Here is a 57671-nt window from a genome sequence, read left to right on the forward strand (position 1 = left end):
TGGGGCCCTTGCGCGACGACCTCTCGGAGGAGTCCGAGCACGTGCGGACCCTCGTCCTGGAACTGGTCGCGATGGCGGAGGGCTGGGCCGACGCGACCGACGTGTTCCCGGTGTTCCTGCCATGGCGGTTCACCCGCGAGGAGAACGGTGAGACGGTGCGCTACCGCTCGTCGGAGGAGCCGATGCGCGAGGTCGTCTTCGGCGGCGTGCGGGCCGCCGACCTCCCACCGGAGCTGACGCACCTGGAGATCGGTCCGGTGCCGGGCGGGTACGAGGTGCGCTCGGCGAGGTTCGAGGCCGTGGTGGCCGCGGAGAGCCTCCACGTCCTGGGTGATCCGTACCGGGGTCCGCTGGTGCACCACAGCTCGTCGGGGTGATCGGACTTCAACCTGGTGGTGCGCGGCACACCGATTGCCTCGATCGGGTGACGCTCAGTAACAGATACCCAGGTGCGCTGCGACATGCCGGACATGCGCATCGTCGTCGCCGTCCCCCTGCTGTTGCTGACCGCCGCGTGCTCCACCCCGCCGCCCGCCACGACAAGCACCGACACACCACAGCCACCGGCGACCACCGCCGCGCCGCTCCAGACGACACCTGCGGCGGCGACCACGATCCCTCCAGCGGCACCCGCCGTCAAAACGTGCACGGTGCCCAACGTCGTCGGTTTGATCCATCAGACCGCGCAGGACACGATGCAGAAGGCCGGCTTGTTCTTCCTGACGGAGGAAGACGCGAGCGGCCAAGGCCGCCTGCTCATCAACGACCGCAACTGGAAGACCACGAAGCAGAGCGCTGCGGCCGGCACGGTGGTCGACTGCAACACGAAGATCCTCCTGTCCGCCGAGAAGATCGCCGACTAGCGGCAGTCACCGCGATCCCGAGCACCGCCGTCCTGCTCAACACGGTGACAGACCAGCTATGTGCGTGTTGATCGCCATGCTGCGCGAGCGTCACGTCGCAACAGTGCCGACGACATCCTCAGGCCGACATCTCCTTCCACGCCCTCTCGACCACAGCCGCGGGAGCGGAGTCCACGGAACCAGCGGAGTAAGGCGGCTCCGGCGCGTACTCGATGATGAGCTGCACGGCCTGTGCCACGTCGTCACCCGCGATCAGTCCGGCCAGGGTCAGCGCCATGTCGATGCCCGCGGACACCCCGGCCCCGGTCGCGTAGTGGCCGTCGATGACGACGCGCTCCTTCGACGGCGTCACACCGAAGTCGGCGAGGCCGTCCAGCGCGCCCCAGTGAGTGGTCGCGCGACGGCCTTCGAGCAGTCCCGCCGCGGCGAGCAGGAACGTCCCGGTGCACACGGCGGTGGTCCACTTGCTGGTCCGATCGACCGTGCGCAGCCACTCGAGCAACCGCTCGCTGGACATCTGCCGCACCTGACCGGGGCCGCCTCCGACGAGCACCACATCGGGTTCCGCCACGTCGTCGAAGGTGGCGACGACGTTGATCGACAGGCTCTTCAGGTCGTTGACGACGAGGCCGGGTTCCTCGGCGACGAAGACGACCTCCGTGTCCGGGAGGCGGCCAAGAACCTCGTAGGGACCGATGACGTCCAACGAGGTGAAGCCGGGATAGAGAACAATGGCGACCTGCATGTCGGTGCCCTTCACTAGTACTGGTCAGTTCGTTGCGCACCCGCGGAAGCCACCGCGATGCGGGGACGGCCCGTGATCGGGTGGGTGTCGAGCACAGCACGTACCCCGAACACGTCGTGCACGAGTTCCGGCGTCAAGACCTCGGCCGGGACACCCTCCGCCACGAGCGCGCCCTCCGCCATGATCGCCACACGGTCGCAATAGGACACCGCGTGGTCGAGGTCGTGCAGGGCCGTGAGCGTCGTCATGCGCAGATTCCGGAGCAGGTCGAGGATCTCGAACTGCGCGCGCACGTCGAGGTGGTTCGTCGGCTCGTCCAGGATCAGCAGCCCGGCTTCCTGGGCGAGCGCACGGGCGATGAGGACGCGCTGTTGCTCACCGCCGGACAACGTCGCGAACGACCGCCGAGCGGCCCAGCTCATGTGCACGTCGTCCAGCGCCCGTTCGACCACCTCGTGGTCGTGTTCGGTGTCGCGGTCGAACGCGCCCTTCCGCGGTGTGCGTCCCATTGCGACGATCTCGCGCACGGAGAACGCGGCGTCCAGCACGGTGTGCTGGGTGACGATCGCGCGGCGGCGTGCGGCCTCCCGTGCGGACATGTCCCACACGCTCTCACCACCGATGAGCGCCGCCCCGCCGACGGGCCTGAGCACCCGGTAGGCGCTGCGCAGCAGCGTCGACTTGCCGCTGCCGTTGGGGCCGACGAGTCCGACCACCTCCCCCTGCTCGATCCGCAACGACACGTCGGAGACGATGCGCGCCGGGCCGATGTCGATGCTGACGTCCTCGAACTCGAGCCGCATCACGCTCCCTCCCGCTGCCTGGCGCGCAGGAGCAGCCACATCAGCACGGGCACGCCGATGCCGGCGGTGAAGATGCCGACCGGCAACTCGTTGGGGCGGTTGACCGTGCGGCCGGCGAGGTCGACGAGGACCAGGAAGACGGCGCCGACGAGCATGGAGGCCGGCAGCACTCGCCGGTGTTCGGCACCGACGACGAGCCGGGTGATGTGAGGGATCACCAGTCCGACGAAACCGAGCCCGCCGGCGACCACCACGACGGTCGCGGTCATCAACGACGTCACCACGAGCAGTTGGCGCCGGAGGCGGTGCACGTCGACGCCGAGCCCTGCCGCAGCGTCGTCGCCGACCATCAGCGCGTTGAGCGCACGTCCCCGGGTCAGCAGCCAGGTGATCCCCAGCGCCAGGGCGGTCGCAGGGACGCGGAGGTCGGCCCACTCCGTTCCGGCGAGGCTGCCCATGACCCAGAACATGATGCCCGCCAACTGGTTCGGGCTCGTCTGCAACTGCACGAAGCTCGTGGCGGCCACCGCGAGGTAGCCCACCGCGACGCCGGCGAGGATCAGCCGGGTGTCGGTGAGCCGGCCGCCGCGCTGGGCGATCACGAACACCGCGATCATCGTCAGCAACGCCGCCGCGAAGGCGCCACCGGTGACACCGAGGCCCTGCAGCGCAGTGGAACCGGAGGCCATCACGAGCACCGCCCCGAAGGACGCGCCGGGCGTGACCCCCAGCATGTACGGGTCCGCGAGCGGGTTGCGGACCAGCGCCTGGAGGCTGACCCCGATGACGCTCAGGGCGGCGCCGACGACAGCGGCCACGAGGACCCGTGGCAGCCGTATGTCCCAGACGATCTGGTCCTGCAGCGGGTCGAGCCCTCCGGTGTCCCCCACGACGTGGCTGAAGATCACATGCCAGACGTCACGTGCCGCCAGTGTGGCGGTTCCCAGCGACACCGCGACGGTGACGACCGCGACGAGCGCTGCGACGAGGACCGCGTAGAGGAGGATCGTCGCGCGGCCTGCCACCAGGTGGGGGCCTCGCGAGGGCGCGTCGCGGCTACCGCGGATGCGCGGCATCGGCGATCTTCTCCACGGCGTGGGCGTTGGCCGGCCCGAGGAAGGCCCCGTCGGAGATCACGGCGTAGGTCCGGGACTTCGACGCCTTCCACTGCGGGTACTGCTGGAACAGCCGCCCGGCGAGCTGGTCCACCTCGTCCACTTCGGACGGATCGGACAGTCCGATCACCACCACGTCGACCTCGGCGGTCACCAGCGCCTCGGCGTTGAGGTTCGACGTCAGCTCGTGGTTCGGCTTGTCGCTCGGGAACGCGTTGACTCCGCCCGCCGCGTCGATGATGTCGTCGTAGATGCCACCGGAGAACACGGCAGGCAGGTTGTTGGTGCTCATCATCGCCATGCCGGGAAAGGCGAGAAGCACCTTCTTGCGCTCCTTGCCCGCAACGCGGTCCCGGACGGACGCTATCCGCTTCTCCAGCTGTGCGACGACGTCCGCCGCCTTCTGCTGCTCGTCGAAGATCACGCCGGTCTGCAGGACGAAGTCGAAGGTCGACTCGATCGACTGCCGGTCGTAGGCGGCCTGGTCCGCGGCCGACGAGGTGGTCGCCCCGTAGGCGCAGTCGACCGGGTTGACGTAGGACCTGATCCCGGCCTCGGCGAGCTGGTCCCTGGTCGCGAACCCGCTCTCGGCGTTGAACCCGCCGCTCCACGTCGACACCACGAGATCGGGCGCGAGCTCGAGCACCTTCTCGGCCGGCACGTCGAAGTTCTTGTTCCAGTCGGCGCCCCCGGTCGGCAGTTTCGCGACCTCCGCGACCATTACCGGGTCGTCGGACACGGTGACCCGTTGCGCGTTCGCGAGGACGCGGTCCTGAAGCCCGAGCAGGACGTACGCCTGCACCTCTCCGACGGACACGCCGTTCATGATCAGCACGCGCTTCGGCGGGCCGTCGAACGTGACCTTCCGGCCGCAGTTCTCGATCGTCAGGGGATACGACGTCCTGGACGGCGCGGGGCGCTCGACCGCGGTCGTCGCACCGCCCTCACCAGGCCCTGGGGAGCTGCCACACCCGGCGACCAGCACGCTGAACGCCGCCACCAGCGCGACACCGGCGCGTCGTGTCGCATGTGGACTCACAGATCCGAGTGATCCACGGAGGATCTCCATGTCCACCTTTCAGCACGGGAACATCGGCCGGCGCGACTGAAGGCGCGCTTCGACCCGGACGAACTCCGGGCGGGACAACCGATTCACGAGACCGGCGATCGGGAACACCGCGACCGCCCGACTGCCAGCCTAGGGACGTCCGCTCGTGATGCCTATGTCGTGCAGACCAACAAATCTGCCATCCGCCGCCGTCACAGAGCAGCGTGGACCGCCGGCGCCCGCCGGTACTCCGTGGGCGAGACGCCGAGTTCCCGCAGGAAGGCGCGGCGCATACCTTCGGGCGTCCCGTACCCGCAGCGACGCGCGATGCGGACCACTCCTTCACGGGTGTCGGTCAACATGCGTTGCGCGGCCTCCAACCGGATGAGGTCCACGTACCGGCCCGGCGTCACGCCGGCCTGCTCGGCGAACGCACGGGCGAACTGCCGGGGAGACAGTCCTGCGCGGCGCGCCAGCGCGGGCACGGACAGGTCTGCCGCCAGGTTCGCGGTCGCCCAGTGCTGCACCTCGCGCAGCGGATCCGAGTGAGCGACCTGTGCCGAGAGCTGGGTGCTGAACTGCGCCTGGTTGCCCGGCCTTCGCAGGAAGACCACGAGGAGCCGGGCGATCTCGTGCGCCACCGCGCGGCCGAAGTCCTCCTCGACGAGGGCGATGGCGAGGTCGATCCCCGCCGTCACCCCCGCCGAGGTGTAGAACGGGCCGTCCCGGACGAAGATCGGCTCCGGCTCGACCAGCACCTCGGGATGCTTGCCGGCGAGGTAGTCGCAGGACTCCCAGTGCGTGGTCGCCCGGCGTCCGTCGAGAAGTCCGGCCTCGGCAAGGAGCCATGTCCCGGTGCACACGGACACGACCCGCTGCACACCGGGCGCACGTTCTCGCAGCCACGCCACGAGCCTGTCGTCGACGTGCTGCACGCCGGGCCCACCCGGCACGAGGAGCATGTCGGGGTCCTCGACCCCGGCCAGGTCGAAGTCGGGGACCAGCCGCAGACCTCCGGCCGACCGCACGGGCTCGCCTCCGACTGAAGCCGTGTGGACGACGTAGGGCGGCGCGTCCTCCGTTCCGGCGTAGCGCGCTGCCACCGAGAACACGTCCAGCGGTCCTGCCACGTCGAGCGGCTGCACACCGTCGAACAAGGTGATGAGTACCGATCGAGTGCCCACCCCGCTGAGACTACTGAGGTGCGATCGGTGGTGCCGTCGCCGAACTCCCCGAACCACCTGGTGCGCTGCACAGCCACTCCGCGAGGTCGTGCTCGACCACGCACCCCATACGGTGGCCACATGCCTTTGACACCAGTGGACTTCGACCGGCGCCTCGTTCCAGGTGCCCGGGCCGGCCTGATGTCCGGCCCGGGCACGGTCAGCGAACCGCTGCGCGCCGAACTGCACCTCCCCTCAGGCGAACTGGTCGCCTCAGGATGGCGCTGGGAGGCGATCGGGTTCACCGAAACCGCTCCGCCCGGCCACTATCCGGTGCTGCTGCACCTGCTGACGCCCGACGAGGCACCGCTGATGCCCGTCCCGCTGGCGGTGCGACTGGTCATCCGCGATGCGCCGGCCGTGTCTTGGACCATGGCCCTGCTGCCCGGCCAGGACCCGGCGGAGCTGAGCGAGGACGGCTTCTTCGGTTTCCCGGTGGACGGCGGCGAGGGCAACCTGATCGACGCCCGGTACCTCCGGGAACTGCACGAGACGGACACCTACCTCGAGTTCGTCGACACCGCCAGGATCGACCTGGACTTCGGCGACCGGCTGGCGCCGTCAGAAGACGACCAGGGCCGTCAGACCGTGGGGTTCACCATCGGAAGCGACGGCGTCTACCCGACCTGGATCGGTCGCACCGCTGATGGCGAACTCGCCTGTTACCTGGTCGAGCTGCTGCTGTTCGACGACCGGGACTGACGCGAAGCCGTTCTCGGTCCCGCTCTACATGGCCGGTCACCGCACCTCCGGTCGTGCCGACTGCCAGGCGTCCCAGAGCCGGGCGTAGTGCCCGTCCGAGGCGATCAGCGCGTCGTGGGTGCCTGATTCGACGATCCGGCCGTGCTCGAGGACCAAGATGCGGTCGGCCGTGGCGGCCTGCCGCAGCCGGTGTGCCACAACGAGTCCGGTCCGTCCGGACAGGACCGCGGCCGCCGCGTCCTCGAGCCGGGTCGCGTCGCGGCTGTCGGCCTCGGCCGTGGCCTCGTCGAGCAGCACCACAGCCGGGTCGGCGAGCAACGCACGGGCCAGAGCGACCTGTGCGGTCTGCGCCGGATCCAGCGCACGCCCCAGTTCACCGACCACCGTCCGGACTCCCTCGGGCAGCTCGTCGATCCAGTCCGCGCCGACGGCCCGCAGCGCGCGTTCGGCGTCGGCGTCGGTCGTCTCCGGGTCGGCCAGGCGCAGGTCCTCGGCCAGCGGGCCCGCGAAGACGTGCGTCTCCTGGGGCACCAGGACGAGCGGTGCCGTCCGGCCCGGGATCGCTCCGGCCCAGCTCACTCGTCCCTCGCTAGGACTGGCGAGTCCGGCCAGAAGAACGGCCAGTGTGGACTTCCCGGCACCGCTGGCACCGACGAGCGCGACCGTCTCCCCCTGCCGCAGCCGCAGGGACACCTCGTGCAGGACCGGTTCGGTCGTACCGGGGTACCGGTGCGTCACCGCCTCGGCGTGGAGGTCCCCGGTGCGGGCCGGTGCCGGAACCGGCGGGCTCGGCTCGGCGGTCCCGATCACGCCGACGATGCGTTGCAGGCTCGCCATCGCGGACTGCACCTGGTCGAAGCTGAACACCAGCAGGCCCAACGGGTTGAACAACCGGTGGAAGTACAGCGCCGCCGCGGTCACGGCGCCCACCGACGCCGACCCCGTGCGCACGAGGGCGAATCCCGTGATCACGATGGCGACGAGACCGGTCAGCTCGGCGATGTTGATCCACTTGCCCCAGGCGGTGGCGAACCACAGGATCGAGCGTGAGACGTCACGCGCCCGTCGCGACGACGCCTCGATCAGGCCGACATGGCGCTCCTCCGCACCGTAGGCGCGCAGCGTGGGAAGCCCTTCGAGCGCGGACACGAGCGTTTCCGCGCGATCACCGAACGCCGCACGCTCCTCGGTGTAGCGGACGGCCGCACGCGGCAGGTACCAGCGCAACGCGAACCCGTAGACCGGAATCGCGAGCAGACCGGCGGCCGCTAGCCAGGGGTCGAGGGCGAACAGGCCCACCATCGTCAGCCCGACGGTCAGCACCGCGCCGACCCACTGCGCGAGCAACGTGGCGACGACCTCGCTGATCACGGCGACGTCGTCACCGACCCGGCTGAGCAGGTCACCGCGCCCGGTCTCCTCGACCTCGGCCGCGGGCATGTGCAGCGCCGCGGAGACGGTGTCCTCCCGCATCCGCGCCAGCACCCGTTGCCCGATCCGCGCGACCAGCGCCCCGCTCAGCGCGGTCAGCACGGCCGCACCCAGCCCAGCCACCCCGATCAGGGCCGTGAGCCCCACGACGCTCGCGGCCTGCCCGCCACCGATCACCTCGTCGACCATCCGGCCGACGACCCAGGGCGCGACGAGGCCCGCCAGCGACGCGGCCACGGCCAGCACCACCGTCGCGGCGGCCAGGCCGCGCTGGTCCCGCACGTAGCCGCCGACGGCGCGGCGGACCCCGCCCGCCGTGGCGAGGGGAAGACGCCGGCTCATCCGAGGACCCTCCTGCGGTAGTCGGGCTCGCTGTCGAGGAGCCCGTGGTGGTCGCCGATCACCACTTCCCCGGTGGAACGCGCGAAGACGACGTGGTCGGTGCGGTCGAGCAGGATCGGGCTCGTGGTGATCACCACGGTCGCCCGGCTCCCGGCGCCGTGCCGATGCCCGCGCACCCCCTCCGCCACGGCCTGCTCGGTCACCGGGTCCAGCGCGGTCGTCGGCTCGGTCAGCACCAGCGCGGGCGGGTCGGTGTGCAACGCGCGGGCCAGTACGACCCGCTGCCGCTGCCCACCGGACAGGCTCAGCCCGCGGTCCCGCAGAGGTTCGAGCAGGCCACCGGGCCGGGCGTCGACGACCTCGTCGGCCCCCGCCGCGACCAGGGCCTGCCGCAACCGCTCCGGCGAGTCCGCAGGCCGTCCCAGGGTGAGGTTGTCCTCGAACGTCCCCGCGAACAGGTGCGCCCGGACCGGCTCCACGTGCACCTGAGCCGGCGGATCGCCCTTCCACTCCACCCGCACTCGCCCCGGTTCCCGCCCTCGCAGCACCTCGAGCACCTCGTCGACCACCTGCGGATCGGCGACGACCCCGGTGCACCCGTCGGCCAGGAGCGGGATCGTGACGGGCGCCCCCTCGGCGCGTGCCGCACCGGCAGGTTCCCCCTCGGCGTCCAGGACGTCCCCGACACGACCCGAACTCGCCAGCGCCGCGGCGCCGAAGCGCAGGTACATCCCCACCCCGGACAGCGGTTCGGCGATGAACTGGGCCGCACCGATCGCGGCGACGAACGCGCCGATCCCGATCGCCCCCTCCACGGCGAGCAGGCCGGCCGCGAACACGGCCACGACGAGCACCACGGTGCCCGCCAGCACGGTCACCCCGAGCTGCAACGACGCCGCCGTCCCCGAACGGATCCCGGCCGCCTCAGCGGCCCGGCTCACCGTGCGGTACCTCCGCACAGCGGTCTCCTCGGCCCGCAGACCGTGCACGACCCGCAGCCCCGTCACCAGATCGGTCGCCAACGCGGACGCGGCCGCCAGCGCCTCCTGCTGCCCCGCCACCCGCCGGGCCAGCAGCGGCGAGAGCAGGTTGAGCCCGAAGGTCGTCACCACCGCGGTCACGATCAGCAACAACCCGAGCCGCACGTCGATGCCGACCAGCACGGCGCAACTCACCCCCAGCGCCGCCACCGAGCCGGCGAGACCGGCGATCCACACCACCGCCCGGGACACCTGATCAGCGTCCGACGACGCGATCGTCAGCAACTCACCCCGATGCCGCGCGGCCGCCGTACCGCCGACCCGCAGCAACCGCGCCCCGAGCTCCACGCGCAGCGCGTGGGCCTCGTCGATGACAGCCAGCTGAGCAAACCGGGCGAACCAGCGGTAACACGTGTTCAGCGCGGCGAACAACACCACCAGTCCCCCGACGGCCAGCGCCAGCGCGGTGATCTCCCCGCTGGCCACCGCCTGGTCGATCGCCAGACCCAGGGCGACCGGGACCAGCGCCTCACAGGTCTGGTGGCCCATGAGCAGCAGCGAGGCGCCTGCCACCCGGCCGCGCTGCCGCCGCACCACCCGCCGACGGATCCGTGCCGCATTCCCCACGCTGTTGATACCGGCCTCCCGACCCATAGGTAAGGACACCCTAACCTTCCAGGTGGGGGTTACGCCTCATGGCCCACGAGGTTGCTTCGATTCGCACGCGGACCGGTACTCGTCAGGCAGGCTGCGATCCGAGGTCGCCTGCCTCACGTCGTCGCGCGTGCGATGTCACGACATGACTTCACACCCAGCTTCCGCAGGGCCTGGCCTCACCGATGAGACCAGGCCCGACCACGTTCAGCGGTGGAAGCGGCGCACCATGAACACCGCGGCGACGGCGGCGACTACCGCAAGCACCACGTAGGTCCACGGTTTCGGCACGTCGAGCATCGCGGTGATGAGACCCGCGACCAGCCCTACCAGCACCAGACCTATCACCGCCGCGGCTTGCGGCTTGTCTCGCAGCACGAAGATCGCCCTTTCTCTGTACCGGTCAGGTGAGGATGACGATTCCGGTGCCGAACCCGAGGCCGACCAGACCGCCGTAGAAACCGACCGTGCCGGCTCCAGCCAGACATCCGGCGGGCGCGGTCGCAACACACCCGATGGCACCGCCGATGGTGGCCCCGACAGCGATGGAGTCCGCGATCGTGCCCAGGTCGGACTTGAGGGTGTCCATGCTGTAAGCACCCGTCGGGTCGCTGCGGTTGATCGGGTCAGACTTGCTGTAGGCGTAAAGGTTGCGTTCCTGACGGGTCGGGTCCGGCGCGGTGAAGCGGCCCCACGAGGAGTTGTAGTACCGGTAGCCGAACAACGTCAGTCCGCCCTTGAGCGTGTAGCCACCGACGTACCGGAACGGGTTCGTGCCCGCCGCCGCGCCCGTGCCGGCCGCACCGCCGTACGGGGCGTACGTGTACGTGGCGGCCACTGCGCCTGCGGTGTCGAGCAGGGCCAGGACGCTGCCCTGGTGGTCGGTGATCAGGTTGTAGCGGGCCGTGCCCGCCTTCTCGGTCACCAGCCTGCCGTCCGGGTCACGGGCGACGCTGATCCGCACGTTGCCCACGTTGACCGTGCTCGTGCCCAGTGCGGTGTGCGTGAAGGTGTGCGTGGTCGAGACGCCGCCCACCTTCTCGGTGATGGTGCGCGGCTGCGTCTGGTCAATGGTGTCGTAGGAAGCGGAGAACGTCTGTGCGCCGTCGGTGACACCGCGGAGCATCTGGTTGGTCGGCGAGTACTCGTAGGACGCCGACGGGTTGGTCGCGCCGGTGATGTTGCCCGCGGGGTCGTAGCTGAGGTTCGTCGCGCCCACGGAGGTGAGCTGGTCCGCACCGTTGACGCCGTGTGCGGTGCCCGCGAGGTTGGTGATGTTGTCGGCCTTGTCCACCGCGAACGTTGTGGCGCCCGCCTTGGTCAAGTGCTGCAACGAGTCGTAGGTGTACGCCGTGGTCGTGCCGGCGACGGTCTTCGACTGCATCTTGTCGCTGTCGGCTCCACTGGTGGTGGTGAAGCTGTACGCGGCCTTGAGGAGTTCGGCGCCCGCGGTGTTCTTCACCGTCAGCCCGGTCAGCCTGTTGGAGAAGTCGTAGGTGTTGGTCTGCGTGCCCGCGCCGGGGAACGTCGTCGTGGTGCGGTTGTCGGCGTCGTCGTAGCCGAACGTCGTGGTCTGCCCGAACGGATCGGCCAGCGACTTCAGGCGGTTCGCTGCGTCGTACTCGTACGTCGCGGTGCCCGAAGGATCCGTCAACGACTTGAGGTTGCCCGTCTTGTCGTAGTCGTAGGACACCGTCTCGGTGGACGTGCCCTGCGTTCGCACCGCCGAGGTGACCTGGCTGCCCGCGGGGCGCGGGTCATACGTGAACCGGGTCGTCACGCCGCCGTGCGAACGCGTCTCGAGGTTGCCCAGCGCGTCGTAGGAGTTCACCTGCAGAACGGTGCCATTGGTGCTCACCGCGACAATCCGGTCGAGCTTGTCGTAGCTGTAGTCGATGCGCTTGTTGTTGCCGTCGGTCACGCTGCTGATGCGCGACAGCGAATCGTAGGTGTAGCGGGTGATCCCCAACGGCGCGGGCGGCGTCACGCTGGTGGGGTTTCCGGCCTGGTCGTAGCCGAACCTGGTCTGCTGGCCGTTGGCGTTGCGCACGGTGTCGAGGAGCGCCTTCGGGCCGGTGTAGGTGCGGATCTCCAGGTCTGCGGCCAGCGGCGTGGAGCGGACCTTGGTGAGGTTGCCGGCCGCGTCGTACTCCCTCGTCGTCTCGTTGCCCGCCGGGTCCTTGACGGACGTCGGCAGGTTCGGGTGCGCGGTGCTCGTGTAGGCGGCGATGTTGGCCGCGCCGGTGGGCAGCTTGGTGGAGATGAGGTTGTTCAGGTTGTCGTAGGTCGCGGTGGTGGAGTTCTGCAGCCCGTCGGTGGTCGTCTGGACGTCGCTGTTGGCGGTCCAGGTCTTCGACTGCGTGTGCCCGAGCGCGTCCTTGGCCGAGATCTGCCGGTGGCTGCTGTCGAACGTGTAGACGGTCTTGTTGCCCCTCGGGTCCGTCTGCGTGGTCTCGGTGAACGGGACGGTGTAGTCGAACAGGGTGTCCACCCCGCCCGTTCGCGTCGGAGTGGTCACCTTGGTGACATCGCTGTGCGTGTAGCCGAAGCTCCACGTGCGATTGGCCTGGTCGACCAGTGACGTGATCCAGCTGCTGCCGGCGTCGCGGCCGAACTTCACGACCTTCCCGTCGCGGTCGGTCAGCTGCGTGAGCCGGCCGTCGGAGTCGAAGGAGTAGTTGCCGACGACGGTGCCGCTGGGGTCGGTGATGCGCGTGATGTTCCCGCCGCTGGACTGGAACGTCGTGACCCTGCCCTGCGAGTCGGTCAGCGAGGCCAGCGTGCCGTCGGACTGGTAGTGGTAGGTGATCGCGTTGCCGTTGCGGTCCTTGCGGTTCAGCGGCCACCCGTCGGAGTTGAACGCCCAGGTCTCACCGGTCTCGACGAACTTCGCGGTGTACGACCCGTCCGCGTTCTCCGTCATCGTCGCCCGCACGCCGTTGCTCGCGGTGCCGAAGGTGCCGTCGCCGTTGGGGGCGAACTCGACGCAACCGCCGCCGTCCACGGGCATGTGCAGGTTGGTGAACGACAGGTCCAGCGCCATGTCCCTGCCGGCGTTGATGTGCCACTTGTCGTCGTAGCCGTAAGAGTGGCGCAGGGTCAGATCGATGCCGGTGCCGCGGATCGTGAGGTCCCGGTGGTCGATCCAGAGGTTGCCGTTGGCCAGGTTCACGCCGAACTGGAGGCGATCACTGACCCGGAAGCGTTCGACCGGGTAGTCCGGCAACACCGCCCAGTCCGAGGACCGGCACGGTGACCAGCGGCGAACCCCGGCCGTACCGGCCTGATCCGCAGCAGGCCTGGCGCGGCCCGCCGGCGGTGCCCCTCCCACCACGGTCCGGTTCGCCTCGCCGGGCGTCCAAGCGTGCTCGACGGCAGGTGCCGCGGCAGCCGAAGCCGTTGGCGAGACTGCAGGAACCGCAGTGGTGAGCGCGATCGCCACACTTACGGATAAAGCGCGCAGCGTGAAGCGGCGCACTGGTGAAGTGCGTGACAAGTTCTAGTTCCCCTCAGCGAAATGCATCCCCAGACAGGGACCCCCCGGTCCCTGCGAATCCCCATGGTTCTCAAAGCAACGCCATCCCAAACCCGTGGCCACGAACGCCACCCGATCGGCCCAGTCGAGGACCTCGTCCACAACCGCTTCGGCTCTGCGTTGCTTCGTGAGGAAGGCTTTCTATCAGTTGACACTGAAGCTATGGAGATAATCGCTGAAGTGGTGTGAGCTGGGTTCTCGATCAGGCGAGCATTCGCCGAAGCGCGTCCGCGCTGGCCGACACCGCTTCCCCGAACCGGGGCCCGAGGTGGACGAACGGAAGGAACCCGTGGGGCAGGTCGGCCTCACGCACCGCCCCCACCGCGACACCAGCCGCCCGCAGCTTCTCCGCGTACCGCTCCCCCTCGTCACGCAGGGGATCGAACCCAGCCGTGACGAGATGGGCAGGCGGGGTGTTCGCGGCGACCTCGCCGTACAGCGGCGAGACGAGCGGGTCGGTCCGGTCGATCCCGCGAGGAGCGTAGTGGTCCTGGAACCAGACGATGTCGTCGTCGCTCAGCAGGAAGCCCCGGCCGAACGCGTCCCGTGACGGGTGCCGGGCGGCGAGGTCGGTCGCGGGGTACAGCAGCCACTGTCCCGCGGGAACCGGACCGGTGCCGCGGGCGGCGGCGAGGCGGGCGGTCACCGCCGCGAGGGTGGCGCCCGCGCTGTCTCCTCCGACGACGACGCGGTCCGGATCGATGCCGAGCTCATCGGCACGCCCGACGACGTCGCCGAACGCCGCCAGGGCGTCGTCCACCGGCGCCGGGAACGGATCCTCCGGCGCCAGCCGGTAGTCCACGGACACCACCCTGTGCCCGGTGCGCTCCGCCAGGAACCGGCTCACGTGGTCGTAGCCCGCCCGGCTGCCGATGACCCAGCCGCCGCCGTGGAAGAACACCAGCGCGCCCGAGCGGGCACCGCCCGATGCCGGCACGTACAGCGTCGCCTCCAGCGGGCCCTGTGCCCCGCGCAGGACCACATCGGACACCGCCACCGTTCGGGACGGCCGGTGTCCCGCGCGCAGCATCGGCGCGTTGCGCTCCAGCGCGGCGCGCGACAAGGCCGGTGAGCCGTCGACGACCAGCGCCGACTTGTCCGCGCCCAGTGACCGGATCAGCAGTCTGGCGTCGACGGCCAGACTCGCGCCGTCCACGACGATCTCCGGGCCGGCCATGCGCGTGCGCACCGAGTCCGGCAACCGGCCGAGCAGCGCCACCACGGCTTCTTGGACCCGCACCTGCGGCGGCACCCGCTTCGCGTTCGGCATCCGCACCCTTTCGATTACAACTTGACTGAAACTCGGTTTCAGGCAGACTGTAACTCATGGCAGAGGACAAGAGCGGCACCGGTGCGATCTCGCGCACCGGGCCTCCGATCAGCGCGGCGTTCCTGGTGATGGCGCTGGGCCGGCGGGTCAAGGACCACGTCGAGAACCGCTTGGGCGAGCACGGCATCGCCCTGCGCCACCTGTCCGCGCTGGGACACCTGCACCGCACGCCCGACGTGTCCTACAGCGAGCTCGCCCGGCGAGCGGCCGTCACGCCGCAGAGCATGCAGGACACGTTGCGCCTGCTGGAGAAAGCCGGTGCCGTCGTACGCGTGACCGAACCCGGACGCGGACGCACCGCGAAGCTGCGGGTGACCGACGAAGGCCACCGGTTGAGGCTGCTCGGCCAGGCCGTGTTCGACGCGGCCGACGCCGTGATCACCGCCGCGGTGCCGTCCGGCGGAGCCGATCTGCTCGCTCCGGCGCTGCTGGCCGCGCTGGAGCGGTTCCCGGTCGAACCGGGCTCCGCCGAATCCTCACGGGAAACCTCATGACTCGAAGCCCGCTTCAGGACAAGACCGTCGTCGTCACGGGCGCCTCCTCAGGCATCGGCGCGCAGGCCGCGAGACAACTGGCCGCGCAGGGCGCACGTGTCGTCGTGGTCGGCAGGGACCGCGGCCGGACCGAGCGACTCGCGGACGCGCTCACCTCCCCCGGCCGCCCGATCTCCCGCCACGTGGCCGATTTCGCCGACCTCGCGCAGGTTCGCCGGCTCGCCACCGCGCTGTCGACGGACCTGGAGAAGATCGACGTGCTGCTGAGCAACGCGGGAGGCGCGTTCACCGACTTCACCCCCACGGTCGACGGCCACGAACCGAACTACCAGGTGAACGCACTGGCCCCGTTCCTGCTCCTGCGCGAACTGACGCCCGCGCTGGCCTCGGGCCGGGTCGTCGCCACGAGCTCCCGTTCGCACCGGGGAGCCGCGCTGCACCACGAACACGTGCGCGACCAACTCGACCGCATGGCCGGTCTCGGCCCGCACCAGCGTTACGCCACGGCGAAACTGGTCAGCCTGCTGGTGCACCGCGAGCACCACCGGCGCCATTCCGAAGTCGAGATCGTCGACGTCCACCCCGGTCTGGTCGCGAGCGACTTCGGACGCTACCTCGGCCGCACGGGAACGGTCCTCAAGCACGTCGCCCGCCCGTTCCTCCGCTCCCCCGACGCCGCCGCCAGGACTCTCATCGCGCTCGCCGAGTCAGCGGACTTCCCGAACCTGGCGTACTTCGTCCGCGACCGCCGAGGGGAGACCTCAACCCTGGTGGACGATCCGGAGCTGGCGTCGGCGGTGTACGAGGACGCCTGCCGCCGCCTCGAACCGGTCCACCGATGACCAAGCGCGCAGTGGTGACGGCCGGGACCGGCGGCATCGGTCTGGAGACCGCGGCAGGCCTCGCCGCGGCCGGGTACGAGGTGACCGTCGTGGGACGCGATCCGGAACGCGGACAGGCCGCCGTGGCCCGCATCGGTCCGCCGACCCGCTTCCTCGCCGCCGACCTCATGTCCTTGCGGGCCGTGCGAGCGCTGGCCGAGCACGTGGCCGCCCAGGGCGAGCTGAGCGTGCTGGTCAACAACGTCGGCGCGATGTTCGACGACCGCCGCGTCAACCCCGAGGGCGTCGAGGCGACCTTCGCACTCAACCACCTGTCCCCGTACCTGCTCACCCAACTGCTCCTGCCGAGCCTCCGAGCGGGCGCACCCAGCCGCGTCGTGAACGTCACCTCCGGCTCCGTGCGCATCGGTGCTCGCCGCTTCGACGCGGCCGAAACGCCGGGCGGCTACTACGGGCTGCACGCCTACGGCCGCGCGAAGCTCGCGAACCTCGTGCACACCCTCGACCTGGCGGAGCGGCTGCGGGACACCGGCATCTCCGTCTTCGCCGCCGACCCCGGAGGCGCCGTCACCGACATGACGACCGGCACCATGCGCTCCTCACAGGTCGTCGCGCCGTGGCTGCGACCGTTCTGGCCACTCGTGCTGCAGGCGTTCCGCCGCACGACCGGCGGCACCCCACCGCAAGCTGCGCGGTCGTCGATCATCGCGGCCACCGACCCGTCCCTCGAAGGACGAACAGGCCTCGTCATCGGCCGGGACGGCCTGCCCGTCAGCCCCCTGCGAGGCATGACCGCACCCAACCTGGTTGGCGCTGTCCAGCGCCTGAGCGAACAACTCGCCCCACTGGAAGGCAACGAATGACGCGCGTTTTCGTGGTCGGCGCCAACGGACGGCTCGGCCGCACGGTGGTCACCCGCGCCCTCGCCGAGGGGCACGAGGTCACCGCCTTCGTCCGCAACGCGGGCACGCTTCCCGACCACCCCGCCTTGACGATCACCTCGGGCAGCGTCACCGAACAACCCGACGCAGTCCGCAGAGCCGTGCGAGGCCACGACGCGATCTTGAGCGCCCTGGGCAACCCGTTGTGGTTGAAGGGAATGCGCGGCCCGGCCATCCTCGCCGACGCGATGACGAACCTGGTCACCGCCGCACAGGCGTCCGGTGTCGCCCGACTGGTCCTCCCCGTCGCGTGGGGAACCGGCCTCAGCCGCACCGCCGCCTCACCGCTGGTGCGCGTCATCGCCGCAACCCTGATCCGCCGCGACTTCCGCGATTTCGACGCCGCCGAACGCGTGGTCGCCGAGTCGGATCTCAAGTGGACGATCGCGTACTTCGGCGCTCTGACGGACGCAGCGCCGACCTCGAGGTGGTCGGCGTCGACTCTGATCCGCACGCCGAAGCCTCTCGCGATCGCACGCGCCGACGTCGCCGAGTTCCTCGTCTCCTCCCTCGAAGACGAGTCGGTTGCGGCACAACGCGTCGTCCTCAGCGGGGCCGGCCAGCAGTTGTCGACTCCGACGATTCTCAGAGAACCCTGATGTCCGACCGATATCGTTACCCGAAACGTACTCACGCCCACCTCAGGAGGGTTTCGGTGAGAGTGATGTCACGGATTGTCAGAGCGGCGCTCGTCCTGGCCTCGACACTCCTGCTGTCCCTGTTCGGCACTTCCGCCGTCGCGTCGGCCCACACGGCATCGAACACCCGGACGTGGCACCTGGAGCAGTTCGACAGGACCAGCCGGATGTGCGTTCACCACGGCCCTGACGGGAGAACACACGCCTCCTACTTCATCTTCGTGGTGAGCGGGAAGTGGACCACCGACCTCAAGTTCGGGATGCGCGACCTGCCTCCCGGCTGGACCGCCACCGAGCACCACCTCCCGCCCGGCTCCAACTTCCACTCCCCTGACGGCGGGATCACCGTCAACGGGTTCGTCGGCGTGCAAGGACCCGCGTCGGTGCCGATGACCACCTACCACGCGCACATCTGGGTGTCGGACGGATCGGTGACCGAAACGCTCCCCACCGACATCGTCGTCACCACCGAGTCCTGGGTGGACTGCATGGGCCGGGAGTGAGTTCCCGAGTTCCGCCGAAGCGTACAGGCGACAGAACCCGCTGCGCCGCAACGACAACAAGAACCGGCCGAAAGTACTACGTCGTCTTGGACAGCACGGTGAGCGGACTGGTCCGATGAGCGGTGTCCGACTCCCTGCCGCGAAAGGACTGCCGTGCGCAGACCGACCGCCACCGTGCTCACCCTCACCACAACGCTCTTGCTCTCCGTCGCGACTGTGCCGGTGAACGCCACAACCGACCCGTTCTCCCGCTACGCCCAGCAGGAACTCACCTGGGGCGCCTGCGCCTTCACCCCGCAACCGGACGCACTCCCCGCGGAGTGCGCGGCGGTGACCGTACCCAGGGACTGGGCCGCGCCCGAGGCGGGCCGGGACCTGGTCGTCTCGATCAGCCGGGTCGCCGCGACCGGGCAGCACCTCGGCTCGCTGCTGCTCAACCCCGGCGGTCCCGGTGGTCAGGGCACGTCCCTTCCCGGTGCGCTGGCCGCCCTGCAGCCCCAGCTCCACGAGCGGTACGCGCTGATCGGCATGGACCCGCGCGGCACCGGTCAGGAGGGCGGCACGGCACCGGAACAGCTGCCCGCGACGTGCGAGGTGCCCGTCGAGCGCCTTTCGCAGCGCACCGACCTCGACGCGCGTGATCGCTCGGCCGGCAGCATCGCCGAGCACCTGAAGCTTCCGCGCGCGGTCGCGGAGGCGTGCCAGAGCGAGGCGCTCACCCCGTTCCTCACGACCTGGCAGACCGCGCACGACATGGAGCTGGTCCGGATCCTGCTCGGTGAGTCCACATTGGACTACCTGGGCTATTCCTACGGCACCTGGCTGGGCGCGAAGTACGCGTCGCTGTTCCCGCGCGGTGCGGGCAAGATGGTGCTGGACTCCAGCACGAACTTCCAGGGACGGCTCCAAGCCGCGTTCGAGGCGTGGCCGCAGATCAACCAGCGGCTGTTCGAGGACACGTTCCTGCCGTGGATGACGCGGCAGTTCCCCGCCGAGGTCGGCGCCACGACCGCGGAGGCCGCCGCGAACTGGGAGCGCGCCCGCCGGTTCTTCGCGGGTGCGGGTACCAGCCCGGACCAGTTCGACGCGATCTTCACGGGCATGGGTTCGCCGCTGCGCTGGGTGCTCGGGGCGCTCGTGTTCGTGCTGGGAGTGCGGGGCGCGAACGGCGAGACCGCGGCGACGGTGAACGGTTCTCCCCTTGCGCCACAACTGGACGCCAGGTCCCGTGCGGAGTTCGGCGTGCCGCTCGAGTCCCTGACCCCGGCGGCGCTGGCACTGGCACTCGCCGAGGACCCGCGGGACTACCGGTTGGTCGCGGCGACCCGGTACGCCGTGGCGTGCGGTGACCAGCCGACCCGATCGGCGGCCTGGCACAAGCGGCTGTCCGACCAGCAGGGTCCGAGGTATCCGCTCTTCGGGTGGCAGTACGGCCTGAGCGAGCCGTGCGCCTACTGGTCCGACGCTCCACGCCAGGCCCTGCCGACACTTCCGGCAGGAGTCGCTGACCGGGTGCTGGTCGTGCAGGGCGAGTTCGACCCGCAGACCGGGTACGAGCAGGCCAGGTCCGCGGTTCGCGCGGCACCGGGCGCCGCTCTGGTGTCGGTGGCCGACAGTCCCTTCCACGGCCAGTACGCCTTCGACGGCAACCCCTGCGTGGACGGCGTGGTGAACGTGTTCCTGCTGCGGAACTCCCGGCCCGGCGACGTCACCTGCCCCGGTGTCCCGCTGCCGAACGAGACCGAGGTCCACCCGGTCCCCGGCCCGGTCCGCACTCCGGCGGCCACCGTCGCGACGGCCACCTCGCCGACGTTGCCCGCGCTGCGCGAGTCGGTGCGAGCGATGATCAGCGACGTCAACGCTCCGGTCCGCTGATCATCCGTCGTGCCGCGGTGCGTGAGGTTCCCGCAACCGGGAGCCTCACGCACCGCAGGAGTCCTATTAGGACTTCTACTTGAGGTCCTGCAGCGGTCGGGCGAGCCGATCGAAGTCCTCGTCGGGCAGAACGACGTCCACCGCACGGACGTTCTCCTCGAGGTGCCGCGGAGAAGACGTGCCCGGGATGGGGACCATGACCTCCGACCGGCGCAGCAGCCACGCCAGCGCGACCTGCGCCGGGGTGGCGCCGAGCCTGCGGGCCACCTCGGCCACCGGGGAGTCCGGCCGCACGCTGGGCGCGATCGGCAGCCAGGGCAGGAACGCGATGCCGTGCCGCTCGCAGTGCGCCAGCACGTCCTCCGAGCGTCGGTCGTCGAGGTTGTAGCGGTTCTGCACGCTCACGATCGGCGTGATCCGCCCTGCTTCGACGATCTGTTCCACGGACACCTCGGACAGCCCGACGTGCCGCACCTTTCCCTCGTCCTGCAGCTGGCGCAACGCGCCGATCTGGTCCTGCAACGGGACAGCCGGGTCGATCCGGTGCAGCTGGAACAGGTCGATGCGTTCGACCCGCAGCCGTCGCAGGCTCAACTCGGCCTGTTGACGCAGGTACTCCGGACGACCGAGCGGGATCCACTCGTCGCCGGGGTGGCACTGGCCGGCCTTCGTGGCGATCACGACGTCGTCGGGGTACGGGTGGAGGGCCTCGGCCAGCAGCTCCTCGTTGCGGCCGAGGTCGTAGGAGTCGGCGGTGTCGATGAAGGTGACGCCGAGTTCGACCGCACGACGGGCCAGGGCGTGCGCCGCGGCCGGGTCGTTCCCAGGTAGCCGCATGGCGCCGAAACCCAGGCGGTGGACCGGGAGGTCGCCGCCGATGACGAGGTGGAGCCGGGTGGGGTGCACGGGATCTCCTTGCGAGTGCCGGTTCGTTCGACGCCAACACTGCCGACCGCACTTCGCTAAGACAATCGAAACATTCTTCAGCTGACCGCGTAGCATCGCTAATGTGTTGAACCTGGAACGCCTGCGGACGCTCCACGCGGTGTCCACCACGGGATCGGTCCGCGGCGCCGCGGAAGCGTTGCACGTCACCACCTCCGCGGTGTCGCAGCAACTGTCCAGGCTGGAACGCGAAGTCGGTCAGCGCCTGCTGGAACGGCAGGGACGCGGCATCCGGCTCACCGACGCGGGAGACCTGCTCGCCGAGCACGCCGGCAGGCTGCTGCAGCAGGTCGAACTCGTCGAGACCGACCTCGCAGACCACTGCGGCGCCGTGGCCGGAACACTCACGGTGGCCGCTTTCGCCACGGCCGCCCGCGGCCTTCTGCCACCCGTGCTGCGGACGCTGCGGCAGGAACACCCGAACCTCTCCGCGAGGCTCGCCGAAATGGAGCCCGTCGAAGCGATCGCGCAGCTGCGGCGAGGCGACATCGACATCGCGGTGGTGCAGGACTGGCGGGAAGAGCCGCTCACGGTGCCCGACGGGATCTCGTGCGCCCCCGTGCTGGAAGACGTCCTCGACGTGGCGCTACCCGCCCGGCACCCGTTCGCCGACCGGGCCGCGGTCACGCTGGACGAGCTGCGCGACGAGGACTGGGTGGGCTGGCCCAGCGACGAGGTCTGCCACGGCTGGCTCGAGAACACCCTGCGCCGCGGCGGAATCGAGCGCCGGGTCGTGCACACCGCCTCGGAGCACCCCACCCAGCTCGCACTGGTCGCGGCGGAGCTCGGCGCCGCGATCATCCCCAGGCTCGGCCGGGGCCCCACACCCGCGGGTGTGCGGTTCGTGCCGCTGTCACCGGCACCCCGGCGACGGGTGTCCGCGTTGTGGCGCAACAGCAGCACGAACCGCCCCGCGTGCCGGGCCGCACTGCGCGCCTTGCACGAGGCGGCCCGCGGAGTGCCGAAACCTGGCCAGGCGGTCTGACCGCGCGCCTCAGGTCGGTAGCGGCTCGGTCGAGCCCTCGGCCAACGCCTGCCGCACCTGGCCGATGATGCCCTTGACCAGTGCACCGTAAGCGTCTTCGCCCAAGGCATCGGACGCGGCTTCTGCCTTCTCGAGGAACTCGTGAGCGCTGGTCAGGTCGCCGAGCCGTCGGTGGTCATCGGCCAGGCTCGCGTACAGCGACGGCATGAACCCCCGAACCTGCAACGACTGATCGAACCGCTGGGCGCGCTCATCGCTCACACCGTGGACCGCCGCGAGGGCCCGCTCGTCCCACATCAGCTCATCGCGCTGGTCGTCCTGCAGATCAGCCAGGAAGTGCGCGATCACGCAGCGGTGGAAGTCATCTCCCCCGCCGTGCTCGACCTGCGCCCACAACGACTCCAGCTCCGCGCGGGCGGCATCCGGCTCACCCGCCCGACCGCGCTGCACGGACGCCGTCACCTTGGCCATCAGGTTGTCTTCCATCCCAGCCCGTCTCCTTCGGCAGCCGGAGATCACCATCCTGCCAGCCGCCGCGGCGTGGCTGGGTGCGCGACCGTGGTGGGGACGCCAGCTGATCGCGCCGGTCCGCACCCCCAATGCGCTCGAACTGCGGCCCGACAGCGATGAAAACCGCAGTGCTGATGCCGTTGGTGAAGTCGAACGCCAGCGCCAGAACCCATCAGAACGAGTGGCCGGTGGACTACCTGGCTCTCACGCGTCTGGTGTCGTACGCCCACATCGCGATCTCCACGCGGTTGCGCACGCCGAGCTTGGCCATCAACGACGCCACGTGGTACTTGATCGTGCTCAGGCCGACGAACAGCTCGGCGGCGATCTCGGCGTTGGTCCGGCCCCGTGCCACCAGCGCGAGCACCTCCTCCTCGCGCTCGGTGAGCGGGTCGACGGGCTGGACCGGTGTCGCCGGCGCCTGGTCGGCGAAGATCGCCAGCAGCCGGCCGGTGACGTTGGGGGCGATGAGCGCGTCCCCGTTGGCTGCCGCGTGGATGGCCTGCACCAGGAGTGCCGGACCGGCGTCCTTGAGCAGGAAACCGCGGGCTCCGGCGCGCAGGGCGCCGAGGACGTACTCGTCGAGGTCGAAGGTGGTGATCACGACGACCGCCATCGGGTCCGGCACGTCGGGCCCGGCCACGCGCCGCGTCACCTCGACGCCGTCGAGGCCGGGCATCCGGATGTCGACGAGCAGGACGTCGGGACGCAGCCTGGTCGCGAGGTCGAGTGCCGCGAGCCCGTCCGCCGCCTCCCCCACGACCTCGATGTCGGGCTGGGCGCCGAGGATCATCACCAGCCCGGCCCGGACCAGGTCCTGGTCATCGGCCACGACGACACGGACGCTCATGCCGACGCCTCCACCGGCAGCACGGCCTCGACCACCCAGCCACCCTCGGGTCCCGGCCCCGCGAGGAGCGTTCCGCCGAGGAGCTGGGCGCGTTCGGCCATGCCCAGCAGCCCGAAGCCGAGCTCCGGGGCCGGGCCCGGCTCGGTCCGTCCGTCGTCGCTCACGCGCAGCCTGACGGCGTCGCCCTCCCGGCGCACGTCGATCCCGACGCGGGTCGCGCTCCGGGCGTGCCGCACGGCGTTGGTCAGCGACTCCTGCGCGAGCCGGTACAGCGCGGCGTCCACGGGGCGTGCCAGCCGGGACAGCGAGCCCGCCAGCGAGACCTCGACGGCGGGCGTCGTGTGGGCGCGCGCCAGAGCGGGCAGGTCCGCCACACCGGGCTGCGGTGAGTAGGCGACGGCTTCCTCCTCGCGCAGCACCCGCACCATGGACCTCATCTCCGCCAGGGTGCGCGACGCTTCGGACTCGATCGCGGCCAGGACCTCGACGGCCTTCTCGGGCTGGACCCCGGCGACCACGCCACCGGCCTGCGCCTGCACCGCGATGGCCGACACGTGGTGGGCCACGATGTCGTGCAGTTCCCGCGCCAGCGCCACCCGCTCCTGGTTGCGGATCTCGCGCTGCCGGCGGTGCCAGAGGTCCGCGCGGTAGCGGAACACCGCCGCAAGGGCGACGAACAACAGCAGGAGAACGGTCCCGCCGAACACGTCGGCCCAGCCCGCCGCGGAGACGTACATCCCCAGCGCGACGACGACCGCCACGAACGCCGTCCCCAGGACCATCTCCCGGCCCGAGCCCCACCGCACCAGGGAGTGGAGCAGGACCAGCACAGCCATCATGGAGTAGAGGCCGAGGTCCCCGGCGGGCGCGGTCAGCTGGAGGACCGAGAGCAACCCGACGACGCCCCACCCGACCACGGCGGCCATCAGCGGGCGGGCCCGCCGCCACAACAGGACGGGCATCAGCGCCAGGGCGAGCACCGTCACGAGGGGTTGCCAGGCCAGGCCCGGCCGAGCGATGCCCTCGACCAGGGCCGCGGCCGTGAACACGCCCACCAGCACCCAGTCGAGCCGGCCGACGGGTGGGGCGTCAGCAGGCCGCGGCTCGTGCCACAGGGAGCGCCGGAAGGTGACCACGGCTCCAGACTAGGGATCGGCGAGCCCCGGCGTACCCGTCCAAAGAACAGGAGAGGAACCGTGCCATCGGCCAGGTGAACCCCGGCCTTCGGAACGGGGTGCCCGCCGCCGGGCGCGTCGATCATGGATCCACCGAACCTCACCACGACAACGGAGCCCATGATGAGAACACGCCGACCCTCCACGCTGGAAGACCAGCGGATCCCGGTGAGGGCCACGCTCGCCGCGGCATGGACGAGCCTCATGTTCCTGTACGTCTACGTGGACGTCCTCAACTTCTTCACGCCCGGCGTCATCGAGGAGATCCGCGCCGGCAAGGTCTTCGAGTTCGACGTCTCCCAGACCTTCTCCACCTCGGCGCTGACCCTCATGTCCGTCCCGGCGCTCATGGTCGTGCTGTCGATGACGCTGCCCGCCCGGGCGAGCCGCCTCACGAACCTCGTCGCGGCCTCGCTCTACGCACCCGTGACGGTGTTCAACCTGGCGGGTGAGTCCTGGTTGTACTTCTACGGCCTCGGCGTCGTGCTGGAGCTGATCCTCCTCGCCCTCATCGTGCGGTACGCCTGGACGTGGCCCCGCACCACGCCGTCGGTGACCACCCCGGACCGTGACACCGTTCGCGCCCAACAGCAAGCGTGATCCGAATTTCTACCATCGACCACAGTGGACAAAGTCTGCAACAATCACCACGAGTCCATTGTGGATCGCTCTGACCTGCCCACTGTCCGACAGGCGTCTCACATCACGGGAGATGCACCGCGCCCCGCCACCATCCGAGTAGTTCTACCGACGTCGCTCCGAGCGCCTCCATATAACGTGCACCCAGGAGGTGCGGGAGTGAGCACACGTTTGGCTGGCGTTGCGGTGCATCTGCCCGAGGAGCGGTTGAGCACGGAGGAGGTGGAGCGGCGTCTGGCGCCGTTCACACCGCCACCCGGGCTCATCGGCCGGTTGACCGGCATTCGGTCACGGCACGTGATGCGCGACGACGAGCAGGCGTCTGATCTGGCGGTGGCCGCGGCGCGCAAGCTGCTGGCGGACACCGGATCTGAGCCGGCGGACGTCGACCTGCTCCTGTTCGCCTCTGCCAGTCAGGACATGGTGGAGCCGGCGACCGCGCACATCGTCGCGGCGAAGCTCGAGCTGCGCTGCCCCGTGATGGACGTCAAGAACGCGTGCAACAGCGTGCTCAACGCGATCGAGGTCGCCGACGCCTTGATCACGGCGGGTCGTTACCGCACGGTTCTGGTCGTGAGCGGTGAGTCACCGTCGCGGGCCGTGCGCTGGGAGGTGGCGAACGCGGCGCAGTTCCGGCGTGCCTTCCCCGGTTACACGTTGTCCGACGCGGGCGCGGCCGTGCTGCTCACCGCCGGTGAGGCCGGTGTGCTGGGCAGCGCGTTCACCGCGGATTCGACGTGGTGGGACGTCGGCACCCTGCCCGGTGGCGGATCTCGGCATCCGCGCGATCCGGAGTTCACCTACTTCGACATGGACGGTCCGCGGCTCAAGGACGCTTTCCTGCACCTGGGCCGGGACGTCCTCGACGGCATGCTCCACGAGCTGGATCTGACGTGGGACGACTTCGCGGTGGCCTGCGTGCACCAGGTGTCGTTGCCCTATCTGGAGATCTTCGCCGATCGCGCGGGCGTGCCGCGCGACAAGCTGGTGGTGACGCTGCCCGAGCACGGCAACGTGGCGTCCGCGAGCCTGCCCCTGCAGCTGGTCACCGCGCAGCGCATGGGGCGTTGCGGTCCTGGCGATCTCGTCGCCCTGGTGGGCCTGGCCGGTGGAGTGAGCCTCGGGCTCGTGGTGGTGCGGCTGTGAGCCTGTGGGTGGTCGTACCGGCTTACAACGAGGAACGCTCCATCCTCGCGACGCTGGAATCTCTTGCGGCGCAGGAGGACATGGACTTCAGGCTGGTCGTGGTGGACAACGGATCGACCGATTCGACGGTGGACCTGGTGCAGCGGTTCCACGGGGAGAACCCGGGGCTGCGGCTGGAAGTCGTGCACGAGCCGCAGAAGGGCACCGGCGCGGCGGCGGACACCGGGATGCGCCACGCCGTCGCCCACGGGGCGCGATGGCTGGCACGCACGGATGCCGACTGCCTGCCGGCGCCGGACTGGACTGTGCGGATCAAGGCCGCGCTGGGGAGCGGGCTCCGGCTGGTGTCAGGACAGCTCCTGCCGCGCAAGGACGAAGGGGTGCGGGCTGTCACGCGATGGGTGCTCATCGCCGCCGTCGAGGTCGCGTCGGCGTTCGGCAAGGTGAGGTCCGGCAACCGGGATCCGCGCTACCTGGGGCCGTACGTGATGACGCCCGGCTGCAACATGGCGATCACGGCCGAGTTGTACGTGCTCGCCGGTGGGTTCCCGCGGTCGAAGATCGAAGACCTGCACGAGGACCGCGCCCTCGTCAACGCCGTTCGCCTGCACACCAAGGCGTACGGGCGGCGGCGGGACGTGGTCGTCCATGGCTCGTCACGGCGGGCGCGGGCGTGGGGGTTGCGCAGAACGCTCGCCTGGTACGCCGACCACCGCTACCGGCCGGACGTCGTGGACATCCGATGAACTGGGAGTCGAGGCTCCAGCTGGCCGCGCACCCGGTCGCCTACCCCTTGGTGCGCGCCGTCGGCCGCGTCGCGCCGGTGGTCCGCGTACCGCGGGTGGGAGTCGTGGTCAGCGACGCCGCTCTCGCCAAGGAGGTCCTCAACGACCCGGCGCACTTCACCAAGACCGGGCCTGGGTCACCCGCGGACCTGTGGACGCCCGTGGTGGGCCCGACCGTGTTGCTGAACATGGAGGGCGCGGCCCACGGCGAGCTCCGGCGCAAGCTGTCCGGGCTGTTCACACCGCGCAGCGTGTCCGAACTGTGCGGGGCGGTCCTCGACGCACCGGTGCAGGAGCTGCGGAACGATCTGAGAGCCGGCCGTCCGGTCGACCTGGTGGCCGTCGTGCGGCGGCTGGTGGGCGCGGTGATCTGCGAACTGGTCGGGCTGGAGGTGTCCGAGGCGATGGCGGCACACGCGGCAGGAACCGCGATCACGTCCACGATCCGGCTGGGCCGCCGGTCGCTGACACCCGCACAGGTGCTCCAGTGCCGTCAGTCGCTGGGTGCGCTCACCCGGCCGGCCGCGCGGGCGTGGGCCGACGGCGACCCGGCGACCGTGCCGGGCCGGATGCGGCAACTCGGACTGACCGAGGAGGAGGCACTCGGCGCGGTGGCGGCATTCGTGCTCACCGGAACCGAGACGTTGGTGTCGTACGTCCCGCGCCTGGTGGCGTTGCTGCACGACTTCGGCTGGCTGGACCGGCTGGCCGCGGACCGGAGCCGGGTCGACGACGCGGTCGCCGAGGCGCTGCGGGTGACCGTGCCTTCGCCGGTGATGCTGCGCAGCGTCGCCGCGGACACCCGGATCGGCCGGGTGCGGGTGCGGACCGGCGACCGGGTGGTCATCGCGACGATCTCCGCCGCCCGCGCGCTGGGGCCCTTCGAACCAGAACGCCCGCACCCTCCGCAGATCAGGCAGCTGTGGTTCGGCGCGGGACCGCACTTCTGCCTCGGCATGCCGTTGGCACAAGCGGAGATCCGCGCGGTGCTCGACGCCGTGCTCGACGCGACCCCGTTGTCCGTTGTGGACCGAAGCCCCGCCCGGCGGGTGCTGATCCCCTGCTACTCGAGATTGGTGGTGCGCCGTGGCTGACGACCTGCTGATCGGGGTGCTGGAAGCGGCCAGGCGCCACAGCGGGAGCCCCGCGCTGACCGACGGCCGCGGGAGGACGACGACCTACGCCGAACTGGCCGACCGCGTGCTCGGCACAGCGCACCGGTTGCGCTCAAGGGGTTTCACGCCCGGCAGCCGGATGTTGTTCTCGGTACGACCGGGGCCTGACGCGATCGTGCTGGCGCTCGGAACCGTCGCGGCCGGCGGCACGGTGGTGTTCGTCGACCCCGGCGGCGGGCAGGAGCTCTTCACGAAGCGCACTGAACTGGCTGGGCCGGCGTGGGTGGCGGCCGAATCCGTGCTGTACGCGGCCAGCGCACCCGGCCCGGTGCGCGCCTTGGCTCGTCGCAGGGGCGTGCTCCTGCCGGACTACACCGCGCTGCCGGTGCGGTACATCAGATCCGGGCCGTGGCTGCCCGGTGTGCCGCTGCGCGCGGTGTCCACCCGGACGCTCGCGAAACCGGTCGCCGACGCGCCGCTGCCCGACCCGCGACCGGACCAGGACGCCGTGGTCGTGTTCACCTCGGGCACCACGGCCGAGCCGAAGGCCGTCGTGCACACCAGGGGTTCGCTCGCGGCCGCGCTGAACGTGCTGGCGGCGCGGTGCGAGCTGGGTCCGGACTCCCGAGTGCACACCGACCAGATGATGCTGGGACTGCCCGCGCTCGTCGCGGGCGCGCACTGGTCCATGCCGCCCTACGGGTTCGCGCCGGCCGCCGATCCCGTAGCGCTGGCGGCCGGTCTGGAGGGCACGACCCACACCTTCCTGGTGCCCTCCGACATGGCCGCGATCCTCGACAGCGGGGTCGCGCTGCCACGGTCGCTGCGCCAGGTGTTGCTGGGTTCCGCACCGGTCCTGCCACCTCTGTTGCGGCGGGCACGAGCCGCGCTGCCTGGCGTCGAACTGCTCGCCGTGTACGGCATGACCGAGATCCTCCCGATCGCGATCGCGACCGCCGAGGAGAAGCTCGCGCACGACGGCGACCTCCTCGGCCGGCCGCTGCCGGGCGTGCGGGCGCGCGTCGCCGAGGACGGGGAGCTGATGGTGGCCGGACCCAACATGTGCCGCGGTTATCTGGGATCGCCACCGTTGACGGAGCACGCCACCGGCGACCTGGCTCGGCTGGAGGGCGACCTGATCGTGCTCACCGGCCGCAAGAAGGACATGATCCTGCGCGGGGGAACCAACGTGTACCCCGGCTTGTACGAACCGGCCATCACCCGCCTGCCCGGAGTCGCGGCCGCCGTCATGGTCGGCGTGCCGGACGAGATCGGCGACGAGCGGATCGTGCTGGCGATCGTGCCCTCCCCCGACGCCGGCCCCGAACTGGCCGCGCGGGTCCAAGCCTCGCTGCCGGACCTGATCGACGTGTACGCGCTGCCCGACGAGGTCGTCGTCCTGCCGGAACTGCCGCTGTCGGGCCGCACCAGGAAGATCGACCGATCCGCCCTCCGCACGAGACTGGCTCGCTGATGCGGCTCGCGGTGACGGGGGCGACCGGCTTCGTGGGTGGGGCGGTGTGCCGTGCCGCCGAAGCACGGGGCTGGCGAGTGCACGCCTACGGGTCACGTTCGTGGGACATCACGGCGGGCCCGCTGATCGACCCGCCCATCGTCGACGCCGTGGTGCACTGCGCCGCTGCCGTCACCGACTGGGGTTCTGGTGCGGAGATCCGGCGGGTGAACGTCTCCGGCACGCGAAACGTCCTGGAGACCTTTCCCGGCGCACGGTTCGTGCACATGTCGTCGGCGAGCGTGTACGACCCGTTCAAGCCGACCATCTCGGCGGTCGAGTCCGCTGCGCCGGTGAGTCGCTACCTCACTGCCTACGGTGCGACGAAGGCCGAGGCGGAGGGCTTGGTGCTGGCACGTCCGAACAGCGTCATCCTCCGTCCCCACGCCGTTTACGGCCCGGGCGACCCGACTCTGCTCCCGCGGGTCCTGAGCGCGATCCGCGGCAGGACCTTGTTCCTCGTGGGCGACGGGCAGGCGCTGCAGTCACTCACGTCGATCGGCAACCTCGCCCAGGCCGGCCTGCTGGCCTGCACCGGCCGGCCCGGCGTCTACAACGTGGCGGACTCCTCCCCGGTCGTGCTGGAAAGCGCGTTGCGGGACCTGATGCGGGAACGCGGCCTGGACGTCCGGATCCGCCACCTCCCCCTGAGACTCGCCTGGTCTCTGGCCGCGGTGGCCGAACCCGTCTGGCGGCTGGCGGGTCGGGCCCAGCCTCCCCGCCTGACCAGGTACGCCATCAGCCATCTGGCCAGCGAGCGCACTCTGGACATCACCGCCGCCCGAACGCACCTCGGTTACGAGCCCGCGCCGACGTCTTTCGCCGGCGCGGCAGCGTGGTGAACCACCACCGATCTCCGCACTTCCGTTTCGCTGACGTGATCGCGGGCGAGCGCTTGACCTTCCAGCGGCTGCAAAGTCGAGGATCGATCTCATGAAAATCCTCGCGATCGCGTCGATCCTGGTGCTGCTGCCGATCTCACCGGCGGCCGCGTCTCCCACGCTGACTTTCCAGGCCTGCGCGGACGTCCCGGAGGCCGACTGCGCCTCGCTCACCGTGCCGGTCGACCGCGCCCGACCGGACGGGCCTCAGGTCAGTCTCGCCGTCGCACGCCGCAAGGCGACCGACCCCGCACGGCGCATCGGTGTGCTGCTGGTCAATCCCGGCGGACCGGGCGGATCGGCTGCGCAGTACGCGAAGGACGCGCCCAAGACCTTCAGCCCCGAGGTGCTCGCGCGGTTCGACGTCGTCGGCTACGACCCCCGCGGAATCGGTGACAGCCAGCCGATCTACTGCGACACGTCAGCGGTGGGCGTCCCTCATCCCAGTGGCCGGCCGGACACCCCGGAGCGGTTCGCCCAGCAGGTCGAGTACAACCGCCGCCTCAACGACGACTGCCGCATCCGAACCGGCCCCGTGTTCGACCGGGTCGACGCGCAGAGCGCAGCACACGACATGGACGACCTGCGCGAAGCCCTGGGAGAGCAGAAGATCAGCTATTACGGACAGTCCTACGGCACGCTCTACGGCCAGAAGTACACCGAACGGTACGGCGAGCACGTACGCGCCATGGTCATCGACAGCGTGATGGATGCGAGCCGGCCACTCGCTGAGCTGCTCGAGACCGGTGCCCGAGCGGGCGAGGGAATCTTCACCGAGTTCGTGCGCTGGTGCGGCGTCACCCCTTCATGCGCGTTGCACGGCGAAGACGTCCTGTCCCTCTACGCCGATCTCCGCGCCCGCGCCGCACGCGGTGACCTGCACACGCCAGGCCTGCCCGACGTACCGCTGACGGTGACAGAACTCGCGAACCGCACCGTCCGATTCGGATACTCACCGGACTTCACGCGCATGGGCGAGTACCTCAAGTCGCTGTCGGCCCAGCCCGAAGCCGTTTTCAGCGCGGCCGTCGCGACCCGCCGTCCCCAGGCCGTGCTGTGCCAGGACGTCGCCGGGCATCCGCGCAGTGCCGCCGACGTCGCCGCGATGGACGCCCGCGTCCGTGCTGCCGCACCGAACGTTCAGGCCTCCCCCATCTGGGACCTCGCACTCGTCCGGTGCGTCGGGTGGCAGGGGCCTGAGCTGAACCCCGCTCTGCCGTGGCGTCCGGAGAAGGCGCCGCGGGTTCTGGTGCTGAACTCGGTGCACGATCCGGCGACCGGTTACGAGAACGCGGTCAGCGTGCACCGTCAGGCCCGGGGGAAGGCAGTCCTGGTGACGTACGAAGGAACCGGACACGGCGTGTACACGCGTACGGCGTGCACGCGAGAGGTCACCGACGCTTATCTGATCGGCGGAACCGCACCGCAAGACGGGCTGCGGTGCCCGGCCGTGTGATCTGCGCACCGGGTTCTTGATGCGGAACGCTGCCTGCCCCGGGTGTGCGGCGACGGGCGTCCGTGTCGGTCGTTCGACCCACTGCGCCCAGCCCCCCGCCTCGATATCTTGATCTTTTGAACCCCACCGAAGGCTTGGAGCATCACCATGACCACCACCCGGCGCCTCATCACCGGCCTGGCCACCGCGGCTCTGGTCATGTCGGCCCTCACCACCGGCACCGCCACCGCCGCCACCAAGGGCAGGATCGTCATCAACAACAACTGCGGCAAGGCGGTCTCCACGACGATCCACCGCACCAGCGGTTCGATGATCGCGGGCACCGCCGCCGCACCCGCGGGCAGCAGCTTCGGCTACCCGGTCGCCCCCGGCACCTACGTGGTGCGCGTGCCCGCCGGCGCCAAGACCGTCAAGGTCCTCGACGTGAGCCCCAAGGCGCACTCGGTCATCGTCAGGGCTTGCTGACCGCCAGCAGCGTGGTGCGCTCGCTGGGGCCGCCCTGTTGCAGCACCTCGCGGCGCGCCTCGTCGCGGTTCATACTGGATGCTTCCGGACTGGCTCGTCGAGGCTGGTGGATCACATGTGGATTCCGGGGCGTCGCCCGCGGCGAGGCGCGAACGTGGCAACCGCGAAGGACTCCACCTCCGCGCGTCTGGTCGCGCTGAGGTCGTTGCTGGAGGTGGCCACGCGTGCGGTCGCACTCCAGCCCGCCGCCGAGCAGATCATCGGCGCCTGCGCGCAACCGGGCGACACCCCTGTGCAGGTGGCCCGCCAGGGCAGCCGGATCGCCTCCGACTACTGCCGGCTGCACGGGTGGGCGATGGACCTCATCGGCAACGCCGACCGCGCGTCGCTGGAGTTCCGGGTGACCCAGCTGCTGCACTACCACTCCGAGATGGTCGACACGTGCCTCAAGCTCGCCTTCCCGAAGTTCCGGAGCCCCAGGCTCGAACAACGGCGGCTGGCGTTGCGCGGACTCGGCGAGCCGGCACGCACCCTGCGCGACGCGCAGGCGGCGCTCGCCCTGTGGATCTCCGACCTCGAACGGACCGACGGCGCCGTGCCGCCACCCCGCTGAACACCGCCGCGTTTGAGCCGGCCGTTCCGGTGGTACCGATCAGGATCATTTCGATCCCGTTCCGGAGGGTGCTCATGCAGATCCAGGTCAACACCGACCACAACATCCACGGTGGCGAACGACTGGCCACCTATGTGACCACCGACCTGGAGAACAGCCTGTCCCGGTTCAGCGGATGGTTGACCCGCGTGGAAGTGCACCTCAGTGAGGACGGCGGCAGCAAGCCGGAGGACAAGAAGTGCGTCATCGAGGCGCGGCCGGGAGGCAAGCAGCCGGTCGCGGTCACCCACCACGCGACCAACGTCGACGACGCCTACGCCGGAGCGGCGCACAAGCTGGGCAGGGTGCTGGATTCCCGGTACAGCCGCGCCCACGACCACAAGGGCAGTGACAGCATCCGCCACATGCCCGCTCCGGAAGACCCGGAGCTGGTCGGCGTGATCGAGGACGAGCCCCGCAGCTGACCGGGCGGCACGGCGCTCTGGCCGGGTGCGCCCGGCCAGAGCCGACGCGGGAACCAAGATCCGCGAGCGGCACGGAAGTCGTCGATGCCGGCGCCGTTCTGCACGTCAACCCGATGCCGACTCAGCAGTCGGGTCCACCTCCTCCCACCTCCCCGTCGGCGCAGGTCGACGCCGCACACCCCGCAATCATGGCGTGCGGCGGAACGCGACAGGCGCCGGCGTCGTCCGATGGGACGAACACCTGAGCGGGTCCTGGGGGCGGAGGAGCTATCAGCCGGTTGAGCGTGCGGGTGCTGGGCCCTCTGGAGGTCTGGCGGGACGGCCGCAGGGAGAACCTCGGGGGCGTCAAACAACGGGCCCTGCTCGCGCACCTCGCGCTGCACACGAACACCGACGTCTCGCTCGACCAGCTGGTCGAGGCCCTGTGGCCAGCTACCCGGCCGCGGTCGGTGGTGCAGAACGTCCGGACCTACGTCTGGCGGCTGCGGCAGCTGCTCGACGAGCAGCTGCGCACTCATGGCACCGGTTACGTGCTCGAGCTCGAGGCTGACGAGCTCGACGCGCTGATGTTCGACGAGCTCGTCGCGGAGGCCCGCCGACGCCCCGACGCGGCGCTCGGGTTGTTGCGGCGGGCGGAGTCCCTCTGGCGTGGCCGTCCTCTCGAAGATCTGCCGGACCACGACGCGTGGACGCCCGCTCTCGCCCGGCTCGACGAAGCCCGGCTCGCGGCGACCGAGCAACGGCTCGGGTTGCAGGTGGCCTCGGGTGAGCACGCCGAAGCGATCCCGGAGCTCCGGGCGTTGCTGGTGGAGCACCCTTACCGCGAGAGCGTGTGCGCACAGCTCGTGCTCGCCCTGCATCAGGACAACCGGCGTGTTGAGGCGTTGCAGGTCTACACGGACATGCGCGTGCGGCTCACCGACGAACTCGGGCTGGAGCCCGGATCCGCGCTGCGAGGGGCCCAGCTCGCGGTGCTGCGCGACGAACCGGCGTCCGCTCCCCTTCGTCAGCTACCGCCGGCGGTGTCCGACTTCTGCGGCCGCGCGGAAGAGATCGCGGTGCTGACGACGGCACTGCGGCAGGGCCCGGCACCGGCCGCGGTGACCGGGCCTCCCGGTGTCGGCAAGTCGACGCTCGCGATCCGGGTGGCGCACCAGGTCGGTGACCACTTCCCGGACGGACAGCTCTACGTCGACCTCGGCGGCACCTCCGACCACCCGCGCGAACCGGGCGAGGTGCTCACAGAACTGTTGCACGCCTTGGGGATCACGGGCGCCGGACTGCCCGCGAACGTCACCGCGCGAGCCGCGCTGTTCCGCTCCAAGCTCGCCGGCCGGCGGATGCTGGTGGTGCTCGACGACGCCGCCTCGGTGAGCCAGCTCGTGCCCCTGCTCCCGGCCGACGCCGGCTGCGCGGTCCTGGTGACCAGCCGGCGCAGGCTGCCGGAGCTGCCCGGCGCGCTGCAGGTGGAGCTCTCGCCGTTCTCCCCGGAGGAGGCGGCGGAACTGCTCGCCGCGATCGCGGGCGAGGACCGGGTCTGCGCCCAGCCCGACGAGGCGGCGGCGATCGCGACGGCGTGCGGTCATCTGCCGCTGGCGATCCGGGTGGCGGGCGCGCGGCTGGCCGGCCGCGCCAGGTGGTCGATGCAGGTGCTGCGCGAGCGGCTCGTCGACGAGTCGACGCGGTTGCGCGAGCTCACCTCGGGTGAGCTGGCCGTGCGGGCGAGCTTCGACCTGAGCATCCGGCAGCTGTCGCAGCACGAGTTCCAGGCGTTCGTGCGGCTGGCGTTGCTCGGCCCGCACGACTTCCCGAGCTGGGTGGTCGAGACGCTGCTCGGCGAACCGGGCACGGAGCACCTCGTGGACGGGCTGGTCGACGCCCATCTGCTCGAGACCTTCGGCGCGGACGGCATCGGCCAGCCGCGCTACCGGCTGCACGACCTGTTGCGGTGCCACGCTTTGAACCACTCTCTGCCGGACCGTGAGGCCGCGCTCGAACGGACGTTGCGCGCGTGGCTGTGGCTCACGGTCACGGCGGCACGGCGGTTGCCCGTCACGTTCGGCACCACCATCGCCGACGTCGACCCGGTCGCGGCACCGGAACGCCTGCTCGCCGAGCCCGTCGCGTGGTTCGAGGCGGAACGGCGCACGTTGTGCGGCGCGGTCGACATCGCGGCGGACGCGGGCCTCGACGAGGTGGCGTGGCAGCTCGCGGCGGCCTGCGTGCCGTTCTTCGACCTGCACAGCCACTACGAGGACTGGGCGCGCACCCACGCGCGGGCGTTGCGGAGTGTCCGCGCGGCCGGCAACAAAGCGGGCGAGGCGGCGTTGCTGCGCGGCATCTCGCAGGTGCACATCTACCGCAGTGAGTTCGCGGAAGCCGAGCAAGGACTGCTTGCGGCACAAGCGCTTTACCGCTCACTAGGCGACGACCGCGGCCAGGGCATGTCCCTCGCCGGCATCGGCGTGGTGCACCGGCTGCGGGCGGAGTACGAGCGCTCGATGGAGTTCTACTCCGAAGGCCTGCGGCTGCTGGAGCTGGCGGGCGATCTGCATTCCGTCGCGCACGTGCGGGCGTCGATCGGCGCGGTCCACGGCTCGCTCGGCAAGCCCGAGGAGGCGCGGAAATGGCTCACGAACGCCCGGCAGCTCGCCGCGGACCTCGGTGACGCACACCGCGAAGCTCTCGTGCTGGTGCGGCTTTCCGCGCTCTACCGCAGCACGGGCGAGCACGAGCAGGAGCTGGTCAGCGCACGCCGGGCCGTGATGATCCTGACGGACCTCACCGACGAGCGGTGCACTGCGTTCGCCCAGGTCGAGCTGGGCGAGGCGTTGATCTCGAACGGCCACCCGCAGGAGGCGCACGACCTCCTGCGGCAGTCGCTGGAAACCTACCGCCGCACCGGAAACCGGGAAGGCGAACCCGCCGCGCGGCGAGCACTCGCACGCGCGGCGGGATCACTGGATCAGTTGCTGTTGCCGGGCTTCCAGCCGAGGTAGTTGCGGAAGTAGCCGGTCGAGCTGCCGTGGCCGATCTTGCCGCCGACGCTGGTCGACCAGAAGCCGCCGTTGCCGTCCGCGACGCCTACGTGGCCGTACTGGCTGGTGTTCCAGAAGACGAACGCGCCCCTGGGCGGCGTGCCGGTGGTGTGGCGGGCACCGTCCGAGGACCGCCAGTGGTCGATCGCCGACGCGTGGTGCGTCGAACGGTTCCACGCCAGGCGGACGGCGCGCTCGCAGTAGCCCTCGTACGCCGTGCTGCCGCGGCGGTCGGACATCCACTTGATGGCGCCGGCCGCCGTCTGCTGGATGGCGACGTCGCCCTCGACGGCCGACGCGGTGGCCGTGTCGTCGAGCCACGGCTGCGCGATCTCGACGTTCGGGCTGAACACTTCCCCGCCGGCCGCGCCGGCCGGAGCGGCGGTGCCGATCAGGACCGCGCCGAGCAGGCCGATGGCAGCGACCGTGACTTTGGTGAACCGCATGAGATCCCCTTTTCGCATGTCTGCACTGCTCCCACAGCGTTCGGGGATCGCATACACGGCTGATACATCGCCGATACACGGCGTCAGAGCTCGTACCGCAGTAGACGGGCGAACACCTGCGACAGTGCAAAATGGACTGCACGAAAACGACTCCCTGCTTAGACTGAGCAAGTTTTCGTCGACTGAATCCGACAGACCCACGACCCCATTGGAGAACACGACCACGTGTCTGACGACCTGTCGGTGCTGTGGCAGCAACAGTGGCCCTACTGCCCTCCGCAGGCCGACAACTTGAAGCACGTCTACCGCGATCGGTGGGCCGCTTCCACAGCCTGCCGGAATCCAAGCGCTACCCCGAGGACAGCTCCGAGTACGACATCGTGCTCCACCGCTACAACACGGTCCTCGACGAACTGTTCCGCGAGCAGGAGGTCCGGATCATCACAGCCACCTGGTCGAGCGGCCCTGAGCCTCCTGCGCTGCCGGAGCGGCATTCACGCTGGCATCCCGATGCGTATCACTGGACGTCCTTTCGCACCGACGAGGACGAGACGGATCCGGACTTCTTCACCTACGTCCACCTGCACGCAAGCCGCGTGCCCTGGCGACACGGCTCGATCGACGACCTGCTCCGCGCCGTTGCCGAGGATCTGACCGCCGGAGCGATGATCACCAGCCTGAGCTTCGACCGGATCCACCACCCCTACGACGGGGGCGCCGACGTCCTCCTGCCCACGGCTGCCGACCGCGACGCCGTGAAACACCGCCACACCGACTGGCTCTCACTCCATCCCAACGGCTTCTGAACGTCCGCGGCTCCCGGCTCGCGCCTGGAGCTAGTCGCCCAACCTGATCAGCAACTCCCGGAAGATGCCCAGCTCCCCCGGCGTCAGCGGCACGTCTCCCGCGGCCAACAGCGCCAGCAGGGTCCGGGCGGCCGACGCCAGGTCCGTCCCACCCGCCTGCGCGACGAGGACCGACCTGAACACCGCGTCCCTGGTGCGCTCGGACAACCCTTCGAGACCGGGGTTCGCGATCAACAGGATCGTGGTGCCGACCGTGGCCGCGTGGATCGTCTGCACGGCGTCGTCCACCGGCATCGTCAGCAGGCCGGCCTCGCCGATCCGCGCGACGATCCGGCGCAGGATCCGCTCTCCTTCCTGCGAGGCAGGATGCTGAGTCGTGCGCGCGCCGCCGTACATGAGGCCGTAGAGCGCCGGGTTGCGCAGACCGAACTCGACGTGGCCGTTCCAGCCCCGGCGCAGGTCCTCGACCGGGTCGGCGGACGGGGCCCGATCGCGCTTCTCCTCCAGGTACTGCTCGAACCCCGCCGCGACCACGGCGTCGAGCAGGCCCTTCTTGTCCCCGAAGTGGTGGTAGACGGTCGGCGGCGTCACGCTCGCGGCCGCGCACACGTCGCGGATCGACGCCCCTTCCACCCCTGCCCCGTCGACGAGGTCGATGGCCGCAGCCAGGATCCGCGTCCGAACATCGCTCATGCAGCCGGACTATAGCGCCGTTACACGACTGATTGCCAGCGTTACACAGCTCGTGTTAGCGTCGATTCGGACATCAGGACATCAGCGTTAACACACCGGAGATGAAGCCATGAAACGCGTCCTCGCCGCCACGTTCGCCGCAGCCCTCGCGTTCCCCGCCGTCGCCCACGCGCACCCGGACCACTCGGTGGCGCCGCCCGCTCCCGTCGCGAACCCCGTCTACGGCACGGGCTGGCAGCAGCGCGCCCCGATCGCCGGTGGGCCGCGCCAGGAGCACAGCGTCGCGGCGATCGGCCGGCACGTGTACCTGATCGGCGGCATCCGCCCCGACGGCAACGGCGGTGTCACCACCGTCCCGGACGTCGAGGTCTACGACACGCGCGCCAACACGTGGCGCAGGGCGGCGCCGCTGCCCGTGCCGATGAACCACCCCAACGCCGTGGCGGTCGGCGGCCGGATCTACGTCCTCGGCGGACTGTCCGGCGGCGCTTCGTGGGAGGCCCTCGCGGACAGCTTCGTCTACAACCCCGTCACCGATCGCTGGACGAAGCTCCCGCCCATGCCGAAGGGCTTCGAGCGGGGCAGCGCCGCGATGGGCGTCCACGGCACCCGCATCTACCTCGCGGGAGGCATGCGCACCCTCACGCCCGGCCCCGGCGGCCTCCAGGACACCGTCGCCGACGTGCACTCCTACGACGTCCTGACGCGCCGATGGACCACCCTCCCGTCACTGCCGGAGGCCCGCGACCACGTAGGCGGCGCGGTCGTCGGCGGCACCTTCTACGTCGTGGGCGGCCGCGACCGGGGCCAGGTCAACGTCCGCGACACCGTCTACGCGTTCTCCCGCGGCAAGTGGACCGAGCGGGCACCGATGCCCACCCCGCGCGGCGGTCTCGCGTCGGCCGTCATCGGCACGAAGATCTACACCTTCGGCGGCGAGGGCAGGGTGATCGACGGCGTGAACACCGTCTTCCCCGAGACGGAGGCCTACGACACCCGCACGGACCGCTGGGAGGAGCTCGCGCCCATGCCGATCCCCCGCCACGGTACGGCGGCCATCGGCGTCGGCGACACGATCTACGTCCCCGGCGGCGGCAACCGCGGTGGCGGCGCCCCGATGGACGTCAACGACGCCTACAAGCCGCGCTGAACCCCTCGGCCGAGTTCGCAGTGTCGCGAAGGGACAGAGCCGGAATAGGCAACTGTTGCCGATGCGTGCGGTGACCTTGTGACGGCAGCATCGTGGGGTGCCGGCAAACCCCACCGCGTAGGAGAAGCTCTTGAGCAGAATCCGGCGCGGCGACATGAGTCACGTTGGTTTGCTCGACTCTTCTGCTGGCGATCGAAGACCACTGCTGCGGTGGCACCGGCCGACTGATCACGCCGGAATCGTTGAGGTGCCAGGTGCTCCCGGCTTGTTCCACACCACGAACGCCGCCGGCAACAACCCGCTGCGACGTGCCGCCGACAAGATGCGGGAGCTCGCAGATCTGCTGGGCGTGCGGGACCTCACGTTGCGGCCCGATGCCTACATCGAGGTTTTCGGCCGCGACTCCACTGTTGCCCACCCGCAGATCGAGATGGGCGGCGATGTCTTTCCGGTCCACGTCAAGACCTCGAAGAACCGCCCCTTCGAGGGCGCGGCCCGCGTCAACATCGTCTCCGGTGTGTGCCTGTTCAGCGATCGGAGACTGCGGACCCTCGACGTGACGGGTCGCGACGTGAGACTGCTGCAACCGAAAACGCAGCCACCGATGGAGAAGATCGTCAGTTTGCGTGTCGACGATCGGATGTCGCTCTACGAGTACGAGTCGAGCCTCAGGCAGATGGCGCTCGTCCGCGGACTTCTGGCGAGCATCCCGGCATCAACACCGGTCTCGGTGACGCTCGACCTTCCGAGGGCCCAGTACTACCTCTTCCTCGTCGACGCGCTGAAGTGCGGCATGGTCGGCACTGATCTCGCCCTGGCGTGGTTCGACGAGGTGGACCTGCGGAGGCGGCGCGTGGCGGAACTGATGGTCGATGAGATCAGTCGCCCCGGCTTGAGAACCGGACGCAGCTGCCCGATCCAGCTGGCGACCGCGTTCGACGACCTGGCTGACCACGTGCGGTCAGTTGTGTCCTCGGACGGCGTTCCCGAGATCGAGGACTGCGTGGCCGTGCTCGACACAAGCGGTGATGACATGTGGGATCTGCTCAGAACGACGTGGACTCCGCGCACGTTCCACGACCTCGGCTACGCCGGTTACACCATCGAGAAGATGCGGGCCTCGCTGAACGTTGAGGGAAAACCACCCGAGCTCGGGTTGATGGTCGACAGCGCCTCTGAAGGACGTGGCCACTCCGCAGCTGAGTCGGTCCAGCGCGACCTCGCACGCCGCCACCCCGGACTCTCGTTCGCGATGGCCGGCCTGTACTCGCTGGAGAAGCTAATGGTCGCCGGAGACTCCCGGCCGCTCAGATCGCTGTACTTCAACGACCCCGGCACGGTCGCTGTCGACACGACGGGCACTGAAGTAGACCTCATACGAGCGACGTACGAGCTATATCACCACTGACCGTGCACAACGCGGAGATCATCGCTTCTGCCGGGACGCCTTCTTCGGCGGCGGAGCACTGCTTTCACGGACCTGCAGAACCGGTTTCAGCACCACAGAGGACTTGCGCCGGGGTGCGCAGCTCATGGCGGCGACGAGGAGCCGCGCCGCTTCGACGCCGATCTCCCGGTACGGGATCGCGACCGTCGTCAGCGCAGGCGTGATGCGATCCATCAGCATCATGTCGTTGAACCCCACCACGCTCACGTCCTCAGGACAGCGCAGACCTGCTTCGGCGAGCGAGTCGAGGCAACCGAGTGCCATGAGGTCGTTCCCAGCGACGACCGCCGTGAATGACGTGTCCTCGCGCAGGCGGTCGCGCATGGCCTCGCGGCCCGCTTCGAAGGTGAAGGCACCGCACTCGGTCACCTGGCCGCCCAGGACCGGCAAGCCGTGCTTGCGGACGTAGGTGACGAACGCCTGCTTGCCGGCGCGCCCGGTCGACACGTCCTGCGGTCCCGCGACGAGAACGATCCTCCGATGTCCGAGGGCGACGAGGTGGTCGAGCACCATTCGCGCGCCTTCGGCCTCGTCCGCCCTGACGGAGGGCACGCCGGATCGCGCCGGTCGTCTGTTGGCGAAGACGTACGGCGTGTTCGAGCCCTGTTCCAGCGCGGCGTCCAAGGCGGGATCGTGCAACCGGGCGGTCGCCAGGATGATGCCGTCGACGTTGCGCTGCCGGAACGCGGACACGGCCTCCTCGTTGCGCGCGCTGTCGTCGTCCGTGTTCACGACCCACGTGCTGTAGCCCTCGGAGCGGAGCACTTCCTCCGCCCCGCGCACCATGGGCGGGAAGATCGGGTTGGTGATGTCCGGCACGAGGATCCCGACGGCTCGCGACGTCGCGGTCCTGAGGGTGCGGGCCGCGATGTTCGCCGTGTAGCCGAGTTCCGCCGCCGCTCGCAGGACCCGGTCGAGCGTGTCGGCTTGCACGAGGTGGCGAGAGGATTCGTTGAGCGCCCGGGACGCGGTGGCGGCGTGCACACCGGCCCTGCACGCGACGTCCTTCAGTGTTGCCCTCTTCACCGGCAAAGCATAGTCCGGTCCCTGGTCACAGCGTCGCGACCACGTCGATCTCGACCAGGAAGCCGGGGTCATAGAGCGTGGCGACGCCGACCATCGTCTGCGCCGGCGGCGGGGTCGTCGCACCCGACCGGAGCGCGTCGATGATCGGGCCGGCGACCTCGGGCCGGTACTCGGCGATGTAGATGGTCTCCTTCACCACGCGGGACCGGTCAGTGCCCGCTGCGGCGAGGGCCACGTCGATGTTGCGCACGATCCGCCGGGCCTGCTGCCCGTGGTCACCGGCGCCGACCAGTTCCCCGTCCTGGTTCCACGCCACCTGGCCGGACAGGTACACCAGTCCCGCCTCCGGTACGACGACGGCATGGCTGAGCACACCCGGGACGGGGTGCAGCCCCTCGGGGTCGATGTGACGAACGGGCACGTGCATCTCCTCCACGACTGAAGACCAGCGAGATATAGTAATTGTAGGTGACCATCATCCCCGATGGCGATGTTGTTGCGAGGAAAAGGAGAAGTGCGCGGTGCGAAGCGAGGCCAATCCGTCCGAAATGGACCCGGGCGACGTCTACCGGCTGCTCACCTCGGTCGTGGTGCCCAGGCCCATCGCCTGGATCTCGACCCGGTCCGCGGCCGGGGTCGACAACCTCGCGCCGCACTCGTTCTTCACCGTGTCCTGCGTCGAACCTCCGATGGTCCAGTTCACCTCGGTGTCCGTGAAGGACTCGCTGCGCAACGTCAGGGAGACCGGCGAGTTCGTGGTGAACTTCGCTTCGGCCCACCTGTTCGAGCACATCAACGCGACCGCGACGGACTTCCCCGCGGACGTGAGCGAGTTCGAGGCCGTCGGGCTGACTCCCGAGCAAAGTGCCGCTGTGACACCGTTCCGGGTCGCCGAGTCGCCCGTCGCCATCGAGTGCACGCTCGAGCACGAGCTGCCGCTGGGAGATTCGACCGTCGTCATCGGGCGGGTCCGGCACATCGCGGTGGACGAGGACGTGTTCGTGGTCGACGAGCGCGGCAACAGGCTTCCCGACATCCACCGGTTGCGGCCGTTGGCGCGCCTCGGCCGCAACGAGTGGTCCGAGATCGGCGAGGTGCGGACGATCACCCGGATCCCGCACCGCGACTGGCCGGGCCACTACACCGGTGGTGAAACCGCGTTGTAGGCCTTGGCGATCCGGTCGCGAAGACCTGGGAGGCGCGCGGCGGCGGTGCGCACCTCTGCCGCGCTCATCTCGCTCAGCCCGGCGGCCGCGAGCAGCGAACGCACGGTCTCCTCGGGCGGCGCGACAGGCGCTCGCAGGTGCCAGTCGGTTCGCGTCTGGAACGCATGGCCGGCGTTGAGGACCGCCGCCTCGGCGTGATGGCGGCCGACGATCTGCAGTCCCAGAGGAAGCCCGGTCTCGGAGAAGCCCATCGGCACGGACAGCGCCGGCTGCCCGGTCGCGTTCCACACCGGCGTGTACAACGCGTCGATCGTGCGCAGCGAAGGCAGGTCGGTGATCGCCGGGGCCGCTCCCGCGGTGGTCGGCGTGACCACGAGGTCCACCTCGCGGAACAACGTGCTCATCGCCTCCCTGCCTGCCCGGCGCACCTCTTCCAGCCGAGCGCGCTCCTCAGCGGAGATCAGCGCACCCGTGAGCAGCGCAGTTCTGGTTTGAGGTGCGTACGCACCCCACTCCCGTCGCAACCCCTCCTGGTGCTCGACGAAGCCTTCAGCGAGGTATCCGAGCACGGTCGTGGTCGTGAGCTCCTCGAACCACGGCACCTCGACCTGCCGCACCACGGCGCCGGCGGCTCGGAGCACGTCCACAGCGGCCGCGAACGCCTCCAGGGTCGTCGGCGACGCTGTCGTTCCCCTCCCCACCAGGGCGTCAACTCCCACCGTCACGCCGGAGAGCATCCCGGTGAGGTCGGCATGTCGCCGTCCGCTGGTCAGCGCGTCGAGGACCAGCGCGCAGTCCTCGGCCGTGCGGGCCATGGGGCCGACCGTGTCGTATCCGGGTGCGAGCGGAACACACCCCGCGACCGGGACCAGCCCGTAGGTCGGTTTCAGCCCCGTCACCCCGCAGTAGGCCGCCGGTCCCCGGATGCTGCCCGCGGTGTCGGTCCCGAGTCCCGCCGGGAAGAACCCCGCCGCGACACCGCTGCCCGTGCCCGAGCTCGACCCGCCTGTCCAGTGGTCGGTGTTCCAGGGGTTGCGCGGGGTGCGGAAGCCGAGTTGCCCGATCGGTCCTCCGACCCCGAACTCCATGGTCGAGACCTTGCCGAGCACCACGGCCCCCGCCGCCCGCAGCGAGGTGATCACGTCAGCGTCAGACCGGACCCCACGCCAGGGGTGGTCCACGGAGCTTTGCGCCGTCGTCGGCCCCTCACGAGTGGTGATCAGATCTTTGATGCCCAACGGGATTCCGTGCAGCGGGCCGCGATCGACGCCGGCGGCCAGTTCGGCGTCGGCGGCCTGCGCGGCGGCGACAGCTTCATCGTCGAACCTGGCGAGGTAGACGCCGAGCACCTCGTCCCGCGCGTCGGCGCCGTCCAGCAGCCGTCGCACGATCTCCACGCTCGACAACGCACCAGACCTCAGGGCACGGCCCAGCCCTGCGACCGTCCACTCCGGATCGTTCACCGCTCCCCCGCTCAGACGTCGATGTGTTCCAACTGCTCGAAGATCTCTTCACGCCGGGACTCGAACTGCGAGGGCAGCTGGAACCGCGAACCGAGCTCCTTCGGGGACTCGTCGATCGTCCAGCCCTCCTCACCGGTGACGGCGAGCTCGAAGAGGGAGCCGCCCGGCGAACGCACGTACACCGATTTGAAGTACTTGCGGTCCTTCAGCTCGGAGATGTCGGTGTAGCCGGCGCCCTCCATCTCGTTCTTGATCGCCTGCTGGTTGCCGAGGTCCACCACGTTCCAGGCGAAGTGGTGCACGGTGCCCTCGCCGTAGGTCCACGTTCCCTGGTCGTCGGTCCGGTTGACCACCAGCTCCACCGCGCCGCCCTGACCCGGTTCGCCGACGAGGGCCGTGAACCGGTCGCGTTCCTCGGTCAGCGCGCCGGCGTGCATGTGCCCCTCCATGAACTCGACCATGTTCTCCGGGTGGGTCACGTGGATGCCGACACCGAACAGGCCGTGGATCGAGTACTCGTCGGGGACGCCGTTGCCCGCGTGACCGCGGCGGGTGTCACCGTCCACTTCGACCATCCGGTACTCGACGCCGGTGGGGTGGCGGAACAACAGCCGGTGGGTGTCGAGGACGTCGGCGTGTTCGCTCGCGATGCCGCGTTCGGCGAGCCGCTGCTCCCAGTAGTTCAACGATCCGGTGGGGACCGACAGCAGCACCTCGCGGGTCTGGTTGGTGCCGCGGCGCCCCTTCCAGCCCGCCTGCCGGAACGGGAAGGTCGTGACGACGGAGTTCGCGTCGGCGTCGGCGTTGCTGTAGTAGAAGTGGTAGATCGGCAGTGCGCCGTCGAAGAGCACGGTGCGCTTGATGAAGCGCATCCCCAGGGTCTTCACGTGGAACTCGGCGTCCTCCTGCGCGGAGCCCACGGACAGCGTGATGTGGTGACTACCGTTGACATGGGTGGCCATCGCGGACCTCCTGAGGTCACGAACGGGTGATGGTCACCAAGTATTACTACCTTTCACCGACCGCCGCGAGCGTCGGGAACATCACAGTAGTAATAGTAGGTGACCATCACCCGTTAGTGACGATCATCGCCGGAAAAGCTGTGAGCACAGGCGTTACCGGTGAGCACTTCGCGTGAACACGGCTAAGAACGGCGGTCGCGCTGGTGAGCGGTGATGTCCATCAACGCCGCCTTGAACACCCCGTACACGTCCTTGCCGAGCCGACGGGCGTGCCTGGCCTGCAACGCCGCCATGATCCGGCCACCGGCCCTCATCTCCGCCAGCCCGCGCTCGGTCGGGTAGATCAGCTTGGCGCGGCCGTCCGCGGGGTCGGGGCGGCGTTCGAGGTACCCGAGCACGACGAGCTCGTCCACGAGCTTGCCGACGACCTGCTTGTGCTGGCCGGACAGCTCGGCGAGCCTCGTCGCCCGCACCCCGGCCTCGTCCACGTAGGCCATCACCGCACCGTGACGTGGACGAAGGTCGTCGAACCCCTCGGCGGCCAGTCGCGAGAAGAGCTCGTCCTGGACCCCGAACAACAACCGCACCGCGAGCACACCGAGATCCGGATCCCGCTCGTTCTGCTCGGCCCGAGAGACCACTCGTCCCCTCCCACACTGGTCAGACCACCTGACACACGACTCCGAACAGTCTAGGGACCCTCTGCCTTGCACGAATCGGACAGTCCGGCTAGAGTCCGACTTAGTCACCAACTCTTACTACCTGCCCTGCGGCACCCCGCGAGCAGACTTCCCTTCCTGGCAACGTTGCAATCGTGTGCAGTGCAAGACTGCAATCGTGTGCAGCGGTTCTGGAGATCACTGTGCAGATAGATTTCACCGGTCGCCGCGTGCTCGTCACCGGGTCGACGGCCGGAATCGGCTTCGCGGCCGCCCGAGGCTTCCTGGCCGCAGGCGCCGCCGTCGTGATCAACGGCCGGAGCGAGGCGAGCGTCGGCGCCGCTCTCGCACGGCTGGGCGGACCGAACGCCTCGCTCGCGGGCTTCGCCGGAGACCTCGGCACCGAGGCCGGCTGCGCACGCCTGACGGCAGAGCATCCCGGCTTCGACGTCGTCATCAACAACATCGGCGTCTACGGACCGCAGGACTTCTTCGACGTGCCCGACTCCGAGTGGGAGCGCTACTTCCAGACCAACGTCATGTCCGGCGTGCGACTGGCACGGGCCTACGCACCGCGGATGGTCGACCAGGGCTGGGGACGGATCGTCTTCGTCTCCTCGGAGTCGGCGATCAACATCCCCACCGACATGATCCACTACGGCTTCACCAAGACCTCCCAGCTCGCGATCTCCCGCGGGCTGGCCAAGCGGCTGGCCGGCACGGGCGTGACCGTCAACGCCGTCCTGCCCGGCCCCACCCTCTCCGAAGGTGTCGCCGAACTGCTCGAGGGCGACGCCGGACGCAAGGGAGTCAGCGTGGAGCAGGCGGCCACCGACTTCGTGGCCGCACACCGCAGTTCGTCGATCCTGCGGCGCGCGGCCACGGTCGACGAGGTCGCCAACATGATCCTCTACGTCAGCTCCGAGCAGGCCTCGGCCACCACAGGCGCGGCGCTGCGAGTCGACGGCGGCGTCGTCGACAGCATCGTCTAGCGAAATCCCTCAACCAGCACAGGAAGAACGCAATGAGCCACCCCATCATCAGCGCCATCGAAGACCGGCAGACCATCAACCTGTTCGACCCCTCGCACGACATCAGCGAGGAGCAGATCAGCGACCTCGTCCGGCTGGCCACGAAGGCACCGACGTCGTTCAACCTCCAGAACTGGCGCTTCATCGCCGTCCGCAGCCCCGAGGCCAAGGCGCGGCTGCGCGCGGTGGGCTGGGACCAGCCCAAGATCACCGACGCGGCGGTCACGTTCATCGTCTGCGGCCAGCTCGCGGACCACGAGCACACCCCGGAACGCCTGGCACCGGCCGTCGAGGCGGGCATCATGCCCGGCGAGGTCGCCAACGGGTGGCAGGGCGCCGCGAAGAACCTCTACTTCGAACAGCCCCAGCGCTCCCGCGACGAGGCGGTGCGCAGCGCCACGTTCGGCGCCAACACGCTCATGTTCGCCGCGCACGCGCTCGGCATGGGAGCCGGCCCGATGAGCGGGTTCGACCCCGACGGCGTCGCCCGCGAGTTCGACCTGGCCGAGAACGAGATCCCGGTGATGCTGCTCGCGATCGGCTTCGCCGCGGAGGGGAACTGGTCGCAGAAGCCCCGCCGTCCCCTCTCCCAGGTGCTGCAGATCGTCTAGCACCACGCAACGTGGTCGGTGCCGGTGCTCGTGGCGGTCGCCGGCACCGACCGCTTCGGAGCTCTCGTGCCACAGATGGGCAACGCTCTTCTCCTCGCCGGAAGCTCGCTGGTCGCGGGCTCGATCCTCTTCCTGCTCACAGCACGACTCGGCCGGGACTTCCCGACCACGCCGGGGGAACGCCGACGCCTGGTGCGCAAGACCCAGCTCACCCGCGTCGTGCTTCTCCTGTCGGTGGTCGCGGTCTGCGCGGGCTGGTGGCTCGTCGCATGACCGGACGATCGCGCGGACGGCACCGCCTTCTCCGAACCCGCTCGCAAGCCACAGCTCCTGCAGTTCTTCTGGAAGGTTCAGCAGCTGTCGTGCGACACCCACCGATGCACAGGTTTGTCGTAGGCGGTTTAGCTGAAAGCCAGTTACCTCAAGGCATGCACTGACCGCCTCCACACTTTGCGTTCATCTCTTGCCAACGCCCGCAGCAGCATTTCCAGGCCAATGCAGATTTACCTGTTCAGGGAAGACTCCACCCGTGAATTTGAGACCTGGAGCAGCCATCTTCTGGCTGACAACGGCAAAGACTCCTGGCGGAACGGTGCGCGATGGCATCCGTCCACCAGGAGTCACTGATGCGCTCGTGGTCAGCAGACGATGTCGGTGAGGTGAATGTCCTGGTGGTCGTGTACCCGGTGCCACCCCGGCCCGACGTTCTGGACGAAGGCGACCGTGCCTCGGCAACCAGGCGCGATGTAGAACCCGTCGGCGTCCTGGACCCCGTGGTCGTCGGAACTCTCACCAGGCCGCAGCACGACCCACGAGCCCGACTGGTTGCGAGAAGGCCAGTCCCTGGTGATGCGCAAGTTCTGGTTGTTGTCGTCGTTGTAGATGTCGCCGCAGATTCCGACGGTGCACAGAACCGTGATCGGCGGGGTTTCCTCCATCGGCCCCGGATCGGCCACGGCCACGCCAGAACCGGCCAGCAGCAGTCCCGCCGTGATTGCGACGGTGGCCGCGAGCAGTCGCTTGATCATTGCATCCCCCTTCATCGAAGAAGCGCTTCTCGGCGCTCCTGAACCAACCGTGCCGCCGCCGAATCGCGAGCGGCAAGGATCTCCCCGGCTTCCGGGACGCTGGGACGGCGGGACGGTGTCTGAGCAGCGTCGATTCGGACGGTGTGGGACGCACGAAACTGCGACAACAATTCCATGCCACGTGGCCATTACAACTGGGGCACCTGGCAAACTTGCGGCGCGATCGGCGGAACTCCTCTCAAATTCGTACGTGCCGCGCCAGGGACGGCGCTACAACTGACACGCAGCCGGTCGATGATGAGCAGGGAGATCATGACCATCAGTCCTCGTGCCAAGGAATTCGGAGATCAGCTCGAACGATTCAAGCTGGCCAGCGGTCGCAGCTACGAGAGCATCGGCAAGAAGGCCCATCTGAGCAAGTCGGCGGTGCACCGTTACTGCACGGGAGCCACCGTGCCACGGGAGTTCGCGGTAGTGGAACGCATCGCCCTGACATGCGGCGCGAACCGCACCGAGATGGCCCAGCTGCACCACCTGTGGCTGCGCGCTGCAGCCGAGTCCGACACGCCCGAGGGGAAAATCCAGCCGGCCGAACCCCCGCCCTCGCCGGCTCCTCCGAGCACCGTCCGCTCCACCCGCCCCAAGCGCCCGCTCGCGTTGGCCGCCGTCACCACGGTGATGGCCGCGTTGCTCGTGTCGAGCTCGGCCAGCACCCACTCGGCCGGCAACCCCGCCACGGCGTCGGACCAGTGGGTAGTCGGCCCGGCGTGGGCGCTGCCGCCGACTCCTGTGCCGAGGACGCTGTTCGGCGTCACGATCAATAGCGCCACGGGCGCGATGCCCGCCTTCCGCGTCGGCGCCGCGCGCTTCTGGGACGGTGGAACCCGCTGGTCGGAAATTCAACGGCGGCGCGGAGAGTTCGACTGGACAACGCTGGACCGTCTGGTGAAGGGCGCCGAAGCCGCGGGCATACCGCCACTCTTCGTCTTCGGCGGAACCCCCAAGTGGGCCAATCCCAGCGGACCGGCCACTCCGTACGCCGACAGCGTCTCCGCGCCACCCACCGACCTCGCCGACTGGGACGTTTTCGTTCAATCCCTGGTGAACCGGTACCGGGGCCGGATCGAGGCCTACGAGCTGTGGGTGCTGGCCAACGACCGGCGGTTCTACTCGGGCAGCGCGGAAACCCTCGCCGAGATGACGCGCAGGGCCCGCGAGATCATCCGCACGACCGACCCGAAGGCGACAGTGCTCTGCCCCGGCATGGGAGAGCTGTGGAGTCCCAACGGCATCTCCTTCCTCAAGAGCTTCATCGAGGCCGGCGGCTACGACCACTGCGACGTCGCGAGCATCAAGCTGTTCCAGCGCCGGCCGTCCGACCCACCCGAGACGATGCTCGACATCGTCACGTCGATCGACCGAATCATGCACGAAGCCGGCATTCACCCGAGGCTGTGGAGCACCGGCACCACGTACTCAATCGCAATGCAGGACCGCCTCGACGACGCCACTGCCAAAAACCACGCGGTGCGCTTCTTCCTAACGGGTATCTACGCGCGCAAGGCCAACCTCGAACGCATGTACTTCTACAACTGGGGCGGCGTGAAGATCCCCATCGTGCTGCAACCCATAGGAGGAGTGCCGACCAGCGCCGCGCTGGCCGTGGAACGACTACAACACTGGCTGGAGAACGCCAGCGTCCGTTCCTGCGGTCATGGCACCACGGCAAACCTGCCGGAGAACGTCTGGCAGTGCGAGTTCACCGTGGTGGACCCCGATCAGAGCTACGACGCGACAATTCGCTGGACCGACAAGGGAACCGCCACCACCCCGGTTGGCCCAGGCGTCCAGGAACTGCGCCGCCTGGACGGCGAGGTTGAGGCTCTCCGTCCTGGCGGCACCGTCACGGTTGGCGAAGAACCTGTTCTCCTCGCGACGAGCCGTGCAACGCTGCGTTGATCAGCCGATCGCGTTGGCCTCGAGCACCGTCTGCTCGACCGTCCAAAGCTTCGGCACACAAGGACACGATCCCCTCGTCCGGGTTGCGCACGGTCACCGTCCAGCCCGCTCGGCTGACAGGTCGCGCCGCTGTCGACGTAGAACTCCACGGCCAGGCTGGCTACAACGCCCGAGCCGCGCGGCAACGAGACCACAGCCGATCACGCTGCTCGACACGCCAACCTCCGCTCACTCCAGGAACACCAGCTACACCAGTAGAGCTCGCGTCCGGCTGGCCGCCTCCGCATCAGCGACCTGCGTGCCGACTCGACGTGATGTCGGTATGTGCGAACGCCATACATGTTGCCGTCATGAGCACATACAGCTGAACCACACCGTATAGTCAGGGCTGTTGACATTTAGCAGGTTCGGTAATCGCGCGGTCACTACTACTCAGCCTGCACCCTCTGCAAAATGGCAAAACCAGGCAAGTCGAGCAGGATCCAAATAGTGTCCGCAGTGACCGAAGACAGACGAAGATTGTCGAGCAGATACAGCCTGCTGTCGCATTCGTCTACCAAATTTAAAAGATGACCGACACAAGAAGAGAATCGTCATTCACTTTAAACTAAACGATGGATTCGCCGAACACTCGGCGAGTCCATCGTCATCTGACTTTAGCCGTCCTGATATTTTTCACTCCGGCGCAGGTCGACGCGCCAAAACGCGTAATCGCCGATGAACAGCACCACCGAAAGCAAAAGAATCAACAGTGCATTCGACCAACTCGGCCAGCCGACTACGGCCGCGCCGATCAGGCAGAGCGCTGCGAGAGCCAGAACAAGTAGTCTGCTTCGTCCGATCCTGTCGTTCTTGATCCACCAAGCAGGCGATTTCACATACTCCTACCTTCTGACAGGCCAACCATCGTGCGCCGAGTTTCCAAGCAGCCCACTGCAGCAGCCTGGATCTTACCGATGCGGTCTCTGGCAGTGAAGACTCCGATGCCGCCCTGCCTGGATCTTTTGCCATACGTCACTGTCTCGACGACCCTCTTCTTCACGGTTCGCACCTTCCAGCGGACTGCGGCCACAAACCGCGCAATGGCGCACAGCAACAGCCCGGATCGGGCAAAGTCACATCTCGAACTGACGACACCGTCAGACCGCGCAGAGCCAGGCGCGGTGTCAGTCATCCGTCATCGGAAGACCAGCCGATGGGCTCCGATTTCTCGGTCCTAGGGCATACCCGCCGTCTGTCCCCCCTGGTTGAACATGAAGTTCAGCACTAGAAGGCGCACTACAAGCACCACTCCCAAGTAACCGCTGCCAAGTGCGGTCGGCACCCAGCCAGGTTCCACACATGCGGCCAGCCTTCCCGTTGTGCTCCTTCGAGCCTGACAAAGACTCAGAAACTCTTTGCGCAGCAGAGCTTCTCGCCAATCTCACCTAGCGACGACCTGCTCTGCGGTCGCACCTGTGTTGCGTCCTCCTATGATCCGCGAGGACAAGCAGTCCACCTTCATCACCAGATGATCGCCACCGACTCCAGGCTTTCGGCTGGGGTGATCCAGCCAGCTCGCCGCACGACCATACGACCGAAGGATGATTCACAAGCGCCGTTGGGATGAGGCGCCACAGAGCGCAATCAGCCAGAGTAGGTGCGTACATCCGCGCATACGTGAGGCAAACCGGTTGTGACGAACTCTCCTCCCAGGTCACTGGTGGGCAGGCGCTGGCTCGTACTGGCGATCTTGTGCGCCAGCCTGCTGCTGGTGTCCGTGGACGCGACCGTGCTGCACATGGCGTTGCCGGCATTGGCGGAGGACCTGCGTCCGACGGCATCAGGACAGCTGTGGGTCATTGCGGTCTACTCGCTGGTCGCGGCACCCCTGCTGCTCGCTTTCGGCACGTTGGGCGATCGCTACGGCCGGCGCAGGATCCTGGTGCTCGGGTATGTCGTGTTCGGACTGGCGTCTCTTGCCTGCGCGTGGGCGCCCAACGTCGCTGTGCTGATCGCGGCCCGGGCCGTGCTCGGGGTCGGCGGTGCGATGATCATGCCTGCCACGCTGTCGTTGTTGCGCCAGGCCTTTCCCGACCGCGCCGAACGTCAGACGGCGATCGGCATCTGGAGCGGGGTGGCCGGTTCGGGGGCGGTGCTCGGTCCGCTGCTCGGCGGCTTCCTGGTGGAGGCGTTCTCGTGGCATGCCGCGTTTCTGATCAACGTGCCGGTGATGGCACTGGCGATCCCGCTGACGTACTGGTTGATCCCGGAGTCGGCGGACCCTCCTGACGGGCCGTGGGACGTGCTGAGCGCGGTGCTGGCCGCGTTGGGTGTCATCGGGGTCGCCTTCGCGATCAAGCAAACCCCGCACGGCGGTGCCATGTTCGTGCTCGGGCCGGTCGCCGGGCTGCTCGGGTGCCTGTTGCTCGGCGCGTTCATCCGGCGGCAACGGAAACTCGCTGTCCCGCTGCTCGACGTGGCGCTGTTCCGCGACCGCGCGTTCAACGTCGCGGTCGGCAGTGTCCTGCTGGTCCTGACCTCGTTGGTGGGACTGGGACTGCTGTTCGCCCAGTACCTCCAGCTGGTTCTCGCGCTGCAGCCGATGCCCGCCGCGTTGCGGCTGATGTTCGTCATGGTCTCGGCCGTCATCGGCAGCGTCGTCGCCGGGCCGCTGTTGCAGCGGTTCGGGAACCGCCTGATGACGGTCGCCGGTTTCGCGGTCAGCGCTGTCGCCCTGGCGATCTGCGCCGTGGGGCTCACGGCGACGGAAAACCTGTGGTTGCTCGGACCGGTGCTGGCCGCGACCGGGTTCGGTGTCTCGATCTCGCTCACGGCCGCCTCCGACGCGTTGCTCGCCGCGGCACCGGCAGAGCAGGCGGGCGCGGCCGCCGCGGTCGAGGAGACCGCGTACGAGCTCGGCGCCGGCCTTGGTGTCACCGTGCTGGGCAGCATCGCCACCCTGATCTACACAGTCAGTCTTCCCAGCACGGCGACGCAGGCCCGAGACGGTCTCACCGAGGCGACCACCGCCGCCGCCGGACTACCACCCGAAGCAGGCTCCCACCTGCTCGACGTGGCTCGCACCGCGTTCGTGACCGGCCTGCGGGCCGCGCTGGTGGTCGGCGCCGTCCTGTTCGTCCTGGCCACGATCGCCGCAGCACGTGCACTGCCCACAACGAAGGAATCACTCGACAAATGACCGACCTCGACCTCAAGACCAGCACGACACACCCGGCCCCGCCGGACGTCCGCGGCGGCTGGCGCACACCCGATCGCCTCTACCGGCTGATCAGCAGTCCGGTGCTGCGCATGATCCTCGGGTGGGACTTACCGCGTCACGACCTCCGTGTGGTCAGCCGTCACCCGGGCAGGATCTGCCTGGAGGTCGGTAGCGGTGGCGGCTTCTACACCACAGCGCTCAAAGCACATCTGGGCAGCGAGAACGATCTGATCGCCCTCGACCCGTCACCGTCGGCCATGCGCTCGTTGCAGCACCAGCTGAACGACAAGCCCGGTGCTCGAATGTCCTATGTGGCCGGTGACGGCTGCAAGCTCCCGTTGGCGGACAACCACGCCGACACCCTGTTCTACGGCTACAGCCTCGAGGAGATGCCCGACCCGCTGGCAGCCATCCGCGAAGCCCACCGCGTCCTTCGGCCGGGCGGGGAACTCGTCCTGTTCCTCTGGCGCCCGGTGTTCACCCGGCATCGCCGCCGCCCGGTCATCGCCCTGCTGGACGAGCTCTTCGAACGCCGTCGTGCCGCGGCCGGCCCGCAGAACATCCGGCTGGTCTACCGGAAGCAGTGACGCGAGGAAGTGATGTCCCTCAAGCAGGTCACACCGCGGCGGCGGCCTGGCCGACCGGGAACCGCACGCCGGTGAGCTCTTCCGAGGCGGCCCACAGGCGTTGCTGCACGGCCAGGTCGTAGGAGTCGGGGCTGGAGGTGACCAGCTTCGGGTGGCCGCGCCGCTCGGCCAGGCCGTCAGGCCCGTAGTACTGCCCGCCGAGGACGGACGGGTCAGTGGCGGCCCGCAGGGTGGGCAGTGCGCCCGCCGCCGCGGGCTGGGTGATCACCGGGGCGAGCAACGTGATCAACCGGCGGGCGGCCGCCGGGGTGTTGCGGGCCAGTTCGGTGTTGGAGACACCGGGGTGTGCCGCCACCGCGGCGGTGGTGCCGTGCGCGGCGAGCCGGCGCTGCAACTCGTAGGTGAACATCAGGTTGGCGAGCTTGGACTGGCCGTAGGCGGCGGACCGGCTGTAGGAACGCTCCCACTGCAGGTCGTCGAAGTGGATGGCGGCGTTGATGCGATGACCGGTGCTGCTGACCGTGACCACCCGCGAGCCGGGCACGGGCAGCAGCAGGTCGAGCAGCAGCCCGGTGAGCGCGAAGTGGCCCAGGTGGTTGGTGCCGAACTGCATCTCGAAGCCGTCGCGGGTGGTCTGCTTCGGCGTGTACATCACCCCCGCGTTGTTGATCAGCAGGTCGATCCGCGGGTGGGCGGCGCGCAGATCGGCCGCGGCGGCGCGAACCGACTCCAGCGAGGTCAGGTCCAGTTCCTGCACGGAGACATCACCGTTGATCCGGGCTGCGGCCTGCTCGCCCTTCTCGGTGTCGCGCACGGCCAGCACGACCGCCGCTCCACGCTCGGCGAGCCGCCGGGCGGTCTCGAAGCCCAATCCGGTGTTGGCTCCGGTGATCACGGCGACTCGGCCGTCCTGGCGCGGGATCTGCTGCTCGGTCCAGTTCATCGCGTGCTCCTAATGTACCGCCGGTAACTTATGACCGAACGCTAATGTACCGCCGGTACACTGTCAAGGTACCGGCGGTACCCAAGCTAGGATCCACGTCATGACGTTCCAGCGAGCGCGCACCGAAGAGCAGCGTGAGGTCCGGCGCCGGGCGATCCTGGAGACGACCTCGGCGATGCTCGACGAGATGCCGGTCGCCGAGGTGACCCTGAACGAGCTGAGCCGGCGGGTCGGCCTGGCGAAGACGGCGGTGCTGCGCTACTTCGAGTCCCGCGAGGCGGTGCTGCTCGACCTGATGGACGACCGCACAGCGACCTGGCTGGACGAACTGGAGCAAGAACTGGCCGACGGCGTCGACTCGGGTCGGCCCGCCGCGGAACGGGCGGAACAGGCGGCCGACGTGCTCAGCCGGTCACTCGCCGCCCGAACCGCGCTCTGCGATCTCTACGGCGCTCAGGGCGGAGTGCTCGAGCACAACGTCTCGGTCGACGTGGTCCGTCGGCACAAGCAGGCCTCGCTGAACAACCTCGCGGTGATGGCCGGCCTCGTCCGGCGGCACCTGCCCGAGGTCGGCGACCACGCCGAGCAGTTCTGCCTCACCCTCCTGCTGGTGGCCGGCGCGCTGTCCGCCTACACCTCACCGCCGCCGAGCCTGCTGGCCGTCTACGAATCCGAGCCGGCACTGGCGGTCCACCGCATCGAACTCCGCCCGGCCCTGCGGCTTTCGATCATCACCTCGCTGGTGGGCGTGCTGCCGCGTCCCTGAGTCGCCCCTTGGACGGCTTCGGCCACCGTGACCGGCTGGGACGGGTAGGCAAGGCGAAGGTCGCCCCCGGGGGTTGCGATGAGAGACCAGCGGGGTTTGGCCTTCACGTCAAACGCTGATCAGGCACCCCTGGTCGTCGCGGACGACCGCGTCCTCGTCGTCGAACCAGTGACCGTCCGAGCCCAGGTAGCGGAAGCGCAAGGTGGTACCTCGCGCCACGACAACAGCCGCGGTACGACTGCCGTTCGATCGCGTTCGCAGTGCGGTCGCTCCCGGCGTCCAGTCGTTGAAGTCGCCGACGACGCTGACCGGCCCCGGCGGCTCGTGCCGGGGAAGTGCCCACGTCACCCGTACGTTCTGATCTTTGACAGGCACGATCCGGATCATCGAGGCAGTCCCTTCCAGCACAGCGGTCACCGAGTGGGAACAGCCTGCCGACGAGGGCCACGACAGGCCTGCCGACGCGCCCGGATCGGTCCGGACATCGCCGAATCGGGTGGTCATCGCGATGCCGGGTTTGAAACGCACGACCGCTGTGCCGCCCGCTTCGAGACGTCGTCGGACGGTCAGGCGTGCTCGACGGCGTCGGCCTGCGGGCCCCGGTCGCTCTGCCGGATCCGGAAGCGCACCCGCTCGCCCGCCACCAGGGGCTCGCCGGAGACCACCGAGACGTGCACGAAGAGGTCGGGCCCGCCCGCGTCGGGGGTGATGAAGCCGAAGCCGCGGTCGCCGTCGTAGCGGGCCACCGTACCGTCGCCAGGACGGGCCGCGGGCCGGGCGGCCGAACGGGCCTGACTGGGGGCCGCGGCAGTCTCCACCGGCTCGCCGGAGGCCACGAACCGCACATCGCGCGCCTGACGCCCCTGGTCCACGGTCACCGTGGTGAACGAGACCCGGTCGCCCTCTGCCGGCAGGTACACCTCGTCGACCAGGGCGCGCACGTGCACGAAGACGTCACCCGCCCCGTCATCGGCGGCCACGAAACCGAACGCCTTCTCCTCGTCGAACCACAGCACGGAGCCGTCGGCACCGTCGCCGGCCGCGACCAGAGGGGCCCGGCGGACCCCGGCGTCGAAGCTCAG

The 57671-nt window shown here is 69.4% G+C and carries 58 protein-coding genes (2 of these 58 only partly in view); 32 read left to right on the plus strand and 26 right to left on the minus strand.

The annotated features are described in order from the left end of the window. A protein-coding gene (locus IE307_RS15065; protein WP_191298566.1) for a hypothetical protein crosses the window boundary here: on the plus strand, positions 1–377 show its 3' portion. Its footprint begins 211 nt before the window's first position; the window shows 377 of its 588 coding nt (coding positions 212–588); its start codon lies off the left edge, out of view; its stop codon occupies positions 375–377. Positions 378–461: 84 nt separating this feature from the next. Further along, positions 462–863 (plus strand): PASTA domain-containing protein, encoded by a 402-nt coding sequence (locus IE307_RS15070; RefSeq protein WP_191299022.1) that lies wholly within the window; start codon positions 462–464, stop codon positions 861–863. A 118-nt stretch (positions 864–981) separates the two neighbouring features. Here the strand turns inward: IE307_RS15070 and IE307_RS15075 are convergent, their stop codons facing one another. From IE307_RS15075 to IE307_RS15095, 5 genes are all read right to left on the minus strand, one after another. Further along, positions 982–1608 carry a DJ-1/PfpI family protein gene (locus IE307_RS15075; protein WP_191298567.1) on the minus strand — a complete coding sequence of 209 codons (627 nt, stop codon included), beginning with the start codon at positions 1606–1608 and terminating at the stop codon, positions 982–984. Between the two features lie 14 nt (positions 1609–1622). Beyond that, complete coding sequence (locus IE307_RS15080) at positions 1623–2411, minus strand: ABC transporter ATP-binding protein (protein WP_191298568.1); 789 nt, start codon at positions 2409–2411, stop codon at positions 1623–1625. After that, positions 2411–3487, minus strand: coding sequence for a FecCD family ABC transporter permease (locus IE307_RS15085; protein ID WP_191298569.1), 1077 nt, complete (start codon positions 3485–3487; stop codon positions 2411–2413). Before IE307_RS15085 ends, IE307_RS15080 begins: the two co-directional genes overlap by 1 nt. Beyond that, on the minus strand, positions 3468–4565 hold the full coding sequence (locus IE307_RS15090; RefSeq protein WP_229904723.1) for an ABC transporter substrate-binding protein: 1098 nt from the start codon (positions 4563–4565) through the stop codon (positions 3468–3470). The genes IE307_RS15085 and IE307_RS15090 overlap by 20 nt, the downstream gene beginning before the upstream one ends. 221 nt (positions 4566–4786) lie before the next feature. Then, the gene (locus tag IE307_RS15095; protein ID WP_191298571.1) at positions 4787–5758 is read right to left on the minus strand and encodes a GlxA family transcriptional regulator; all 972 of its coding nucleotides are present in this window, start codon (positions 5756–5758) and stop codon (positions 4787–4789) included. A gap of 120 nt (positions 5759–5878) precedes the next feature. Between IE307_RS15095 and IE307_RS15100 the strand changes: the two genes are divergently transcribed. Next, the gene (locus tag IE307_RS15100; protein WP_191298572.1) at positions 5879–6499 is read left to right on the plus strand and encodes a DUF4241 domain-containing protein; all 621 of its coding nucleotides are present in this window, start codon (positions 5879–5881) and stop codon (positions 6497–6499) included. A gap of 36 nt (positions 6500–6535) precedes the next feature. Here the strand turns inward: IE307_RS15100 and IE307_RS15105 are convergent, their stop codons facing one another. The 5 genes from IE307_RS15105 to IE307_RS15125 form a co-directional block, all read right to left on the minus strand. Then, positions 6536–8272, minus strand: coding sequence for an ABC transporter ATP-binding protein (locus IE307_RS15105; protein ID WP_191298573.1), 1737 nt, complete (start codon positions 8270–8272; stop codon positions 6536–6538). Further along, positions 8269–9879, minus strand: coding sequence for an ABC transporter transmembrane domain-containing protein (locus IE307_RS15110; RefSeq protein ID WP_191298574.1), 1611 nt, complete (start codon positions 9877–9879; stop codon positions 8269–8271). Before IE307_RS15110 ends, IE307_RS15105 begins: the two co-directional genes overlap by 4 nt. Before the next feature lie 234 nt (positions 9880–10113). Next, positions 10114–10284 carry a hypothetical protein gene (locus tag IE307_RS15115; protein ID WP_191298575.1) on the minus strand — a complete coding sequence of 57 codons (171 nt, stop codon included), beginning with the start codon at positions 10282–10284 and terminating at the stop codon, positions 10114–10116. A 25-nt stretch (positions 10285–10309) separates the two neighbouring features. Further along, positions 10310–13135, minus strand: coding sequence for an RHS repeat-associated core domain-containing protein (locus IE307_RS15120; protein ID WP_191298576.1), 2826 nt, complete (start codon positions 13133–13135; stop codon positions 10310–10312). 508 nt (positions 13136–13643) lie between these two features. Next, positions 13644–14711 (minus strand): alpha/beta hydrolase, encoded by a 1068-nt coding sequence (locus IE307_RS15125; RefSeq protein WP_191298577.1) that lies wholly within the window; start codon positions 14709–14711, stop codon positions 13644–13646. Between the two features lie 56 nt (positions 14712–14767). Here IE307_RS15125 and IE307_RS15130 point away from each other — a divergent pair, with 56 nt between their 5' ends. The 6 genes from IE307_RS15130 to IE307_RS15155 all read left to right on the plus strand — a co-directional run bounded on the left by IE307_RS15130 (position 14768) and on the right by IE307_RS15155 (position 20064). Continuing rightward, positions 14768–15265 (plus strand): MarR family winged helix-turn-helix transcriptional regulator, encoded by a 498-nt coding sequence (locus tag IE307_RS15130; protein WP_191298578.1) that lies wholly within the window; start codon positions 14768–14770, stop codon positions 15263–15265. Continuing rightward, a complete protein-coding gene (locus IE307_RS15135) occupies positions 15262–16107 on the plus strand; it encodes an SDR family NAD(P)-dependent oxidoreductase (protein WP_191298579.1) in 846 nt (281 codons plus the stop codon). Before IE307_RS15130 ends, IE307_RS15135 begins: the two co-directional genes overlap by 4 nt. Continuing rightward, positions 16104–16970, plus strand: coding sequence for an SDR family NAD(P)-dependent oxidoreductase (locus IE307_RS15140; protein WP_191298580.1), 867 nt, complete (start codon positions 16104–16106; stop codon positions 16968–16970). Before IE307_RS15135 ends, IE307_RS15140 begins: the two co-directional genes overlap by 4 nt. Continuing rightward, on the plus strand, positions 16967–17647 hold the full coding sequence (locus IE307_RS15145; RefSeq protein ID WP_191298581.1) for an NAD(P)-dependent oxidoreductase: 681 nt from the start codon (positions 16967–16969) through the stop codon (positions 17645–17647). The genes IE307_RS15140 and IE307_RS15145 overlap by 4 nt, the downstream gene beginning before the upstream one ends. A 65-nt stretch (positions 17648–17712) precedes the next feature. After that, entirely contained in the window at positions 17713–18189 is a 477-nt protein-coding gene (locus IE307_RS15150) for a DUF5980 family protein (RefSeq protein ID WP_191298582.1), read from the plus strand. Between the two features lie 153 nt (positions 18190–18342). Continuing rightward, positions 18343–20064: an alpha/beta hydrolase gene (locus tag IE307_RS15155; protein WP_191298583.1), complete on the plus strand. Its 1722-nt coding sequence runs from the start codon at positions 18343–18345 to the stop codon at positions 20062–20064. A gap of 75 nt (positions 20065–20139) precedes the next feature. On the opposite strand, the gene IE307_RS15160 is transcribed toward IE307_RS15155, so the two are convergent. Further along, a complete protein-coding gene (locus IE307_RS15160; RefSeq protein ID WP_268250375.1) occupies positions 20140–20970 on the minus strand; it encodes an aldo/keto reductase in 831 nt (276 codons plus the stop codon). A 103-nt stretch (positions 20971–21073) separates the two neighbouring features. Here IE307_RS15160 and IE307_RS15165 point away from each other — a divergent pair, with 103 nt between their 5' ends. After that, on the plus strand, positions 21074–21994 hold the full coding sequence (locus IE307_RS15165) for a LysR family transcriptional regulator (protein WP_191298585.1): 921 nt from the start codon (positions 21074–21076) through the stop codon (positions 21992–21994). Between the two features lie 9 nt (positions 21995–22003). On the opposite strand, the gene IE307_RS15170 is transcribed toward IE307_RS15165, so the two are convergent. From IE307_RS15170 to IE307_RS15180, 3 genes are all read right to left on the minus strand, one after another. Further along, positions 22004–22480 (minus strand): hypothetical protein, encoded by a 477-nt coding sequence (locus IE307_RS15170; protein WP_191298586.1) that lies wholly within the window; start codon positions 22478–22480, stop codon positions 22004–22006. Between the two features lie 217 nt (positions 22481–22697). Then, complete coding sequence (locus IE307_RS15175) at positions 22698–23354, minus strand: response regulator (RefSeq protein WP_191298587.1); 657 nt, start codon at positions 23352–23354, stop codon at positions 22698–22700. Next, a complete protein-coding gene (locus tag IE307_RS15180) occupies positions 23351–24490 on the minus strand; it encodes a sensor histidine kinase (RefSeq protein ID WP_191298588.1) in 1140 nt (379 codons plus the stop codon). Before IE307_RS15180 ends, IE307_RS15175 begins: the two co-directional genes overlap by 4 nt. 162 nt (positions 24491–24652) lie before the next feature. On the opposite strand from IE307_RS15180, the gene IE307_RS15185 reads away from it, so the two are divergent. The 11 genes from IE307_RS15185 to IE307_RS15235 all read left to right on the plus strand — a co-directional run bounded on the left by IE307_RS15185 (position 24653) and on the right by IE307_RS15235 (position 36605). Beyond that, positions 24653–25129 carry a DUF6326 family protein gene (locus tag IE307_RS15185; RefSeq protein WP_191298589.1) on the plus strand — a complete coding sequence of 159 codons (477 nt, stop codon included), beginning with the start codon at positions 24653–24655 and terminating at the stop codon, positions 25127–25129. A 198-nt stretch (positions 25130–25327) separates the two neighbouring features. After that, positions 25328–26314, plus strand: coding sequence for a 3-oxoacyl-ACP synthase III family protein (locus IE307_RS15190; protein WP_191298590.1), 987 nt, complete (start codon positions 25328–25330; stop codon positions 26312–26314). Further along, positions 26311–27060, plus strand: coding sequence for a glycosyltransferase family 2 protein (locus IE307_RS15195; RefSeq protein ID WP_191298591.1), 750 nt, complete (start codon positions 26311–26313; stop codon positions 27058–27060). Before IE307_RS15190 ends, IE307_RS15195 begins: the two co-directional genes overlap by 4 nt. Beyond that, positions 27057–28193, plus strand: a complete 1137-nt coding sequence (locus IE307_RS15200; protein WP_191298592.1) for a cytochrome P450 — start codon at positions 27057–27059, stop codon at positions 28191–28193. Before IE307_RS15195 ends, IE307_RS15200 begins: the two co-directional genes overlap by 4 nt. Next, on the plus strand, positions 28186–29688 hold the full coding sequence (locus IE307_RS15205) for a class I adenylate-forming enzyme family protein (protein WP_191298593.1): 1503 nt from the start codon (positions 28186–28188) through the stop codon (positions 29686–29688). Before IE307_RS15200 ends, IE307_RS15205 begins: the two co-directional genes overlap by 8 nt. After that, complete coding sequence (locus IE307_RS15210; protein WP_191298594.1) at positions 29688–30569, plus strand: NAD-dependent epimerase/dehydratase family protein; 882 nt, start codon at positions 29688–29690, stop codon at positions 30567–30569. Before IE307_RS15205 ends, IE307_RS15210 begins: the two co-directional genes overlap by 1 nt. Before the next feature lie 91 nt (positions 30570–30660). Beyond that, positions 30661–32064, plus strand: a complete 1404-nt coding sequence (locus tag IE307_RS15215; protein WP_191298595.1) for an alpha/beta hydrolase — start codon at positions 30661–30663, stop codon at positions 32062–32064. Between the two features lie 147 nt (positions 32065–32211). Then, positions 32212–32529: a hypothetical protein gene (locus IE307_RS15220; protein ID WP_191298596.1), complete on the plus strand. Its 318-nt coding sequence runs from the start codon at positions 32212–32214 to the stop codon at positions 32527–32529. A gap of 154 nt (positions 32530–32683) precedes the next feature. Continuing rightward, the gene (locus tag IE307_RS15225) at positions 32684–33142 is read left to right on the plus strand and encodes a hypothetical protein (RefSeq protein ID WP_191298597.1); all 459 of its coding nucleotides are present in this window, start codon (positions 32684–32686) and stop codon (positions 33140–33142) included. Positions 33143–33216: 74 nt separating this feature from the next. Further along, positions 33217–33606 carry an HPF/RaiA family ribosome-associated protein gene (locus tag IE307_RS15230; protein WP_191298598.1) on the plus strand — a complete coding sequence of 130 codons (390 nt, stop codon included), beginning with the start codon at positions 33217–33219 and terminating at the stop codon, positions 33604–33606. A 284-nt stretch (positions 33607–33890) separates the two neighbouring features. Beyond that, positions 33891–36605, plus strand: a complete 2715-nt coding sequence (locus IE307_RS15235; protein ID WP_229904793.1) for an AfsR/SARP family transcriptional regulator — start codon at positions 33891–33893, stop codon at positions 36603–36605. Here IE307_RS15235 and IE307_RS15240 read toward each other — a convergent pair. Further along, positions 36572–37090, minus strand: coding sequence for a hypothetical protein (locus tag IE307_RS15240; protein WP_191298600.1), 519 nt, complete (start codon positions 37088–37090; stop codon positions 36572–36574). The genes IE307_RS15235 and IE307_RS15240 overlap by 34 nt on opposite strands. A 260-nt stretch (positions 37091–37350) precedes the next feature. On the opposite strand from IE307_RS15240, the gene IE307_RS15245 reads away from it, so the two are divergent. After that, positions 37351–37896: a DUF3885 domain-containing protein gene (locus IE307_RS15245; protein ID WP_444543459.1), complete on the plus strand. Its 546-nt coding sequence runs from the start codon at positions 37351–37353 to the stop codon at positions 37894–37896. Positions 37897–37926: 30 nt separating this feature from the next. Here the strand turns inward: IE307_RS15245 and IE307_RS15250 are convergent, their stop codons facing one another. Next, on the minus strand, positions 37927–38589 hold the full coding sequence (locus tag IE307_RS15250; RefSeq protein WP_191298601.1) for a TetR/AcrR family transcriptional regulator: 663 nt from the start codon (positions 38587–38589) through the stop codon (positions 37927–37929). Positions 38590–38698: 109 nt separating this feature from the next. Between IE307_RS15250 and IE307_RS15255 the strand changes: the two genes are divergently transcribed. Next, positions 38699–39739 carry a Kelch repeat-containing protein gene (locus tag IE307_RS15255; protein WP_191298602.1) on the plus strand — a complete coding sequence of 347 codons (1041 nt, stop codon included), beginning with the start codon at positions 38699–38701 and terminating at the stop codon, positions 39737–39739. A gap of 265 nt (positions 39740–40004) precedes the next feature. Next, on the plus strand, positions 40005–41147 hold the full coding sequence (locus IE307_RS15260; protein WP_191298603.1) for a hypothetical protein: 1143 nt from the start codon (positions 40005–40007) through the stop codon (positions 41145–41147). 18 nt (positions 41148–41165) lie between these two features. Here the strand turns inward: IE307_RS15260 and IE307_RS15265 are convergent, their stop codons facing one another. Then, positions 41166–42212 (minus strand): LacI family DNA-binding transcriptional regulator, encoded by a 1047-nt coding sequence (locus tag IE307_RS15265; RefSeq protein ID WP_191298604.1) that lies wholly within the window; start codon positions 42210–42212, stop codon positions 41166–41168. 25 nt (positions 42213–42237) lie between these two features. Then, on the minus strand, positions 42238–42633 hold the full coding sequence (locus tag IE307_RS15270) for a RidA family protein (RefSeq protein ID WP_373306014.1): 396 nt from the start codon (positions 42631–42633) through the stop codon (positions 42238–42240). A gap of 100 nt (positions 42634–42733) precedes the next feature. Between IE307_RS15270 and IE307_RS15275 the strand changes: the two genes are divergently transcribed. Continuing rightward, positions 42734–43378, plus strand: a complete 645-nt coding sequence (locus IE307_RS15275; RefSeq protein WP_229904725.1) for a flavin reductase family protein — start codon at positions 42734–42736, stop codon at positions 43376–43378. Here the strand turns inward: IE307_RS15275 and IE307_RS15280 are convergent. The 3 genes from IE307_RS15280 to IE307_RS15290 form a co-directional block, all read right to left on the minus strand. After that, positions 43351–44841, minus strand: coding sequence for an amidase (locus tag IE307_RS15280; RefSeq protein ID WP_191298605.1), 1491 nt, complete (start codon positions 44839–44841; stop codon positions 43351–43353). The two genes, IE307_RS15275 and IE307_RS15280, sit on opposite strands and share 28 nt — an antisense overlap. 11 nt (positions 44842–44852) lie before the next feature. Continuing rightward, a complete protein-coding gene (locus tag IE307_RS15285; RefSeq protein WP_191298606.1) occupies positions 44853–45803 on the minus strand; it encodes a VOC family protein in 951 nt (316 codons plus the stop codon). A gap of 182 nt (positions 45804–45985) precedes the next feature. Further along, complete coding sequence (locus IE307_RS15290) at positions 45986–46444, minus strand: MarR family winged helix-turn-helix transcriptional regulator (protein WP_191298607.1); 459 nt, start codon at positions 46442–46444, stop codon at positions 45986–45988. 221 nt (positions 46445–46665) lie between these two features. Between IE307_RS15290 and IE307_RS15295 the strand changes: the two genes are divergently transcribed. The 3 genes from IE307_RS15295 to IE307_RS15305 are packed head-to-tail and all read left to right on the plus strand — an operon-like array spanning position 46666 to position 48377. Then, on the plus strand, positions 46666–47454 hold the full coding sequence (locus tag IE307_RS15295) for an SDR family NAD(P)-dependent oxidoreductase (protein WP_191298608.1): 789 nt from the start codon (positions 46666–46668) through the stop codon (positions 47452–47454). Between the two features lie 32 nt (positions 47455–47486). Beyond that, positions 47487–48104 (plus strand): nitroreductase family protein, encoded by a 618-nt coding sequence (locus IE307_RS15300; RefSeq protein WP_191298609.1) that lies wholly within the window; start codon positions 47487–47489, stop codon positions 48102–48104. Positions 48105–48122: 18 nt separating this feature from the next. After that, positions 48123–48377 (plus strand): hypothetical protein, encoded by a 255-nt coding sequence (locus IE307_RS15305; protein ID WP_191298610.1) that lies wholly within the window; start codon positions 48123–48125, stop codon positions 48375–48377. 365 nt (positions 48378–48742) lie between these two features. Here IE307_RS15305 and IE307_RS15310 read toward each other — a convergent pair whose 3' ends face one another. Further along, positions 48743–49132 carry a hypothetical protein gene (locus IE307_RS15310; protein ID WP_191298611.1) on the minus strand — a complete coding sequence of 130 codons (390 nt, stop codon included), beginning with the start codon at positions 49130–49132 and terminating at the stop codon, positions 48743–48745. A 297-nt stretch (positions 49133–49429) separates the two neighbouring features. Between IE307_RS15310 and IE307_RS15315 the strand changes: the two genes are divergently transcribed. Further along, positions 49430–51091 carry a helix-turn-helix domain-containing protein gene (locus tag IE307_RS15315; RefSeq protein WP_229904726.1) on the plus strand — a complete coding sequence of 554 codons (1662 nt, stop codon included), beginning with the start codon at positions 49430–49432 and terminating at the stop codon, positions 51089–51091. Between the two features lie 656 nt (positions 51092–51747). Here IE307_RS15315 and IE307_RS15320 read toward each other — a convergent pair. Next, on the minus strand, positions 51748–51969 hold the full coding sequence (locus tag IE307_RS15320) for a hypothetical protein (protein WP_191298613.1): 222 nt from the start codon (positions 51967–51969) through the stop codon (positions 51748–51750). A gap of 824 nt (positions 51970–52793) precedes the next feature. On the opposite strand from IE307_RS15320, the gene IE307_RS15325 reads away from it, so the two are divergent. Both IE307_RS15325 and IE307_RS15330 read left to right on the plus strand, forming a co-directional pair. Then, the gene (locus IE307_RS15325; protein WP_229904727.1) at positions 52794–54272 is read left to right on the plus strand and encodes an MFS transporter; all 1479 of its coding nucleotides are present in this window, start codon (positions 52794–52796) and stop codon (positions 54270–54272) included. Next, positions 54269–54880 (plus strand): class I SAM-dependent methyltransferase, encoded by a 612-nt coding sequence (locus tag IE307_RS15330; RefSeq protein WP_191298614.1) that lies wholly within the window; start codon positions 54269–54271, stop codon positions 54878–54880. Before IE307_RS15325 ends, IE307_RS15330 begins: the two co-directional genes overlap by 4 nt. A gap of 28 nt (positions 54881–54908) precedes the next feature. On the opposite strand, the gene IE307_RS15335 is transcribed toward IE307_RS15330, so the two are convergent. Beyond that, the gene (locus IE307_RS15335) at positions 54909–55823 is read right to left on the minus strand and encodes an SDR family NAD(P)-dependent oxidoreductase (protein WP_191298615.1); all 915 of its coding nucleotides are present in this window, start codon (positions 55821–55823) and stop codon (positions 54909–54911) included. A 100-nt stretch (positions 55824–55923) separates the two neighbouring features. On the opposite strand from IE307_RS15335, the gene IE307_RS15340 reads away from it, so the two are divergent. Further along, positions 55924–56589: a TetR/AcrR family transcriptional regulator gene (locus IE307_RS15340; RefSeq protein ID WP_191298616.1), complete on the plus strand. Its 666-nt coding sequence runs from the start codon at positions 55924–55926 to the stop codon at positions 56587–56589. Between the two features lie 108 nt (positions 56590–56697). Here the strand turns inward: IE307_RS15340 and IE307_RS15345 are convergent, their stop codons facing one another. Together IE307_RS15345 and IE307_RS47430 are read right to left on the minus strand one after the other, a co-directional pair. After that, on the minus strand, positions 56698–56964 hold the full coding sequence (locus IE307_RS15345; protein ID WP_373306015.1) for an early set domain-containing protein: 267 nt from the start codon (positions 56962–56964) through the stop codon (positions 56698–56700). A gap of 191 nt (positions 56965–57155) precedes the next feature. After that, positions 57156–57671 carry the 3' portion of a cold shock domain-containing protein gene (locus IE307_RS47430; protein ID WP_373306018.1) on the minus strand. It continues 189 nt past the right edge of the window, so only the last 516 of its 705 coding nucleotides appear in the window; the start codon falls outside the window, past its right edge; its stop codon occupies positions 57156–57158.

This window comes from Lentzea cavernae (genome assembly GCF_014653695.1).
GTDB classification, from domain to species: Bacteria; Actinomycetota; Actinomycetes; order Mycobacteriales; family Pseudonocardiaceae; genus Lentzea; species Lentzea cavernae.

Bases quoted from the DNA above. Each gene is read 5' to 3' on its own strand.
- IE307_RS15070 (WP_191299022.1), top strand. From the start codon at position 462: ATGCCGGACATGCGCATCGTCGTCGCCGTCCCCCTGCTGTTGCTGACC.
- IE307_RS15075 (WP_191298567.1), bottom strand. From the start codon at position 1,608: ATGCAGGTCGCCATTGTTCTCTATCCCGGCTTCACCTCGTTGGACGTC.
- IE307_RS15080 (WP_191298568.1), bottom strand. From the start codon at position 2,411: ATGCGGCTCGAGTTCGAGGACGTCAGCATCGACATCGGCCCGGCGCGC.
- IE307_RS15085 (WP_191298569.1), bottom strand. From the start codon at position 3,487: ATGCCGCGCATCCGCGGTAGCCGCGACGCGCCCTCGCGAGGCCCCCAC.
- IE307_RS15100 (WP_191298572.1), top strand. From the start codon at position 5,879: ATGCCTTTGACACCAGTGGACTTCGACCGGCGCCTCGTTCCAGGTGCC.
- IE307_RS15105 (WP_191298573.1), bottom strand. From the start codon at position 8,272: ATGAGCCGGCGTCTTCCCCTCGCCACGGCGGGCGGGGTCCGCCGCGCC.
- IE307_RS15125 (WP_191298577.1), bottom strand. From the start codon at position 14,711: ATGCCGAACGCGAAGCGGGTGCCGCCGCAGGTGCGGGTCCAAGAAGCC.
- IE307_RS15130 (WP_191298578.1), top strand. From the start codon at position 14,768: ATGGCAGAGGACAAGAGCGGCACCGGTGCGATCTCGCGCACCGGGCCT.
- IE307_RS15135 (WP_191298579.1), top strand. From the start codon at position 15,262: ATGACTCGAAGCCCGCTTCAGGACAAGACCGTCGTCGTCACGGGCGCC.
- IE307_RS15140 (WP_191298580.1), top strand. From the start codon at position 16,104: ATGACCAAGCGCGCAGTGGTGACGGCCGGGACCGGCGGCATCGGTCTG.
- IE307_RS15145 (WP_191298581.1), top strand. From the start codon at position 16,967: ATGACGCGCGTTTTCGTGGTCGGCGCCAACGGACGGCTCGGCCGCACG.
- IE307_RS15150 (WP_191298582.1), top strand. From the start codon at position 17,713: ATGTCACGGATTGTCAGAGCGGCGCTCGTCCTGGCCTCGACACTCCTG.
- IE307_RS15170 (WP_191298586.1), bottom strand. From the start codon at position 22,480: ATGGAAGACAACCTGATGGCCAAGGTGACGGCGTCCGTGCAGCGCGGT.
- IE307_RS15175 (WP_191298587.1), bottom strand. From the start codon at position 23,354: ATGAGCGTCCGTGTCGTCGTGGCCGATGACCAGGACCTGGTCCGGGCC.
- IE307_RS15185 (WP_191298589.1), top strand. From the start codon at position 24,653: ATGAGAACACGCCGACCCTCCACGCTGGAAGACCAGCGGATCCCGGTG.
- IE307_RS15200 (WP_191298592.1), top strand. From the start codon at position 27,057: ATGAACTGGGAGTCGAGGCTCCAGCTGGCCGCGCACCCGGTCGCCTAC.
- IE307_RS15210 (WP_191298594.1), top strand. From the start codon at position 29,688: ATGCGGCTCGCGGTGACGGGGGCGACCGGCTTCGTGGGTGGGGCGGTG.
- IE307_RS15215 (WP_191298595.1), top strand. From the start codon at position 30,661: ATGAAAATCCTCGCGATCGCGTCGATCCTGGTGCTGCTGCCGATCTCA.
- IE307_RS15220 (WP_191298596.1), top strand. From the start codon at position 32,212: ATGACCACCACCCGGCGCCTCATCACCGGCCTGGCCACCGCGGCTCTG.
- IE307_RS15230 (WP_191298598.1), top strand. From the start codon at position 33,217: ATGCAGATCCAGGTCAACACCGACCACAACATCCACGGTGGCGAACGA.
- IE307_RS15240 (WP_191298600.1), bottom strand. From the start codon at position 37,090: ATGCGGTTCACCAAAGTCACGGTCGCTGCCATCGGCCTGCTCGGCGCG.
- IE307_RS15250 (WP_191298601.1), bottom strand. From the start codon at position 38,589: ATGAGCGATGTTCGGACGCGGATCCTGGCTGCGGCCATCGACCTCGTC.
- IE307_RS15255 (WP_191298602.1), top strand. From the start codon at position 38,699: ATGAAACGCGTCCTCGCCGCCACGTTCGCCGCAGCCCTCGCGTTCCCC.
- IE307_RS15285 (WP_191298606.1), bottom strand. From the start codon at position 45,803: ATGGCCACCCATGTCAACGGTAGTCACCACATCACGCTGTCCGTGGGC.
- IE307_RS15300 (WP_191298609.1), top strand. From the start codon at position 47,487: ATGAGCCACCCCATCATCAGCGCCATCGAAGACCGGCAGACCATCAAC.
- IE307_RS15310 (WP_191298611.1), bottom strand. From the start codon at position 49,132: ATGATCAAGCGACTGCTCGCGGCCACCGTCGCAATCACGGCGGGACTG.
- IE307_RS15315 (WP_229904726.1), top strand. From the start codon at position 49,430: ATGAGCAGGGAGATCATGACCATCAGTCCTCGTGCCAAGGAATTCGGA.
- IE307_RS15330 (WP_191298614.1), top strand. From the start codon at position 54,269: ATGACCGACCTCGACCTCAAGACCAGCACGACACACCCGGCCCCGCCG.
- IE307_RS15335 (WP_191298615.1), bottom strand. From the start codon at position 55,823: ATGAACTGGACCGAGCAGCAGATCCCGCGCCAGGACGGCCGAGTCGCC.
- IE307_RS15340 (WP_191298616.1), top strand. From the start codon at position 55,924: ATGACGTTCCAGCGAGCGCGCACCGAAGAGCAGCGTGAGGTCCGGCGC.